This window comes from Tropicimonas omnivorans (assembly GCF_031846565.1).
Classification (GTDB): Bacteria; Pseudomonadota; Alphaproteobacteria; order Rhodobacterales; family Rhodobacteraceae; genus Tropicimonas_B; species Tropicimonas_B omnivorans.
The window spans coordinates 57,672-106,969 of record NZ_JAVRHL010000005.1 but is presented as its reverse complement, the minus strand read 5'-3'; the positions used below and the strand labels follow the sequence as shown (position 1 = coordinate 106,969).

Annotated in this window: 40 protein-coding genes and 3 pseudogenes (1 of these 43 only partly in view); 22 read left to right on the top strand and 21 right to left on the bottom strand. The window is 65.8% G+C overall.

Annotated elements, in window-relative coordinates; all coding sequences use genetic code 11:
• Window positions 1-364: 364 nt before the first annotated feature.
• Window positions 365-1,819, top strand: coding sequence for a hypothetical protein (locus RM543_RS17660; RefSeq protein WP_311694088.1), 1,455 nt, complete (start codon window positions 365-367; stop codon window positions 1,817-1,819).
• Window positions 1,820-1,826: 7 nt separating this feature from the next.
• Here RM543_RS17660 and RM543_RS17655 read toward each other — a convergent pair whose 3' ends face one another.
• The 7 genes and pseudogenes from RM543_RS17655 to RM543_RS17625 form a co-directional block, all read right to left on the bottom strand.
• The gene (locus RM543_RS17655; protein ID WP_311694086.1) at window positions 1,827-2,171 is read right to left on the bottom strand and encodes a DUF2190 family protein; all 345 of its coding nucleotides are present in this window, start codon (window positions 2,169-2,171) and stop codon (window positions 1,827-1,829) included.
• A gap of 1 nt (window position 2,172) precedes the next feature.
• On the bottom strand, window positions 2,173-2,382 hold the full coding sequence (locus RM543_RS17650; RefSeq protein WP_311694092.1) for a phage head-tail joining protein: 210 nt from the start codon (window positions 2,380-2,382) through the stop codon (window positions 2,173-2,175).
• Window positions 2,383-2,384: 2 nt separating this feature from the next.
• On the bottom strand, window positions 2,385-3,341 hold the full coding sequence (locus tag RM543_RS17645; protein WP_311694084.1) for a phage major capsid protein: 957 nt from the start codon (window positions 3,339-3,341) through the stop codon (window positions 2,385-2,387).
• A gap of 83 nt (window positions 3,342-3,424) precedes the next feature.
• Window positions 3,425-4,423: pseudogene (locus RM543_RS17640) on the bottom strand (phage portal protein).
• A 63-nt stretch (window positions 4,424-4,486) separates the two neighbouring features.
• Window positions 4,487-7,264 carry a P-loop NTPase gene (locus RM543_RS17635; protein WP_311694082.1) on the bottom strand — a complete coding sequence of 926 codons (2,778 nt, stop codon included), beginning with the start codon at window positions 7,262-7,264 and terminating at the stop codon, window positions 4,487-4,489.
• A gap of 48 nt (window positions 7,265-7,312) precedes the next feature.
• Entirely contained in the window at window positions 7,313-7,462 is a 150-nt protein-coding gene (locus RM543_RS17630) for a hypothetical protein (protein WP_311694080.1), read from the bottom strand.
• A 643-nt stretch (window positions 7,463-8,105) separates the two neighbouring features.
• Window positions 8,106-8,624: a hypothetical protein gene (locus tag RM543_RS17625; RefSeq protein ID WP_311694078.1), complete on the bottom strand. Its 519-nt coding sequence runs from the start codon at window positions 8,622-8,624 to the stop codon at window positions 8,106-8,108.
• Window positions 8,625-8,767: 143 nt separating this feature from the next.
• On the opposite strand from RM543_RS17625, the gene RM543_RS17620 reads away from it, so the two are divergent.
• Window positions 8,768-9,097 (top strand): M48 family metalloprotease, encoded by a 330-nt coding sequence (locus RM543_RS17620; RefSeq protein ID WP_311694076.1) that lies wholly within the window; start codon window positions 8,768-8,770, stop codon window positions 9,095-9,097.
• 274 nt (window positions 9,098-9,371) lie between these two features.
• Window positions 9,372-11,309, top strand: a complete 1,938-nt coding sequence (locus tag RM543_RS17615) for a hypothetical protein (RefSeq protein ID WP_311694075.1) — start codon at window positions 9,372-9,374, stop codon at window positions 11,307-11,309.
• Between the two features lie 614 nt (window positions 11,310-11,923).
• On the opposite strand, the gene RM543_RS17610 is transcribed toward RM543_RS17615, so the two are convergent.
• The 4 genes and pseudogenes from RM543_RS17610 to RM543_RS17595 form a co-directional block, all read right to left on the bottom strand.
• Window positions 11,924-12,853 (bottom strand): hypothetical protein, encoded by a 930-nt coding sequence (locus RM543_RS17610; RefSeq protein ID WP_311694073.1) that lies wholly within the window; start codon window positions 12,851-12,853, stop codon window positions 11,924-11,926.
• Window positions 12,850-13,425 (bottom strand): hypothetical protein, encoded by a 576-nt coding sequence (locus tag RM543_RS17605; RefSeq protein WP_311694071.1) that lies wholly within the window; start codon window positions 13,423-13,425, stop codon window positions 12,850-12,852. Before RM543_RS17605 ends, RM543_RS17610 begins: the two co-directional genes overlap by 4 nt.
• Before the next feature lie 735 nt (window positions 13,426-14,160).
• A complete protein-coding gene (locus RM543_RS17600; RefSeq protein ID WP_311694069.1) occupies window positions 14,161-14,472 on the bottom strand; it encodes a hypothetical protein in 312 nt (103 codons plus the stop codon).
• A 193-nt stretch (window positions 14,473-14,665) separates the two neighbouring features.
• A pseudogene (locus RM543_RS17595) lies at window positions 14,666-14,929 on the bottom strand (IS5/IS1182 family transposase); the annotation flags it as partial.
• 192 nt (window positions 14,930-15,121) lie between these two features.
• Here RM543_RS17595 and RM543_RS17590 point away from each other — a divergent pair.
• On the top strand, window positions 15,122-15,412 hold the full coding sequence (locus RM543_RS17590; protein ID WP_311694067.1) for a hypothetical protein: 291 nt from the start codon (window positions 15,122-15,124) through the stop codon (window positions 15,410-15,412).
• A gap of 60 nt (window positions 15,413-15,472) precedes the next feature.
• On the opposite strand, the pseudogene RM543_RS17585 reads toward RM543_RS17590, so the two are convergent.
• The 3 genes and pseudogenes from RM543_RS17585 to RM543_RS17575 form a co-directional block, all read right to left on the bottom strand.
• Window positions 15,473-15,649, bottom strand: a pseudogene (locus RM543_RS17585) (IS5/IS1182 family transposase); the annotation flags it as partial.
• A gap of 582 nt (window positions 15,650-16,231) precedes the next feature.
• Complete coding sequence (locus tag RM543_RS17580) at window positions 16,232-18,250, bottom strand: S9 family peptidase (protein WP_311694065.1); 2,019 nt, start codon at window positions 18,248-18,250, stop codon at window positions 16,232-16,234.
• A gap of 94 nt (window positions 18,251-18,344) precedes the next feature.
• A complete protein-coding gene (locus RM543_RS17575) occupies window positions 18,345-19,589 on the bottom strand; it encodes a metal-dependent hydrolase family protein (RefSeq protein WP_311694063.1) in 1,245 nt (414 codons plus the stop codon).
• A 429-nt stretch (window positions 19,590-20,018) separates the two neighbouring features.
• Between RM543_RS17575 and RM543_RS17570 the strand changes: the two genes are divergently transcribed.
• The 4 genes from RM543_RS17570 to RM543_RS17555 all read left to right on the top strand — a co-directional run bounded on the left by RM543_RS17570 (window position 20,019) and on the right by RM543_RS17555 (window position 25,583).
• The gene (locus RM543_RS17570) at window positions 20,019-21,758 is read left to right on the top strand and encodes an ABC transporter substrate-binding protein (protein WP_311694061.1); all 1,740 of its coding nucleotides are present in this window, start codon (window positions 20,019-20,021) and stop codon (window positions 21,756-21,758) included.
• A 77-nt stretch (window positions 21,759-21,835) separates the two neighbouring features.
• A complete protein-coding gene (locus RM543_RS17565; protein WP_311694059.1) occupies window positions 21,836-23,671 on the top strand; it encodes an ABC transporter ATP-binding protein in 1,836 nt (611 codons plus the stop codon).
• Window positions 23,668-24,621, top strand: coding sequence for an ABC transporter permease (locus RM543_RS17560; RefSeq protein ID WP_311694057.1), 954 nt, complete (start codon window positions 23,668-23,670; stop codon window positions 24,619-24,621). The genes RM543_RS17565 and RM543_RS17560 overlap by 4 nt, the downstream gene beginning before the upstream one ends.
• On the top strand, window positions 24,618-25,583 hold the full coding sequence (locus RM543_RS17555) for an ABC transporter permease (protein WP_311694055.1): 966 nt from the start codon (window positions 24,618-24,620) through the stop codon (window positions 25,581-25,583). The genes RM543_RS17560 and RM543_RS17555 overlap by 4 nt, the downstream gene beginning before the upstream one ends.
• 15 nt (window positions 25,584-25,598) lie before the next feature.
• On the opposite strand, the gene RM543_RS17550 is transcribed toward RM543_RS17555, so the two are convergent.
• Window positions 25,599-26,495, bottom strand: a complete 897-nt coding sequence (locus RM543_RS17550) for a LysR family transcriptional regulator (RefSeq protein ID WP_311694053.1) — start codon at window positions 26,493-26,495, stop codon at window positions 25,599-25,601.
• Between the two features lie 200 nt (window positions 26,496-26,695).
• On the opposite strand from RM543_RS17550, the gene RM543_RS17545 reads away from it, so the two are divergent.
• The 6 genes from RM543_RS17545 to RM543_RS17520 all read left to right on the top strand — a co-directional run bounded on the left by RM543_RS17545 (window position 26,696) and on the right by RM543_RS17520 (window position 33,414).
• Window positions 26,696-27,775, top strand: coding sequence for a TRAP transporter substrate-binding protein (locus tag RM543_RS17545; RefSeq protein ID WP_311694051.1), 1,080 nt, complete (start codon window positions 26,696-26,698; stop codon window positions 27,773-27,775).
• Between the two features lie 65 nt (window positions 27,776-27,840).
• Complete coding sequence (locus tag RM543_RS17540) at window positions 27,841-28,389, top strand: TRAP transporter small permease subunit (RefSeq protein WP_311694049.1); 549 nt, start codon at window positions 27,841-27,843, stop codon at window positions 28,387-28,389.
• Window positions 28,386-30,011 (top strand): TRAP transporter large permease, encoded by a 1,626-nt coding sequence (locus tag RM543_RS17535; RefSeq protein WP_311694047.1) that lies wholly within the window; start codon window positions 28,386-28,388, stop codon window positions 30,009-30,011. The genes RM543_RS17540 and RM543_RS17535 overlap by 4 nt, the downstream gene beginning before the upstream one ends.
• Window positions 30,012-30,044: 33 nt before the next feature.
• Window positions 30,045-31,757, top strand: coding sequence for a dihydroxy-acid dehydratase (locus RM543_RS17530; RefSeq protein ID WP_311694045.1), 1,713 nt, complete (start codon window positions 30,045-30,047; stop codon window positions 31,755-31,757).
• Entirely contained in the window at window positions 31,754-32,656 is a 903-nt protein-coding gene (locus tag RM543_RS17525) for an NAD(P)-dependent oxidoreductase (protein ID WP_311694043.1), read from the top strand. The genes RM543_RS17530 and RM543_RS17525 overlap by 4 nt, the downstream gene beginning before the upstream one ends.
• The gene (locus RM543_RS17520; protein WP_311694041.1) at window positions 32,653-33,414 is read left to right on the top strand and encodes an SDR family NAD(P)-dependent oxidoreductase; all 762 of its coding nucleotides are present in this window, start codon (window positions 32,653-32,655) and stop codon (window positions 33,412-33,414) included. Before RM543_RS17525 ends, RM543_RS17520 begins: the two co-directional genes overlap by 4 nt.
• Window positions 33,415-33,532: 118 nt before the next feature.
• On the opposite strand, the gene RM543_RS17515 is transcribed toward RM543_RS17520, so the two are convergent.
• Entirely contained in the window at window positions 33,533-35,020 is a 1,488-nt protein-coding gene (locus RM543_RS17515; RefSeq protein WP_311694039.1) for an amidohydrolase family protein, read from the bottom strand.
• A gap of 83 nt (window positions 35,021-35,103) precedes the next feature.
• Between RM543_RS17515 and RM543_RS17510 the strand changes: the two genes are divergently transcribed.
• The 8 genes from RM543_RS17510 to RM543_RS17475 all read left to right on the top strand — a co-directional run bounded on the left by RM543_RS17510 (window position 35,104) and on the right by RM543_RS17475 (window position 43,268).
• Window positions 35,104-35,496, top strand: a complete 393-nt coding sequence (locus RM543_RS17510; RefSeq protein ID WP_311694038.1) for a winged helix-turn-helix transcriptional regulator — start codon at window positions 35,104-35,106, stop codon at window positions 35,494-35,496.
• Window positions 35,497-35,852: 356 nt separating this feature from the next.
• Window positions 35,853-37,415: an ABC transporter substrate-binding protein gene (locus tag RM543_RS17505; RefSeq protein ID WP_311694036.1), complete on the top strand. Its 1,563-nt coding sequence runs from the start codon at window positions 35,853-35,855 to the stop codon at window positions 37,413-37,415.
• A gap of 2 nt (window positions 37,416-37,417) precedes the next feature.
• Window positions 37,418-38,452, top strand: a complete 1,035-nt coding sequence (locus RM543_RS17500; protein WP_311694034.1) for an ABC transporter ATP-binding protein — start codon at window positions 37,418-37,420, stop codon at window positions 38,450-38,452.
• Window positions 38,449-39,285 (top strand): ATP-binding cassette domain-containing protein, encoded by an 837-nt coding sequence (locus RM543_RS17495; protein WP_311694033.1) that lies wholly within the window; start codon window positions 38,449-38,451, stop codon window positions 39,283-39,285. Before RM543_RS17500 ends, RM543_RS17495 begins: the two co-directional genes overlap by 4 nt.
• The gene (locus RM543_RS17490; RefSeq protein WP_311694031.1) at window positions 39,282-39,989 is read left to right on the top strand and encodes a glycerophosphodiester phosphodiesterase; all 708 of its coding nucleotides are present in this window, start codon (window positions 39,282-39,284) and stop codon (window positions 39,987-39,989) included. The genes RM543_RS17495 and RM543_RS17490 overlap by 4 nt, the downstream gene beginning before the upstream one ends.
• Complete coding sequence (locus RM543_RS17485) at window positions 39,986-41,428, top strand: alkaline phosphatase family protein (RefSeq protein ID WP_311694029.1); 1,443 nt, start codon at window positions 39,986-39,988, stop codon at window positions 41,426-41,428. Before RM543_RS17490 ends, RM543_RS17485 begins: the two co-directional genes overlap by 4 nt.
• A complete protein-coding gene (locus RM543_RS17480) occupies window positions 41,425-42,363 on the top strand; it encodes an ABC transporter permease (RefSeq protein WP_311694027.1) in 939 nt (312 codons plus the stop codon). The genes RM543_RS17485 and RM543_RS17480 overlap by 4 nt, the downstream gene beginning before the upstream one ends.
• Window positions 42,360-43,268: an ABC transporter permease gene (locus tag RM543_RS17475; RefSeq protein ID WP_311694025.1), complete on the top strand. Its 909-nt coding sequence runs from the start codon at window positions 42,360-42,362 to the stop codon at window positions 43,266-43,268. The genes RM543_RS17480 and RM543_RS17475 overlap by 4 nt, the downstream gene beginning before the upstream one ends.
• A gap of 823 nt (window positions 43,269-44,091) precedes the next feature.
• On the opposite strand, the gene RM543_RS17470 is transcribed toward RM543_RS17475, so the two are convergent.
• The 5 genes in view from RM543_RS17470 to RM543_RS17450 are tightly spaced (at most 53 nt apart) and all read right to left on the bottom strand, a layout consistent with a single transcriptional unit that may run on beyond the window.
• The gene (locus RM543_RS17470; RefSeq protein WP_311694023.1) at window positions 44,092-45,558 is read right to left on the bottom strand and encodes an MDR family MFS transporter; all 1,467 of its coding nucleotides are present in this window, start codon (window positions 45,556-45,558) and stop codon (window positions 44,092-44,094) included.
• A gap of 53 nt (window positions 45,559-45,611) precedes the next feature.
• Complete coding sequence (locus RM543_RS17465; protein WP_311694021.1) at window positions 45,612-46,694, bottom strand: siderophore-interacting protein; 1,083 nt, start codon at window positions 46,692-46,694, stop codon at window positions 45,612-45,614.
• Window positions 46,691-47,518, bottom strand: a complete 828-nt coding sequence (locus RM543_RS17460; RefSeq protein WP_311694019.1) for an ABC transporter ATP-binding protein — start codon at window positions 47,516-47,518, stop codon at window positions 46,691-46,693. The genes RM543_RS17465 and RM543_RS17460 overlap by 4 nt, the downstream gene beginning before the upstream one ends.
• Complete coding sequence (locus RM543_RS17455; protein WP_311694017.1) at window positions 47,500-48,549, bottom strand: FecCD family ABC transporter permease; 1,050 nt, start codon at window positions 48,547-48,549, stop codon at window positions 47,500-47,502. Before RM543_RS17455 ends, RM543_RS17460 begins: the two co-directional genes overlap by 19 nt.
• On the bottom strand, window positions 48,550-49,298 hold the 3' portion of the coding sequence (locus RM543_RS17450; protein WP_311694016.1) for a FecCD family ABC transporter permease. The gene runs 292 nt beyond the window's last position; the window shows 749 of its 1,041 coding nt (coding positions 293-1,041); the start codon falls outside the window, past its right edge; the stop codon is at window positions 48,550-48,552.

The following is a 49,298-nucleotide window of genomic DNA, read 5'->3' as shown; positions in this document are numbered from 1 at the left end:
GGTGAAGAACGTCGGACGTAGCCCTGGTTCTTGTCAGAGCGGACTGAACTTCATCCCGTCGGTTCTGGCCGGGATAAAACAATGTCCAATTCGAGCCCCCGCAACCAAACGTTCCTTCGAAATATCAAACACTTAGGCCGCCCTCAGGGCGGCTTCTGCGTGTCGCGTCGTGCTGCAAGCCTGTCCCGAACACTCCCCAAAGATTCCAAACGCTTACGATCAGCCCCAATTCTTCCGTGCAACACGGATGCGACACGGGGCCGGGCGATGTTCGCGGGGCGTTCGCGCTGCCAGCTCGTACCATCTTCGCCAGTAGTCGCCTTTGTGGATTGACCGCTGGCCGTAGATTCTCGATCCTTCCGATATGCTTCCATTCTCGACCGAGTTCCCTGTTATCCCCAGCGACAACCGGGCTGCCTTCGTGGCGGAAGTGGTCGCTTGGATCCGTGGCATGCGGCACCAGACGGTTCTTTCGAAAGACTCTGAGGCAGAACTCGACGGTGCCAATGTGCACGTTCGCTCGAATACCGGCGAGGAACTTCGCATGCGGGAGTTGCGGACCGGTGATGGCTGCACTGCGATCGGAATTCGACATGATCTTCCGGATGATCTTGGGCGTTCTTGGCGAACGGAATGTGTACTGAAACGCAGTGCAGCGGATGGTGGACAGGATCTCGTCCGCCTTAGGACCCAGTGCATTGCTACGACGCCTGGAGCTCGGCTCGATACTCCTCGAAAACCATATCTCATCAAGGCGCTACTGAAGAGCGGATGGGGCGGCACGGACCAAGGGATCGGTGTCAGCGATCAGCCGGTCTGGCTTGAGGGCACCGACGCAGGAATCGCGACTGCCAAGTCGGTGACTTTGGGCGAGGCGGCGAAATGGCTACCGACTGTCTACGTTTCGGCTACCGGGAACGGTTCTTGGCTGCTCGGCCGGCAGGACATTGAGAAGCTGGCCTACGACCTCGGCGGAATCGCCCATGTCGTTGTCGAGCCGGATCGAGCTTTCTCGTTTGACCTTCGCGATGCGACTGAGGCCCGGAACGCCTACGGTGGCACGGTTGGCTTATCAGTCCCCGGACAAGGAATCGCCAGGCGATATTACGTCGGCTGGCAGATCCAAAACGGGGACGAACTGGCTACGGCGGTCAGATCGGCGGCATCAGCCCTGCGAAGTCAGATGCCGGCATTCGGTTGGGACTGGACCGAGCTGCAGGAGCAAGCTCTCCGCGCCCAGCGTGAGCGCGACAGGAACAGGCTGACGGCGGCCGAGAACGAAAAGCTGTACCTCGACGAGATCGAGAACCTCCAGGACCGAATTCGCCAACTTGAGCAGCAACTAAGCGCTGGCCCGGCTGCGAGCCTTGGAACGGATGAGGCCGAGTTCTCATCCGACAATCTCGTTCAGCGGATTGGGCCGGAGGTTTACTCGGGAGAGATTTCCGACAGACTACGGTTTGCAGCGAAAACGACCTTGTTTGCTGCTGAACAGATTGGGCTGGATGTAAGGACCAAGGTTATTCTGCAACGCGTTGTCGACCGTCTGCCCGGGTCCCCCGCGCTTGCTGAACTTTCCCAAGATCTCGCCAGGGCAACCACAGACCCGAAGCGCGTCGCCAGTGAACTGACGGCCCTTCTTGCCCGGCATGGGTATTCGGAGAAGTCGGACAACAAGCACATCCGACTTGAGGCCAACAAGGGCTACGACGGCCTCGATTCAATCACGCTTCCGAAGACTCCGAGCGAGAACAGGGGCCTCAAGAATCTTCGGAAGCAGATCGAACGCACTCTCGGCATCACCAAGCTTGGTGATTGAGCGGCCCTTACGCCGCCTCCGTCGCGATGCCATCCAGCCGCACAGCGACGCTGGTGACGCCGTTCCCGGCGGCTTCGACCGCCACGCCGATGGGGAAGCGCCCGGCCGCTGGGGTGTTCACTTCCTTCGCCGTGTTGTCCCACGCCACGCGGGCACCGACCGTCAGCACCGCCGCGCTGGCTTTCGGCAGCTGGAACACGCCGGTGGTGGAGAGTTCGACCGGGTCGCCCTCGGCCGAGGAATAGGCAGCGATGCCGAAGATGCTGCCGACGATCAGCGGGTCGCCGGAGGCGATGCCGCCAGCGGGCGTGGTGACGCGGACTATGTGGCCGTTCTGGAGGTAGTTCTTCATATCAGAGCCCTTTCGAGGATTGGATGCGGACGACCGAGATGCGGTCGGTCGCCCCTGCGATCTGCCGGTTGAGGTCCGCGAGCGCGGCGGCCATCTCGCCATCGCTCGCATAGGTGATGCGCTTACCGTCGTATTCGACGGTGCGGACGCCCTGGTAGCGCGCGGCCATCAGAGCGTCCCGCCAGGCGGTGAGCTGGACGAGGTCGGCCATGCTCACGCCCCGGCGTTCATGAACCAGCCCCGATGGTCGATGAAGCCCGCCCCGAAATCGAGGATCACCCGGATCTCGACCCCATCCACGTCCCAGCCCGAGCGGCTTACGACCTGCGGGCCCTCGGCGCCCGAGAGGTAGGCGAACTCGAGCCCGTCGATCTCGCCGGGATCGGCGGTGACATACCAGCGCGTGGCCGAGGACAGGCGCGGTTCCACTACCAGCGAGAGCGACCCCAAGAACGGGTTCACGTCGACCGCCGTGGCGGGCGCGATGCTCGCCGGCCACTTTTCGGCCGTAGTCTCCCGCGCGCGCGGGACCAGCAGGTTGCGCGGCGTCGCGCGGATCGTCCGATCCTCGATGCCCTTCTGGGTGCGCAGCGCCAGCGCCAGCCGGGCCGCCGAGAGCGTCGCGTCGGAGATCACAGCACCCGGGCCCGCCTTTTTGCCGTGATCGGCGTGAAACAGCGTCTTGCCGTCCGACAGCGTTTGGCCGTTGTCGCTGCCCGCCTCGAGAAGGGTCACGAGGATCCGCGCTTCGGTCTCGGCCGCGGCCTGACCCATGCGCCGGGCGAGGTCGGAGAAGGCGCCGAGGTCGTCGTTCACCAGCACCTGCCCGGTGATGCCGATCTTTCGCGCCCAGGTCTCGACCTTGTAGGCCTCGCGCGCCTCGGCCATCGTCCCGGCCTTGATCTCGCCGTGCTCGTTGAGCTTCTCCAGCAGCGGCGCCTCGCCCAGCATGATCTTGTTCATCGCGCGGAAGTCCCGCGCCGTGGTCTGGCGGCCGAGGCGGCGGATGCCCGAGGGCGCGGCCTGGTAGGCGTCGCGTAGCACCCGGCCCACCGTGTCCCCGAGGATGATCGGAAAGTCGGAGGTGGTGTGCAGCGCGCGGGTCACTAGGCTCGCGGGCGACAGCGCCATTGTGGAGTCGCCGCCTAGCGTCAGCAGCTCCTTCGCCATGTCTACGGGCGGCGCCGGAACTCGATGAGCCCCGCGCGGATCAAGGAATAGGTGACGCCCTCCAGGTCGCCCGAGACCAGCTACTAGGGCAGGCCCAGCCCCGCGGCGACGGCACGCAGGTGGTTCTTCACGAAGGGCGCGTAGGCGTCGTGCTCGGTCGGGTTCGAGAAGCGGATGTCGGTGCCGGGCGGCAGCGGGATCAGGCTGCCGGGCTCCATGCCGACGGTCAGCGCGCCGCCGGTATTGGTGCCCGAGAGCCCGCCCGCCGTGCCGTCGGGATCGGTGATGAAGCCGGTGAACAGCGCCGCGACCTTGGCCTTAGCGAGCGCGGCGTCCTCGAACTGGTCGAGCTCGTGCAGCCGCAGCAGCACCGGCGCGAGTCAGGTGATGCCGCGCAGCTGGCCCGCGGCGAGCGGCTTGAACAGGTGCAGACAATCGGCGACGGGGACGCGGAGCGGGTCCATGCGGAAAGACCCCAGCGGATCGCCCGGGCGGGAGGACAAGACCCGGAAGGCGACCCGGCGACCGGCGGCATTGAACTCGATGCCCGCGCGGATCCGCGCCCCGCCGCCGATCTCGCGGTGCAGGTCCATGGGAACCTGCTCGCGATCCAGAAGCTCGATGTGGAGGGGAATGCCGGCGGCGTCGCTGGCGACGCGCAGCCGGGCGAAGCTCTCGCCACTCTCGACCATCGCGCGCACGGCCATGGCCTGCAGCCCGTAGAAATCCGCCAGCCCGTCCGGGGCGGCGTGATCCGTCCAGCGCAGCCAGAGCGCCTGCTGCCGTTCGCGCACCGCCCGGTCGGGATGGGCGGACTGCGGCTTGATCCCGGCGCCGACGACATTGCCGACCAGGCTGTCCACCGCCGTCGCGACCCAGGGGTTGTTCCGCGCATACCACCCGGCCCGCCGCGCCGCCGTGGTCGCGCCCGCAAGGATCGCCGCGTTCAGCCCATCGACCGTCCGCGCCCCCTCCCAACGCCACCCGCCACCCGCAGCGTCGAAGCCGCGAGCGCGCGTGGCCGAAAAGGCGATGGAGAAAGGTCCGCATGGACGACAGAATCGCCCGAAACGAACCCTCAAGCTATTGGGAATGTTTGGGAATAGCCATCGTGACGATTGTCGGCGCTGATGGCGGAGAAACCATCACCCCCGGTCGAGGAGTTTCCGTAGCTTGGTGAAAGTAAACTGCCCATCGCTCTTCAGCTTGTTCTTGAGGAAGGGATCCTCAAGCTCTTGCCAAGCGGCGTGGGCGGCGGTGGCGAGCCACACGAGCGCTTCGTCGTTGTCCGCGGGCTTTGGCGTCCCGATAGCATCAAGCTCGCTCTCGTGCCGCTCGAAATACCCTGCGGTGCGAGGGTCCGGTTTGGTCTGCCAGCCAAGTTCGGTCGCTGCCCGTCGGCTTTTCGCAAAGTTTCCGTCCGCCACGCCACCGACAAGAAACTCGAATGCGACTCCGAGACCCGCGCACGAGACCTTAGCATTCTCGACTGTCACTTCGGGCGGCAAGCTCTCGGAGAGGGAGTATGCTGCCAGCCAAGCGTTCGCAATGTAACCTTGGCGCGTTCCCAGATTGCCGGCGCAGGTGCCCCCTTCGTAGAAATACCCGCGGATGTTCTGGCGCAAATCGACCGTGCCTTTCAGAGTCGGCAGTCGCTTCTTGAGCAAGTCACATGCTTCATCCGGATATCGAGCGAAGCGCAGTGCGCGGGCAAAATCGACGACCGTGCTCGACCATTCGGGCATCGCCTCCACGGCGGCTTCCGCTGCAGCGATCCCGATTTCGCCGCGCAGGTCCTCAACCAACGCTTCCGGAAGCTGCCGCTTGAGGCGTGCGCCGGCATGGACCATAGACCCGAAGCTCTCACCGACCCTTTCCTTTCGTGAGAGCTCTACTGTGGCGGTTACAAGGTTGCGCCAGGTCTTTGAGAGATCAGTACCGAATTTCGACGCTCCCGCCTCTACGACAGACTGTGCTACGCGCTTGTGTCGGGTAAGTACGTGGCCGCGGCTTTCGGCAGCGCCGAGTTCACGACCCAAGCGCGAGATGACTGCCGACGAAACACTGTGTGCGTTCAGGTCGCAGAGCAACGCAAGCAACCTTCGGTCAAGTCCCGGCATCCCGACCGCGTGGCAGTTCGCGGTGTAGAGCAGCGCGTCGTAGAGCGTGCCGCTGCCGCCCTCGACCGGCTGGTGCCGCAGAGGATCCATCAGCAGGACGAGATGATCGACGAGTGCCTTCGACGAGAAGCGCGTGTCCAGCAAGCCGCCGAAAAACGATCCGTCGCCTCCACGGACATCCTGGGCCTTCGTGGCCGCGACGAGGCGCGCGATGCGTTCTTCCCGTGACTTGGAGGACATCAGGCCCCGCAGGCCAGCATCGCCCTGTTCTGCCCATGCATCGACAACCAGAGCGGCATCCGGTTCCTCGACCCCGCCCAAGACGATGTCGTCCAGTCGATGAAGCCGGGTCGACCAGGCATGGCGGTCACAATTGACCGAAGCCCAGTCCGTATCTCTCGCTGCGAGCAGGAGGAAGACATTCTGCCGCCCGGTCTCGTGCAGCTTGACCGCGGCGCCCCAGAGATCGTCGACGAGTCCCTCTGCGTCGTCTGCAACGAGAAGCCAGTTCCGGTCCGGGTCCAGTGACGCCACGACGTCCGGGTTCAGGCCGGCGTCGACGGACGACCGATGCAGCACCGTGCAGTCGCCGCCGTCCAACGCATCCACTGCCGCCTGTAGGAGTGCCGTTGACTTGCCCTCGCCGCCCGCCGCCCGGATCAACTGCATTCGGCTGGCTCCCACCGAGGGCGAGGCTATGCGGTCGAGCAGCTTCTGGGCATGGCTTAAACGCGGGATGAGCGGGCTCGTAGCGTGTCGCCAAGTCGGAACGGCGCCGTCGAAATAGCGCACCGCCTCATCGCCCGAGAGCGGGGTTTGCGCGGCGAGAAACTCTGTGGTGACGAGGTTCCACCCGGCATGCGGTGACTGATCGATCGCGGCGCGTTCATTCGGGGTCAGCCCGAGATAGCCGATCAGGTCGTCGAAGAAGGTATGGCAGTTGATCCCGCAGAAGAAGGAAATTCGGCCCTGCTGGATGCCCGATTTGAACTTCTCGAAAAGCGCCTCGTTCTCGTCGCGGATGACGGCCGGCGTGTCGCCGTAGAAGCACCACGTGACCGTGCCCTTGAAGGTGTCCGAGGCGAGGCAGTTCGCGATCGCCGTGGTGAAGATGTCATCCCATCCGCTGTAGGCCATGACGACGAGGTGAGTGTTGTTGAGTCGGTGCTCCAAGGAGTTCCGGAGGTGCGGACGGGTTGCGATCAGCTGCTGAGGGCGATGGAGGGTGGGCGAGCCGCGCCAGTAGCCATGCAGATGAAATACGTTGATCTCGTCCTGTGTCGTCTGAACCGGCGCATTGATCGAGCCATCGAGCGGAATCCCGGTAGGCCGTGGGCGGAAGCCGCGCTCTCTGAGGGCCAAAGCGATCAGCGGGTCGAAGTTCGTGGTGAAGATCGGGCCCGCAAATCGCTCGGGGCTCAGCTTCATGAGTTGTGCAAGACCGCGCTGCGCCCGCGAGATGTGCCAGTCATCCGGCAGACCATCGAAGTCTGTGGCCGGATCAAGGGCGGGTGCCGTTGGTGTCCGGGCGCGTAGGACGGCTGTCCGCACAACGTCGGCTGCAGCGTCCGCGTCCAGCTGGTCATAAACGAACGCCATGGCGGTCTGGTAGCGTTCCGGTCCACCGGCGCTCGCCAACGCCTTGTCCAGCGCATCGAGGAACTGAGGCCCACTTCTAGACACGCGGTCTCTGATGACGTCGATGAAGCCATCGACGTTCGGCACGCCTTGTCCCTGATCCCAGGAAAACGGTGCACCGACGAGAAAGCTGGCCGGCTTTCCGTCCGTCCGGCTCAGCTTCAACTTCAGCGCTTCAAGGCTTCCATGCCGCGCCGCCAGGCGAGGTCGATGTCAGGCACCGTCGCCAAAGCTCCCGAGCGGCAGGTCGGCCAGGTGCTCCAGATGCTCGCGCATCATCCGGTCGAGGGCGGCGAAGGTGGCGTGCGGATCGGTGCCGAGTTCGGCCGCCAGCAGGGGCGCCGTGCGCTGGACCCATGCCATGTGCGCGGCACGTTCGGCACGCGCGCGCGAACACGGTCCTGGTGGCGGCGGCGGTTTCGACCAGCTGGCCCTGTTCGCGCTCCAACGCCAGCCGGGCGCGCTGGACCTTGACGATCTCATGCAGCCGCTTGGCTTCGGCCAGGGTCGTCGCCGCGCGGGTCGAGTTGACGGCGCCGCCCTTGTTGCGCCGGGCGGGGTCGAGGTTGTCCTCGATCCAGGCCAGCCCCTCGGCCACGTCGATCCGCCTGTCGCGCGCACCGGCAGCCCCTCGGCCACCAGCTGCGAGATGCGCCCCTTGGTCAGGCCGACGCGGGCGGCGAAGGCGGTCTTGGTCTCGTGGTTGTCAAGTTTAGGCATGACCGGCCCTCACGCTGGCGACGCAATGCGCTGCGCGTCCCCACATACGGATCGGCCCGGGAGGAACCGCCGCTTTCCAGATCCTTCCGCCTTGACGCCGCCTCGGGCGGGCGGGCTCGGCCCCTCGAGTGACGCACGGGTGACGCAGGAATGACGGGGTTTCGTACGCAAGCCCTTGAAAGTGTTGATTTGACGCACCTCCCCCGGCATCCTTTTGGACGTTTGAGCCCAGTGCGTCGTCTCAACACTCTCAATGGGTTAGGGGCCAAATCGTCCGTTTGGTGCGTCACCATTGCGTCACCGTCAGCCCGACGAAGAACCGCCCGGAGCTGGTGCGCTTGTGTTGTATCCCGGCCACGCGGGCCTGCACGCGCTGGACGAAGCCGTTGATGGCGGGCAACTTCTCGGGCTTGTAGCCTTCGGCCAGCGCCCAGTTCTGGAAGCGCAGGTGGGCGTCGCGCGTAGCGATGATCGGACCGCCGTTCACGATCGGCACGACCTTCACGCAGGCATCCACCCACGCGGCGACGGGATCCTCGCTCAGCACCCATTCGAGGAGTTCCTCGTGGCAACTCTGCGGGATCGCGTAGTTGCGCTGGCGGATCAGCCGCGACGCGCCCTCCACCGCCCATGCCAGCAGTAGGTCCGGTTCCTCGGCGGCGATGCGCTTGCCGATGTCCTCGACGCGCTCCTCCAGCGGGATCGTCCGCGTGAAGGTGATCAGCAGCAGGCGCCGCTGCACGCCCCGGTCCACGCCGCCCTTGAAGCTCGGCAGCTGGTTCGCGGCGAAGAGGTTCTGCGCCACGGATCGGAACTCGACCGGCTCTTGTAGACGTCGCGCCCCTCGATGGGATCGCCGGTGACGACCGCCTTGAAGGTGTCGGACGCGGTGGCCTCGGCCGAGAGCTCGTCCGAGGCGTTGAGCAGCTTGCCGACGAGGTCAATGACATGCCCAACGCCCGCGCCCAGAACGCACTGCAACGAGTGGTCGCCGTCTTTCTGCGGCAATCCGACATTGAGTTCGACGAGGAGATCATGGCGCCGCTCGGGCGGGGCCTGCGCTACGGCATTGTCTTCCCCTACGGTTGCGAGCACGAGTTCGAGGCCGACCGTCTGGACCTATCCCTGATGAGCGAAGCCGTCTTCCAGCCTATTTACGACATTGCTGCTCGGCGCGGAACGGGCCGCCTGCCTGGGCACGAAGGGCGGGGAGCGGACATTCGCTGCGGGCGCGACGTGCGGCCAGAAAGGGCGGAGAGCATGCGGAGCGGTGGATGAAGTGCGTCTTTCCCGGAACGCACAGCGGACGCATCATTGCGCTCCGCATAGGTTATGACACCGGCCGACGGACCGTTCTGAAAGGCGGCAGGGATGCTAGCGCACCGCTTAAGTGCTTCACTCGGTTGTTTCGGATATGCGCTTGGGATTGCACCGGTGCCGACTAGCGGATGACGTCCGGCGCGGTGATGAGCGAAGAATGTGGACGTGGCCTTTCTTCCTCGCGCTAGCGTCTTAGAGAGTAGTGTGCGCCAACACCATCGGAGGGGTGGGAATGAAGAACGAAGCGACGGTCTCAGCATTGGACGTCTTTCTCAATGAAAACCATCGCGTGCCTCACGCGTTGCTTCTCAGCGGCCCATGGGGGGTGGGAAAGACGACGTTCCTTCGAAACCACTACTTTGGCGATCACCGGTCCACCCACTCTGCAGCGACGCGGCCAGGCGAAATTGGCCCGCGGCCTCCAATCTGGGTCAGCTTCTTCGGCCTAACCGATGTCGCCGCTCTCCAACGTCGCATTCGTGAAGAGATTAGCCCCGTCGGCTCCCGGCTCGCCTCGATCGCTGGGGTCGGCTTAGAGGCGACCGCTGGACTTCTTCAACTCGGGCGCACAGTAGACAAGGCAAAAGAACTCGTCGACGACCTGATGACTCCGGCCCTTCTGCAAGATCGTATCTTCGTTTTCGACGATCTCGAACGCGCGGAGGGCGCGCTTGCACCGCTTTTGGGGCTGGTGAACCAGATCGTGGAGATCCATGGCGGTCGCGTGATCCTCGTGGCCAACGAGAAGGAGCTGCTCGCCCGGAAAGATGCTGACTGGGCGCGCCGCAGTGAGAAACTGGTCGGTCGACGCATCACCGTTGCTCCCGATGTCGAAGGTGTCATGAAGGGCTTTCTAGCGGTGGGTCGTTCAGATCTGTTGCGTGAGCGTCTGGTCTGTGTCGCGGATCACGTGCGACTGGTGTTCGACCGATCCGACACGGGCAACCTTCGAAGCCTGAACTGGGCGCTTGATGGCGTCGAGGCTGTCATGAGCGTGACGCCGGACGCAGAAATAGCACCCGAAACCCTAAAGCATATTGCTGCCGGGATAGCCGCGCCCGCGATTGAAATGCGAACTGGCCGCCTAAGCGGTTTGGACCTGGAGAACTATCTCCATCTCAGCTTGAGCGCTACCATCAACCAGATGCAATCAGCTAAATCTGCGCCGGAGGATCGGCCTGCTGATCCGGATCTAGCTGCCGATCGGTGGACGCAATTCGATGAACGCTACAATGGGTTCTTGCTTGATCCGCCGGCCATTGACTACGGGATAGTCGCCGCGTTGGAACGTAGCGGTTACGCGGATTCGCAAGTGATCGCCGACGCCCTAAAAAGCCGGTTTGATGTTGGGCGAAAGGAGCCGGCTCCCGCGTGGCGTCGTCTATGGTTTGGGTTGGACCTTTCTGAGGCGGCATTCGAGCAAGCCGTTGTCGAGTTCACGAAAGATCTCGATGCGAGACGATATCTCATCGCAGGCGAGATCTTGCATTCCGCTGGAATTGCGACGCGCTTGGCGAGGTTCGGAGAAACCCGTCCCACGGCAGGAGAGCCCATCGAAGCGTTCTTCCGCGACTATCTCGATGCCCGTGGCCGAATGGGGGGGGCTGGACATGGTCCATATGCAGGATGGGGGCGGTATGGCCATCCACTCGATGATGCATACGCCGGCCTAACCTATCAGGAATACGACAGACCAGAGTTCCGGGCGGTTGCCGATCATATCGTAAGCCGCTTCCACGCCGACTGCCTTCGTCGTGCGAATGTCGAAGCCGAGAGCGTAATTGCTGCCGCCGAGCAGGGTGATTTCGCCCCGTGGATCCGCGCCGGAACGCGTGGAGCGAACGATCAACTAGACCGCCACCCGGGTTTTTCTTCCATCAATTCGGACCGGGTGGCTGATCTTATTGCAAACGGCGATGGAGGTCCACGTGCGCCAATAGGATGTCTACTTGCACGGTGGAAGATGGTCGGTAAGCGCCCCTCACTCGAAGGCGAGATTGAGTGGACCAGGGCGGTTGTCTCGGGAGTTCTGGAGAGGTTGCAAAAGTCAGGGACGGCTGGGGGGCGCCTACGTGCGGATGCTGTGAAACGGATGATTGCTTCCAATGATGAGTCCGAAACGCCTGAACGGCGGCTTTTGGGGGCGGGTAAGGCTGGTGAAGGGGCATAGGGTTTTCGAACTCATACCCTGCGGAACCGAACCTTCGGGCAAGACGCAGCAAACAATGGTTTGTCCCGCAGAGCCGACCTTGACGTGCAAGACCGTGCTGCACGAAGCCACCGATGGCCGCTTTGGAAAAGCTGCGCTGCAGCGGGGCCAGCTTGGCGAATATCCGGAATGGGCCGTTCGCGTCGGTGGGGACCCTCGACACGAAGGGCGGGGAGCGGACCTTCGCCGCGCCCTGAGCGAACGGCAGCAACTGCAGAAAGCAAACATAGTTGTCACATCCCGCATGATTGTAGTCCCGTTTCCTGTCTAGCTCGTATGCCGAAAGCTGCCGCTAAGACAGAATGTGGCGATCTGCTCTTCCGAGCCCATCCTATAAAGTCTCCGCGAAATGTCGAGCGTTCGACCTTTGGGAGGCAACCCAAAAGTCTCAAGATCAAAAGGAGCTTTTCCAGTGATTTCTGGCGCGAGAATTTTTAGTCGCTTCGGCGATAGAGAAAGGTGTGACAAAACAATTATCTAAGGCGTATGCGACCGAGCGCGGAGCAATTATCCATGCGCCTGCATCGCAACTTCGGTGGTCGTACGCATATCTCGTAAAGCGCTCATACCCGGTATCAAAGCCCTGATGAAGTTGGCGTGATCTTTAGAGTTTGTCGTGTGACCAACAGGACGATCTGTGTTCCGGACCAGGCCATTTCAACCAAATCCCAAACGTATTCGCCCGCGTCCGCCGTTACCGAAAAACGTACTGGATTGACCCAAGGTTCTGCCAGCGACATGTCAACAGTCTTCCCCGGGAAATGCGGAATACCGGGGTTTCTGAACCGAATTTGAGCTGTACCTTGGACTGGGCTTGGCAATTTGGTAAGCATGGCGCTATAATCTATGCCGATGGTATGAAATTGACCGACTTGTCCTGCCGGAATGGTTCCGTTGGTGGTTTGATCTACCTGGTACTTCAGAGATACGACCTTTATGCCAACAACCAGTGGCTGATCGCTCTCCGTACCCTGGGCGATCTTGAACGTGTCTCCTGAACTGCCTGAAAGCGTTGCTTTCAGGCCCAGATCTTTGAGGTCCTCGACAGAAAGATCAGCTGACACCCCAGTGGCAAGTGTCACGTCTATCTCTTTTGCTAGGATCACCTCGTACAGAATCAACCCTGCCGCAGCGGTGGAGTAAAGATCCTCAATCTGGGCATAAGAGATACCGCCAAACTCGATCGATGTTATCTGGTTGGCCGAGACGCCGAAGATACCGGATGCCCAGTTCTTGATCTGGCCGCTGAGACCGGCCTTGAAATTTCTGGTTTGGGCGTCTGAAAGATCTTGCGGACCAGCACCTTCGATCACTTTACCCAAAGGGCTGCCTTCGGGACCGATGCCGCTGACCCAACTGCGCCCAGGGGTATAGAGTGCGAGAGACCTTGGGGCTTCGAGAATCTCATACCCGAACGCCTTAATCGTGTCGCCATTTGCCGACAGGGGCATCCCGAAAAGGCCGTATGCCAACACCAGAGAGATGCGTACTATTTTTTCGATCATCTCAGGACTGCACTCTCAAGCCAGTGGACAAGTTCAGGCCGGTCTTCGGCACGCTGGATGTTCCAAAACGCCTCGAGCGCCTCTTCGCCGCGACCACCGCTGCGAAAATCTCCGTTCTTAATCAACTCGCTAAACATCTCCCCACTCATCTGCTTGTCGAAAAAACGACGTTCCCCATCCGGATAGGCGACCACGATGATCGGCACCTGTTTGAGGCCCCAGCCCCTGATCAGATTCACGTCATCGGCTGACAAACTGTTGGGTGCATCACGGATTCTAAGATACTCCCAGTAATCGGTAGATCGGCGAAAGTTCGGCATGCGTTTGAGACGGTCATATTTCGATTGCGCCAACAATTCATCATAGCCAGCTGAAGTCTGAATTTTGCGATACAAAAAATGTCGCGCAATGATGTCTGCGAATTCCGGGTATTTGGTCAGATCGTCGCTACCGGGCGATGCAACATAATATAGATTTGGTCGCTCAGACACGGAAGGTTCAAGGTCTGGCCTCTCATTTAGGCACCCAGTAAGAAAAATCACGACACCTAGACTCAGAACAATACGTAACATGTCGCCTCCATACGTCTGTTGCCGAATACCTTATGGCCTGCTCCCCCTAGGTCAACAAAGTTTTTCCCTTGGCTTCCAGGTATGGCGAATATAACTGCAGAACCGCAGCATTTGCGCCCTCGATAAGAACGACCGTTTTCGACAAGGCCTTCGTAAAGCGGACCTTGGCTCTTGCGTATCGAATTGGTGCTTTGTCCGCGTTGCTGATCTCGGCCTACCGGGCTATGCCGCAGAATGCCATGGATGGCCGGTTCCGGAAAGCTGCATCGCAGCGATAGCCCACCCAGCGAATGTCCGGAGAGGGCCGATACCGGTCGGGACCGGGCAGGGTGTCGAACGGCGGCTCTGGGCCGGTCGCGCTAGGGGCCAGCGGGGTTCGCTCCGACTTTGCAAAGTCCGTTTCCTGTGCATCGCGGACGTTCCTGCAGAGTTCAGCGCTGGTGTGCTTCCTTCCATCTCGCGTTCAACAGTCCGTAATCAGGGACTCAGTACAGGGGAAGGCTGAAGAACCTTGGACGTAGCCTTGGTTCGTCTCAGAGCGGACTGACAGTCTTCCCACCAAAATTGGCTGGGATAAAACAGTGTCCAATTCGAGCCTCCGCAGCCAACTTAGAATTACTAAGCAATATCAGTGACTTGCCTCGCTTCTCCGCGAGTGGTCGTCGCTGCCCCCGCCTGCCAAAGAACTTCGCCTCCTGTCGCGAGATGCAGCAGGGCCGCAAGCGCGCCGTGCAGCTATATGCTCAAGCCGCCATCCGCCTCGGGTGTCAGAACGATCCGCTCGACCAGGCCGCGCAGGGCGTCCATCGCCTCCTCCATGCCGTCCGTGTCACCAAGCCCCCGGATCAGCGCCCCGACCCGCTCCCGGTAGGTCACGGCCATTGCAGGATGGTACCGGAGAGGGGAGGGGCGGTTGTGCTCGCCGGTTCCGCCTCGCGATCCTTGCGTCGGTCGTCGGTCGTCGAGCGCGATCATCCGATCCATCACCTGCTCTTCGGGCACGCCCGCCACGATCGCCTCCACCAGTTTGCCGTGATCGGACTTCACGCGCGCGAGCTCCTGTTCTAGGGCGTTTCGCCCCGCCCGGGAGGCGGCCTAAAGCCGGTTGCGTTCCGCGGCGTATTCCCGGCAGAACTCCTCGACGAGGCTCGGATCCGTCAGATGATTCTCCAGGGCAGTCAGCACGGGTGTCGTTGGACAAAACAGCTGGTGACCGCAGTCCCCCTTTCCCCAGACACACCTATCCTGCGGCCACGGTCATCGGAATGTCGAGAGCCGCGAAGCGGCTCATGACCGCCGCGCGAATCTGGACCTCTGCCACTTGGCGGTCGAAGTCCAGTGACATTGGCCGCTGGCCGAGCTGCTTCACGCAGTTCATTTTCGTTTCGACCCGGCTGCGACGGTGGTACCCGCTCCAGTTCCGCCCAAGCGCCTTGCTCAGGTGCTTTGACGCCCTCAGGATTTCGTTGCGCGCCCGGGCTCTGGCAGTGTCCGGCTTACATAACCTGGTGGTCCGCCTAGGTGACAAAAGCACCGTTCGCGCGAATTGATATGTCGACTTTCTTGTTTGAATACGAGCTTAGCTGTGCGCTTGCGTGATTGTATTTTTCTACTGCCATGGGTCGGGGTTGGTACTCTATACGTAACCTCTAACCCGAAAAGCTGTGAGCGACTACTATCTACATCTGATCAGGCGGTGTTGGAGGAGATTGCATTCAATACTATGAAGGAGCGGCCTACGGAATTAGATTTTTTAGGACTTGATTCGGATGCATCTGATTTATTCTTCTTGAACATTCGAAGCACTAGCAGAGAGCTGACCGAAAATCAAACCATCGACCATCCAGTCGATCTTGCAGCACTATTTCTATATGCTGATATAAACGGGTACAGGTATATGTTTGCTTTCGATGATTGTGGGCAGCTACTCAGCAAGGCTAACAGAAGCGGCTTTGACATAGATATTACTCCGGAGGAAGATTCATGAGGGCGGTGTTGCGCAAAGAGCGTAAAGCCTGGAGCTCCCCTTTCCTCAGAAGCATTTACCTCATGGGTCGGTGACAGGTATGCCGAGCGCGGTGTAGCCGTTGAGGACGTCAGCGCGGGTCTGGAGTTCGGCAACCTGGCGATCGAAGTCATGTGCCATGAGGCTCCGCCCCAGTAAATTCACGCAATGCATCTTTGTCTCGGCGCGGCTAGGACGGTGGTATCCGCTCCACTTTCGAAGCCGTGAATCATGATGTTCGCGCGAAATCAATGGATCCTGACCCTAGTTCTTGTTCGAGCGAACTGAAATTCATCCCGTCGGTTCTGGCCGGGATAAAACAGTGTTCAATTCGAGCCTCCGCAACCAACTTCCGAATTCGTAGTACGACGCACGACGCCGATAGCGCTCGGGCGCCGCTTTGCGTTTCCAGATCCCGTGAAAACGTCGTGGACGTAAGAGGGTCCGAAGGATTGGCAGGACCGGAGACACGTGGGCGAGGATGCATCCACCGAGCAGCCGATCACGCGGCTACGGAGTAGAGGCGCGCTTATCGGCGGGATCAACCGCTCGATGAAGGGTGCGACGATGCTGGCGACCGGTCGGCGAGGGCCCTCTCCCCTGCTCGTTTTCCGGGTCCACTTCTAAGTGCCTGGTGGCCACCGCCTACTCGGGATCGCCAGCGCCTCTACGCTGGTCGCAACGATGCACGTGTTGCCTGAGCTGACCGTCTAATGCTCTGCCAATCCGGAGAACCCGGCGGCACCGTGCCGAACGCCGGTCTCCGGGAAAGTCGCAGCCCGCTCCGTCGGTCCCGGCCGGCTACTTCAGGTGCCGCTCGAGGAAGGCGATCATCTTGGTGTAGGCGAAGCGCGTCTGGGGCAGGCCCTCGTTGTCCCAGCCATGTGCAGCGCCGGGCAGGGTGACGAGCTCGACATCCTTGTTTCCGTCGATGAGCTTTTCCATGACTGCGATCGTGTCCGAGTAGAGAACGACCTCGTCTTTCGTTCCGTGGACGATCATCAGTGGATCTTCGAGCGTATCCACCTGCCAGTAGGCCGATTGGGCCTCGAAGCGGGCGGGAAAATCCGTTCCGTGATGCGGCCCCATGATCCATTCCTGTTCAGGATAGGCATGGAAGACGTTGGTGGCCGGAGCGCCGGCGATGCCGCAGGCATAGGTGCCCGGCTTCTTCGCCAGCGACATCATGGCCATCAGCCCGCCGTAGCTGGAGCCCCAGATGCCGACGCGTGTCTCGTCCACGAGGCCGCGCTCCACCAGCGAGGCGACGCAATCGGCGATGTCGTCGATGTCCTGCGCGCCGTAGCTGTGGAGCATCGGGGCATTCCAGTCCCGGCCGCGACCGAAGCTGCCCCGGATCTCGGGCTGAACCACGATGAAGCCCCGTGCCGACAGGACCTGGTCGAGGCCCCATGAGGGATGCGCGGCGCGGCCGCCCCACTGGTTCAGCAGCGCGTCGGAGTAGTTGGAGCCGACGACGAGGGGATAGCGGCGGGCGGGATCGTGATCCGCGGGCAGGGTGATGCGCGCCATCAGCTCCGCCCCGTCGATCCGGCTGGTATACGGCAGATACGTGACGGAGGCCCATGGCAGGCCGTCGAAACCGTCCTGCGGGGAATGCGTGAGCCGGACGGCCTCGCCCTCCGGCAGCGGCTGCATGAAGAGCTCGTGCGGGGCCGCGTCGTTGGAATAGAGGTCGGCCGCCTTGCTGAAATCGGGGGCGTAGGTCGGCACGTGCAGGCCGGGGGCGCTGGTCACAGGGGTGAGCGCGCCGTTCTCGAGCCGCATGATCTGCCGCTCCGCCGGATGCGCGGCGTTGCTCGTCAGGTAGATCGCGCCATCCGGGGCAACGGCGAAGTCCTCGACTTCCCATTCCCCGGAGGTCAGCGGCTCCAGCTCCGCGCCGGGGGCGGCCAGGCGGTGCAGGTGGTTGAAGCCGCGCGGGGCGTCGGTGGTCAAAAGAAGCGTGCCGCCCGGGGCATAGGCGCAGCGCCAGTCGGGCCGGATCTTGACCGGGTCGTGCGCGGTGTAGGCTTCGGTCCGCGTGCCGCCCGCGATATCGAAGGTGTAGATCGTGTGGTGCTTGATCGACAGGTCGCTGGAGGACACCATGAGCGTCGCCCCGTCCGGCGAGATGCCGTAGTCCCAGATCGCATCTTCGTTGTCGGCCCTGTCGAACCAGGCTGGGGCGCCTCCCGCCACGGGGATCACGGCAAGGCGGCGCTCGGTCAGCGCGTCCCCGGGGAAGGCGCGGGTGTGATGATCCACGCGGGCCTCGCCGCCGGCATCGTAGGCGATCTCGATCCGGCGCACCTTGCGGTCATCGGCCTGCACCGCGGCGATCGTCCGGCCGTCTGGCGCGAAGGCGAAGCTCTCGATGTAGAGAAGCGGTTCGGCCCCCAGAAGGAGGGTCGGCGCTGCATCGGCTGCACCGAGAGCGTAAAGGGCCCCATCCGACACGAAGGCCACGGTCCTGCCGTCCGGGCTGCGCGCGAGATTCGAGATGTTTGCAAGGTCCGCGGCGACAGGGCGGAGGGTGCCGCCCTCGACCCTGTAGAGCTTGCCGGCCAGGATCACGAGCGGGGTGCCGTCCGCCGCAAGCAGGGCCTCGGAGAGGCCGGCCGGCGTATCTTCATCTGTGATATCGGTCAGTCGCGTCAGCTCGCCATCGGACCAGGACCAGAGATCCCGGGCGCGCGCCCCCTTGTCGCTCCACAGGAAGGTCAGCGTCCGGCTGTCCTCTGACCAGCTCGCTCCGATGGGCTTGGTGCCGATCACGCTCGGCTCGGAATAGAAGGCGTCGATGGTCATGGAAGTCATGGGTCGTCCTGCTTGTTCGAGCGCACGCGTTCCGCGCGATTAACCTTGCGATGCGGGCCTTGGGCCCGCCGCTCCCCCGACAGGGGGACGCGTCTCACGCGGCGGCGAGGTCCGTTTTGTAGATCGCGCCGTCCTTCATGATCAGTCGCAGGTTCTTCTCGGGCTCGGCGATGATCGCCATGTCCTCCAGCGGGTTGCCGTCGACCACCAGGATGTCGGCAATGGCTCCGGGCGCGATGACGCCAAGTTCGCCCTCTTTCTGCACGATCTCGGCGTTCACCGAAGTCGCGGATCTGAGCACGTCCACCGGGCGCTGGACGCGGGCGCGGATGGTGAACTCCTGAAGTTGCGCGAACTCCATCTCTCCCATCAGGTCCGTCCCGAAGCCGAGCCGGACGCCGGCATCGCTCGCCAGCCCCAGCATCTTCAGCCCGGACTCGTTCACGTAGTTCAGCTTCTCCATCACGTAGGGCGAGAGGCCAAGCTCCTGCCCATGCTCGGCCGTGACTTCGTAGGCGACGAGCGTCGGAACGATGAAGGCGTTCGCGTCCGCCACCATCTTCGCCGTCTCTGCGTCGATCAGGTTGGCGTGTTCGATGGTCCGCACGCCGGCGCGGATCGAGTGTGCGATCGCCTTGCTCTCGTAGGCATGGGCGCAGACGTACTTGCCGCGCACCTCCGCCTCCTCGACGACCGCGCGGATTTCCCCTTCGCTGTACTGGATCTGGTCGATGGCATCGGTGGGGGAGCCGACACCGCCGGACGCCAGGACCTTGATGTGGTCGGCGCCCTTGCGCAACTCGTTGCGGACATGGCTGCGCAGCGCCTGCTCGCCTTCCACGATATGGCAATCGAAGTTGAAGGCGGAGGCGTTCACGTCGATGTCGAGGCTGTCGTCGGTGAGGCTGCGGTGATCCCCGTGGCCCCCGATCTGGGACAGGCCGGGGCCGCCGACGAAGAGGCGCGGCCCCGGAATGAAGCCCTTCGCGACGCCGTTCCGGATGCCCACATCGCCTCCCGCCACGTCCCGCACGGAGGTGAAACCGCGATCCAGCATCTTGCGGATCCGGGGCACGGCGCGGGCGGTCATCTCGGTCACCGCGATGTCGCGATTGCGCTCGGCGACGAGGTTGATCGCGAAGACATGGGCGTGGCAATCGATCAGGCCCGGCATCAGCGTGCGGCCCTTGAGATCATAGGTGACGCCCTCGCTCGAGGTCAGACGCTCGGTCGTCACCTCCTTGATGCGCCCATCCTCGACGACGACGGAGACCCCTTCACGAAGCTCGTCCGATACACCGTCGAAAAGGGTAGCGTTGATAAAGAGCGTGGTGGTCATGTCCGGCCTTTCGGATTGGCGTCTGAGGCGCAGGCGGGGCCTACGTGACCGAGGCTTAGTCGATAGGCGGATGCCGTGTAAAGTTGCTTGATCAAACTATCACAATCAGCGTCCGGAGTTTCGCGGTGCACGCCTATGGTAATCAAGAATACCATAAACACCTGATGTAAATAGCCTTGTGCGGGGTGTCCGAACGGGTGGGGTGCAGCCAATTATCTACGCGGATCGTCCCCTCACGCGCCATGGCCTTCCCGGACCCCACGGGAAGGGCGGATGATGTCGCTTGACAAAAATTCAGGGACAAACCTAGGTTCGAGGTGTCTTGATCAAATGCGCACATCTTCTGCGGTGAGGGATCATTTCCTGCCGCCGAAGCTCAGAATAACGCGTTCAACAGGAAGCGCCGGTAGCGGCGGAAAGGACACCACCTTGAAGAGAAACCTTCTCGCCACCACGATGTTCGGAGCCCTGGCTCTGCAACTCGCGCTTCCCGCGTCCGAGGCCGCGGCCGATCCCGAGACCGGCGGCACCCTTCGCATCCTCGGCACCGCCGAGGTCGACCGGTTCGATACAGTGCCGCCCGCGACCGCCGTGACCGGCAACTTCTTCCGGGCGGTCCAGCGCCAGCTCGTCAGCTTCAAGGCGTCCGACGATCCGGACGAACAGATCCAGCCCTTCGGTGACCTCGCGACCGAGATCCCGACGCCGACGGATGACGGCCTGACCTACACCTTCACGCTGCGTGACGGCGCCAACTGGGACGCGCCGGACGGCGCCCGCCAGATCACCTCCGCCGATGTGGCGCGCGGGTTCAAGCGGATGTGCAACCCCTCTCTTCCCTCTCCCTCCATCAGCTTCTTCGACGGACTGATCGAGGGCGTGACCGAGTTCTGCGAGGGCTTTGCGGACATCGAGCCGACGCCCGAGGCGATGAAGGACTACATCGAGGGAAATGACATCGCCGGGATCGAGACCCCGTCCGATGATACCGTGATCTTCCGCCTCACCGAGGCCGCGAACGACTTCATCTACCTGCTGACGCTGGTCCCCGCGTCCCCGGCGCCGATCGAGGTCCTGGACTACCTGCCCGACAGCCCGGATTACCGCGAGAACTACATCGCTTCCGGTCCCTACACGGTCGAAAGTTACGTGCCCGACAGCGTCGTGCATCTCGTGCGCAACCCCGCATGGGAGGCCGAGAGCGATCCGCTTCGCAACGCCTATGTCGACGAGATCGACGTGATCGCGGGTGTGCAGGCCGATGCGGCCATGCAGCAACTCCAGTCCGGCGATGGCGACATGCTGTACGACATTCCCGTCCCGCCCGTGACCGTGCAGATGCTGAACATGCAAGGCGACGACAAGATCTCCGCCGTGGCGCAGGGCTCGTCCAAGATGGTCTGGATCAACACCGTTTCGGACAACAACGACGGGGCGCTGCGCAACCTCAAGGTCCGCGAGGCACTGGCCTACGCGATCGACCGGGCCGCCGTGGTCCAGCAGTTCGGGGGCGAGGAATTCGCCTCGCCGCTTCACGGCATCATGCCGTCCGGCGTCGTCGGACATCACGAGTTCAACCTCTTCCCGACCCCGGACGACAAGGGCGATCCCGAGAAATCCAAGGCGCTTCTCGCCGAGGCGGGCTACCCGGACGGGCTGACGCTCAAGATGCCGTTCCGCAACCTCGGCTCGGATCCCGCGGTGGCCCAGGTCATCCAGGCGTCGCTCCAGGAGGCCGGTTTCACGATCGAACTGATCCCGACGCCGGCGTCGGACTTCTACGCCCGCCTGATCACGAATTTCGAGAACGCCCAGAACGGCGTCTGGGACCTCGTTCCCTCTGGCTGGTCCCCCGATTGGCCGGGTGGCGCGGCGCGCTCGATCTACACGCCGCAATACACCTATGACGGCACCCACGGCACCTTCAACTTCTCGGATTACAACAATCCCGAGGCCACCGAACTGGCCGAGCAGGCGCTCGTGACCACCGATCTCGAGGAAAGCCGCGAGCTCTGGGAAGAGGTGGACGAGATGGTCACGGCGGACGTGCCGACCATCCCGCTCGTCTCGCTCCAGACGGTCATGTACCACGGCGAGGACGTCGAGAATTTCCTGCCCTACGCCGCCGGCGGGCAGGGGGACTGGACCAACGTCTGGCTCGATCGCTGATCCGCACAGGACCAACCTGAATACTGGCCAGCCTCCCTCGCGGGGGGTTGGCCGCACCATTTCTGCGAAGGCCTCACATGCCCGTTCTCGAGGTTCGTAACCTTTCGATCGACATTCCCACCGGGGACGGTGAGCTCCATGCCGTTCGCGATGTCTCCTTCTCCGTCGAGGCCGAGGAGATGTTCGGCATCGTCGGCGAAAGCGGGTCCGGCAAGAGCGTCCTGTCGCAGTCGATCATGGGGCTCCTGCCGAACACCGCCCGGCGCGGCAGCATCCTGTTCGAGGGCCGCGATCTCGTGACCCTGCCGGAGCGGCAGATGAGGCGGCTCCGCGGCGACCGGATCGCGATGATCTCGCAGGACCCTCTCTCGGCGCTGCACCCCTACTTCTCCGTCGGCCAGCAGATATGCGAGGCGATCCTCGCGCACCGCTCCCTGACCCGGGCGGAGGCGCTGAAGGAGGCTGTGGACGTGCTCGGTCTCGTCGGCATCCGGGAGCCCGAAGCGCGGGTCCACGACTACCCGCACCAGTTCTCGGGCGGCATGCGGCAGCGCGTGATGATCGCCATGGCCGTCGCCCTGAAACCTGCCCTCCTGATCGCGGACGAGCCGACCACGGCGCTCGACGTGACCATCCAGGCGCAGATCATCGAGATGATCGACGAGATGCGGAGGGAGCTCGGCACCGCCGTGATCATGGTCACGCACGATCTCGCCCTTCTCTCCAGCATCGCCGACAACGCCATGGTGATGTACGCGGGCAACCGGATGGAGACGGGGACGGGCGCCGCCGTCCTCGGCCACCCCGATCATCCCTATACCCAAGGCCTGCTCGCCTCGTCCCCGGCGCATGACACGGCGACCGGGCGGCTCAGCTCGATCCCCGGCCAGCCGCCCAGCCTTCTGGAATCCCCGGCCGGCTGCGTCTTCGCCCCGCGCTGCGCCGCCGTGATGGACAGGTGCCGGGCCGAACGCCCGCCGCTGCGGCACGGGCGCGGCTCGGACTACCTCTGCTGGGTCGAGGGCGGCCTGTCCGGGACGCAAGAAACGCCCGCAGCGAAATCGGTCCGTCCGGCAGGGCTTGCCGCCGCGCCCGAGCCCGAGCCGGTGATCGACGTCGCGGACCTGCGGCTCACCTACCACTCGGGCTCCTTCTTCGGCAAAGCCAAGACGACCGAAGTCCTGAAGGGCGTAAACCTGACGCTGAGGCGCGGCGAAACGCTCGGCATCGTGGGCGAAAGCGGCTGCGGGAAATCCTCCCTCGCGCGGATCATCGCGGGGCTCCACGCCCCGAGCGGGGGCCGCGTCTCGATCCTCGGTCGCGACATGGCTGAGTTCGGACCGGACGATTGGCGCAGTCTCCGGCAGAACGTCCAGATGGTGTTCCAGGACCCCTTCGGCTCGCTCAATCCACGCCGCCGCGTCGGCGCGATCATCGGCGATCCGTTCCGCATCCACGGCGTCTGCGCCGGGGAGGAGCGCAAGGCCCGCGTGCGGGATCTGATGGACCTCGTCGGCCTCAATCCCGAGCACTACAACCGCTTTCCGTCGGAGTTCTCGGGCGGCCAGCGTCAGCGCATCGGCATCGCGCGGGCGCTCGCGCTGCAACCCAAGATCGTGATTTTCGACGAGCCGGTCTCCGCCCTCGACGTGTCGATCCAGGCCCAGATCCTGAACCTGATCCAGGACCTCCAGATCGAGCGGGATCTGTCCTACCTCTTCATTTCCCACGACCTCTCGGTCGTACGCCACGTCAGCGACCGGCTCATGGTGATGAATGCCGGCGAAGTGGTCGAGGAAGGCACGACCGCCGAGATCTACGAACGCCCCCGCCACCCCTACACAAGGCAGCTCCTCGAGGCCGCCATGGTCGGGGCGCGCGCTCCGGCGTCGATGCAGGAGGCAAGCGCATGAGCGATATCGTCCAACGCGGCTCCTTCGAGCTGACCCTGCGCCGGGTCCTGTCCGACAGGGCGGGCATGCTGTCCCTCGCCTTCATCGTGGTGCTCGCGCTCTTTGCCATCGGGGCGGACGCCATCGCGTATGTCGTCGGCCATTCCCCGGTCGAGCAGTTCAGGGATACGGGGCTGACGCCGCAGGGCCTTCCGGTGCCGCCGAGCCCGGAATTCCTGATGGGCACCGACCAGCTCGGGCGCGACGTCCTCGTCCGCCTCGCATACGGCGCGCGCGTCTCGCTCCTGATCGGCGTCATCGCCTCCCTGCTGGCGGCCTGCATCGGCGTGACGGTCGGCGTCCTCGCCGGCTATTTCGGCGGCTGGGTGGATGTCGTCCTTGGGCGCATGATGGACTTCGTTATGTCCATACCGGTCCTCCTGTGCATGCTCTCCCTCGTATCGGTCTTCGGAACCAGCATTCCCCTCTCGGTCTCCGTCATCGTGTTCTTCAGCTGGACGATCATGGGGCGGGTCATCCGCGGTCAGGTCATGTCCCTGAGAGAACGGGAATTCGTCATGGCGAGCCGGACGCTGGGCGCGGGGCACCTGTCGATCATGGTGATCGACATCCTGCCCAACCTCAGCGTTCCGATCATCATCTACACCACGATGATGATCCCGACCTCGATCATCTTCGAATCCACGCTGTCTTTCCTCGGTCTCGGGATCGTGCCGCCCGCGCCGAGCTGGGGCGGGATGCTGTCCGAGGCCGCGAACAACTCGATCTACATGTTCGCGTGGTGGCTGATCCTGTTCCCGAGCGTGATCCTCCTTCTGACGACACTGTCCTTCAACATCCTCGGGGACACGCTGCGCGACGCGCTCGATCCGAAGGCCAATTTCCGGCCGGTGAAGATGCGCTGGCGGATCTGGCCCAAGCGGTCCCGGCCGAAGGGAGACGCGAAATGATCGGTTTTCTCGCCAAGCGCGTCGGGTTCGCTGCCCTCGTCCTGTTCCTCCTGTCGGCCTTCATCTTCCTTTTGTTCTTCGTCGCGCCGGGCGACCCCGCGCGGCTCGTCGCCGGGGAGCGGGCCTCGGACGCGCAGGTGCAGCAGGTGCGGGAGAATCTCGGCCTCGGGAAGCCGGTTCTCGCGCAGTATGGCGACTTCGTCATGCGCTCGCTTTCGGGGGATCTGGGCTTCTCCTATCGCAACCAGCAGCCTGTCCTGACCCTGATCCAGCAGCGCATGCCGGCCACGATCTCCCTGTGCGCGGGGGCCGTCGTGATGTGGCTTCTGCTCGGCATCCCGATCGGGATCATGTCGGCGCGCAAGCCCGGCAGCCTGCGGGATCGACTGGGCCAGGTGTTCATCCTCGTCGGCGTCAGCTTCCCGTCCTTCGTGCTCGGCATGGCCGCGCTCTACTGCCTCTATTTCCTGCCCCGCCAGGCGGGGTTCACGCTGTTTCCGGCCGGCAGCTACAAGCCGATCAGCGACGGCGTGCTGGACTGGGCGTGGCACCTGGTCCTGCCATGGCTCTCCCTCGCGCTGACCTCTGCCGCGATCTATGCCCGGCTCACCCGTGGGCAGATGCTCGAGGTCCTGGGGGAAGACTACATCCGGACGGCGCGCGCGAAGGGCCTGAAGGAGCGGGTCGTCGTCTTCAAGCATGGCCTGCGCGCCGTGCTGACGCCGCTTACGACGCAGCTCGGCGCCGATGTCGCGGTCCTGCTCGGCGGCGCCATCGTCACCGAACAGGTCTTCGGGCTTCAGGGGATCGGCTCGCTCGCGGTGCAGGCGGTAAACAGCCAGGATCGGCCGGTCATCATCGGCATCGTGCTCCTGGCCGGCTTCTTCATCGTCGTGGCGAACATCGTCGTCGATCTGCTCTACGTCGCCCTCGATCCGCGGGTCAGGACCGGCGCTGCCTGAGGTCGCGCCCCGCGATCAGCCTTCCACGGCGAAGAACTGCTCGAAGCCGCACGCGTCCCGCACCATGTCGATCAGGTTCAGCACCACGGGGCTGCGCGTCGTCCGGGGGTGGACCACGACGTAATCGAGCGGCTCGGGCGTGGCGCCCGTGTTGATCCGCGCCAGCACCGCGTCGAAGGGGGCCGTGTCGAGGATGAAGTCCGGCAGGACGGAAATGCCGTAGCCGGAGGCGACGAAGGCGAGGAGGGGCAGCAGGCCCTCGGTCACCGTCACCTTGTCCGCCTCCGCCCCGACGAAGGCACGGGAGACGACCTGATCGAAGAGCATGTTTTCCTGCACGATGAGGGGCATGCGCGCGAGGTCGGTGCGCGTCAGCGGGCCCCCCTCGTCGAACGCGCCCCGCGCCGCGCAGAAGGACGTGGCCAGCGTCGCCACCTTGCTGACCGCGAATTCCTGCGGGAAGAGCGCCGAGGGCACGACGGCCATGTCGAGTTCGTTCTGCGACAGAAGCTGCCGCAACTGGGGCGCCGAACCCACACGCAGATCCAGCTCGAGCTTCGGGAAATGGGCGCGGGCGGTGCGCAGGAAGCCGGGCACCCAGCTGAAGGACGACAGCTCCGTCACGCCGATGGACACCCGCCGGGCGATCATCTCGGGCGACGTCAGCCGGGCGAGAAAGTCCTCAGCGCCCTCCAGGATCCCGGCGGCCTGCGCGCAGGCATCCTGCCCTTGCCGCGACAGGGTCGGAATGCGGGTCGTCCGGTCGAAGAGAGCGGCGCCGGTCACGGCTTCCAGTTCCTGTATGCGACGGGTTATGGTAGACTGGGACGTCTCGAGCTGCCGGGCCGCGGCCTCGAAACTGCCGAGCCGGCCGATCCAGTAGAGCGCCTCCAGTTGCTTCAGCGTGACCACGGGGATGACCTCGTTTCAGGATTCGGCGGGCGTCGGGATCGCGCTGCCGATTTCGAAAACGCTTGCATAAAGCGGGATAAAAGCACACGGAAAATTGCGTGTTGCGGGATAGACGGTGTTTGAATTACCCTCTGGGGCATGCGCGGCGGCCGAGCTGGAGGAGCCATGCCGCTGTCGTCTTCAGGGAGGAATAATAACCAATGAAACGCAGAACACTTCTCGCCGGTGCGGCGCTCGGAGCGGGCGCCATGACCCTCGGTGCCCCGGCAATCGCCCAGGGCAAGCGCGTTCTGAAGCTGGTCGGAACGTTCCCGCGCGGCTTTCCGGGCCTTGGCCAGGCGCCCGAGAAGATCGCAAAGCTCATGACCGATGCGACCGACGGCACCCTGACGGTCGAGTATTTCGGCGGCGGCGAGCTCGTCCCGCCCTATGCCGTGAACGACGCCGTTTCCAGCGGCGCGGCCGAGATGGGCCACAGCGCTCCCTACTTTGCCGCGGGCAAGATCCCGGCAACCATGTACTACACCAACATGCCGTACGGGCTGTCGGCCAGCGAGCTGGGCGGGTGGATCCGCTACGGTGGCGGTCAGGAACTGTGGGACGAGACCTACGCCCCGTTCAACCTCAAGCCCTTCTGGGCGGGCAGCTCCATGGCGCAGGCTGGCGGCTGGTTCAAGCGACCCATCGAATCCCTCGACGACATGCAGGGCCTCAAGATGCGCATCGCCGGCCTCGGCGGCGAGATCATGCAGAAGGTCGGTGTCTCCTCGGTCAACCTGCCGCCGAGCGAGATCTTTCCGGCGCTGCAATCCGGCGTGGTCGACGCGGCGGAGTTCGTCGGTCCCTGGAACGACGTCGCGCTCGGCCTCGCGAAGGTCGCGCCCTACTACTACATGCCGGCCCCCCACGAGACGGGCGCCGGCCTCGAGACGATTTTCCGGATGGATGTCTGGGAGGAGTTCACTCCCGCCCAGAAGGTCATCGCGGAATCCATCGTCTCTGCGGTGGCCGATGAGACGACAACGGCCTTCGCCTACAACAACGCCGTTGCGCTCGAGCAGCTCATGGCGGACGGCGTGACGCCCACGGTCTTCCCCGACGACGTGGTCGATGCTCTCGGCAAGGCATCCGTCGAAGTGCTGGAAGCCTATCCCGGCGACGACGAGATGTCCCAGAAGATCCACGGGCCCTACGTCGAGTTCATCAAGCAGGCCACGCAATGCGGCAAGCTGCTCGAAGGGCAGATGTACTCCGACCGCGCCCGCGCCTGGGGCATCTGAGCCTACGCGATCCGGCCGGCGGGACGCTCCGCGCGTCTCGCCGATCCTCCCAGAAGGGCACCGCCATGAAACTTGCCGCCATCATCGATGCGGTGACCGACCGGATCGGGCGCGTCGTGTGCTGGTCCATCCTCCTTATGGTCCTGCTGCAATTCGCCGTGGTCGTCGCACGCTACGTCTTCTCGACGTCGATGCTCTTCGGCATTCCGGCCGTGTGGCTGCAGGAGGGCATCGTCTACCTGCATGGCATCGCGATCCTTCTGGGCACGTCCTATTCCATGCTGTGGAACCGCAACGTGCGGGTCGACATCCTCTATGACCGCGCGAGCCCTCGCGTGCAGGATCTGACGGAGCTCTTCGGCAACCTTCTGTTCGTGCTGCCCCTGTGCATCGTGATCGCCTGGGCCTCCCTGCCGAACATCACGATGGCCTGGGCCGTGAAGGAAGGTTCGATCGAGCCGAACGGCATCCCGCTGCGTTACCTGCTCAAGGCGCTTATCTTCGGCTTCTGCGCCCTCGTTTCCCTCCAGGCGATCTCGAGCATCATCCGCGCGGGCGCCCGCCTCGCCGGGCGCTCCACGGCGCCGATCTACCGCACGGATACTTCGCTGTGAGCGCCATCATTCCCTATCTCGACCTGCTGATGTTCCCGGTGGCCATCGTGATGCTGCTTCGGGGCTTCCCCGTCGCCTTCACGCTCGCCGGCGTCGGGCTTCTGTTCTCCGTGCTCGGGGTCGTCTTCGAGGTCGGCTATTTCGCGACCGGCGACCTCTCCTTCCTCCGCGCGCTCTTCGGGCGGATCTACGGCCTGATGGACGAGACGAACGAGGTGCTGGTTGCCGTGCCGCTCTTCGTCTTCATGGGGGTCACGCTGGAGCGCAGCGGCGTCGCCGCGGATCTTCTGAGTTCCATGGCGAAGATCTTCGGCAGGATGCCCGGCGGGCTCGGCATCTCGGTCGCCATCGTCGGAATGCTGCTGGCGGCCTCCACCGGCATCGTCGGGGCGACGGTCGTGACCATGGGCCTGATCTCCCTGCCGACGATGATGAAGGCGAAGTACGACACGCGCCTGTCCACCGGGATCATCGCCGCCTCGGGCACGCTGGGGCAGATCATCCCGCCGTCGCTCGTCCTGATCATCCTCGGCGACGTGCTCTCCAACTCCTATATCACCGCGCGCCGCAGCGTCGGCGACTGGGCGCCCGATCCCGTCTCCGTCGGCGACATCTTCGCCGGCGCGCTGGTGCCGGGACTGATCCTTGTCGGCGTCTACGTGCTCTACATCCTCACCGTCGCGCTCATCTTCCCCAAGCGCGCGCCGAGCGTGATGGACGAAGGCGAGAAGGTGGAGCTGGGCCCGGTCCTTCTGCTCCTCGTTCCGCCGCTTCTTCTCATCATCGCCGTGCTCGGCTCCATCCTGTTCGGCGTCGCGACCCCCACCGAGGCCGCATCCATCGGGTCCATCGGGGCAATCCTCCTCGCCGGGCAGCGGCTGTCGGACAAGTCCTCCCTGCCGCAGATCGTCGCGCTCGCCGGCGCCGTGGTCGTCGTTCTCTTCGTTCTGTACACCGACCTGCGCCTGACGCGGACCACGATCACCACGCGCGATACCGTCAACGTTGCCCTCGTCTCGCTGGCGCTCCTCGCCTTCGTCTGGGGCAGTGCCGTCAGTCTCTGGCGGATCTGGGTGGCGAAGGCGGATGACGGGCCGTCCACCTTGGGCTCCATCCTGCGCGCCTCGCTGCACATGTCGGTCATGGTCTTCGCGATCTATATCGGCGCACAGGTCTTCAACCTCGCGTTCCGGGGCCTCGGCGGAGAGCAGACGGTCAACGAGTTCTTCAGCGGCCTGCCGGGCGGTCCGTGGATCGCACTCGCCAGCATGCTGGCGATCATGTTCCTCCTCGGGTTCTTCCTCGACTTCCTGGAGATCGTCTTCGTGGTCACGCCGATCATGGCCCCGGTGCTCTTCTCCTTCAGCGCCGCCGACGGATCGGTCCTCTTCCACCCCGTCTGGGTCGCCGTGGTCATGGGGCTGAACCTGCAGACCAGCTTCCTCACGCCGCCCTTCGGGTTCGCGCTGTTCTATCTCCGGGCGGTCGCGCCGAGGGAGGTCACGACGGGCGCGATCTATCGCGGCATCGTCCCCTTCGTCGCGATCCAGATCGTGATCCTCGGCGTCGTTCTCTTCTGGCCGGGAATCGCGACGTGGTTGCCGGCGTTTCTGGCGGGCTGACGGCCCGCACACCCTTCTCAGGAGCCGTTTGGCATGAAAACGCCCCGCTTCCGTTCGGAGATCGTCAGGGACGGGACGATCCGAAGCACCTCGCGCAGCTTCCTCTACGCACTCGGTCTCGATGACGACGATATCGCGGCGCCGCATGTCGCCGTGATCCACACCGGCGGGGACATGAGCCCCTGCAACACCACGCTCCGCGACCAGGCCCAGCATGCCAAGACCGGCGTCTTCGCGGCGGGCGGGACGCCCCACGAATGCCCTGTCGTCTCCGTGTCGGACGGCCTCAGCGTGGCGCATTCGGGGATGCGGTTCTCCCTGATCTCCCGCGAGCTGATCGCGGACAGCGTCGAGGCGACGGTGCGCGGGCATCAGTGGGACGGGATCCTCGGGATCGGCGGCTGCGACAAGAACATGCCCGGCCTGATGATGGGGATGGTTCGCTGCAACGTGCCCTCGCTCTTCCTCTACGGCGGCTCGTCCCTGCCCGGTCAGATCGACGGCAAGGACGTCAATATCGTCGACACCTACGAGACCATCGGACAGGTGCTCGCCGGCGAGGCGACCGAGGAGGAGCTGGACCGGATGACCCGCAGCTGCCTGCCGACCGCCGGCGCCTGTGCGGGGCAGTTCACCGCGAACACGATGGGAATGGTCTCCGAGATCCTCGGGCTCGCTCTTCTGGGGTCTTCCATGGTGCCGGCCGTCTATGCCGCACGCGCGCCGCTCGCGCGGAGGGCGGGAAAGGTCCTGATGGCGGCCGTGCAGGGGGATGCGCCGCTGCCGCGGGACCTCGTGACACGCCAGTCGCTCGAAAATGCCTGCGCCGTGGTCGCGGCCACCGGCGGCTCCACCAACGCCGCGCTCCACATTCCCGCCATCGCCCACGAGGCGGGGATCGCGTTCCACCTCGATGACGTGGCCGAGGTCTTTTCCCGCACGCCGCTCATCGCCGATCTCAAGCCCGGCGGCCGCTTCCTCGCGCGGGACGTCTTCTACGCCGGCGGCGCCCCGGTGATCTTCAAGGCGCTGCTCGACGGCGGTTACCTCCACGGGGACTGCCTCTCGATCACCGGGCGGACCATGGCCGAGGAGCTGGCGGAGACCCCATCCCCCGATGGCGAAGTCGTCCGCCCGACCTCCGCCGCCATCGCCCCCACCGGCGGGGTCGTCGTGCTGAAAGGCAACCTCGCGCCGGACGGCGCGCTCCTGAAGGTCGCCGGTCTGAAGAAGCTGACCCATCAAGGCCCGGCCCGCGTCTTCGAATGCGAGGAGGACTGTCTCGCGGCGATCCGGACGATGGACTACGACGAAGGCGACGTCATCGTGATCCGCAACGAGGGTCCGCGCGGCGGACCGGGCATGCGGGAGATGCTCGGCATCACGGCGCTGATCTACGGGCAGGGCAGGGGGGAGAAGGTCGCGCTGATCACGGATGGCCGCTTCTCCGGCGCGACTCGCGGCATGTGCATCGGCTACATCTGCCCGGAAGCCGCGGCGGACGGGCCGATCGGTCTTCTGCAGGAGGGGGACATCGTCCGCATCGACGCGACGGCCGGGATCTGCACGATGGAGATGGACGTGGACGAGGGCACCCTGACCCGGCGCCGAGAGACCCGTACGCCGCGCGAGGGCATGGCGCGGGGCGGCCTTCTGGAGAAGTACGCGGCGACTGTCGGCTCGGCGGACAAGGGGGCCGTGACCCATAGCGGCGGCGTCATCTGGGAGAAGGATCCCACCTCGTGATCGGCTTCGTCGGACTGGGCGACATGGGGCTGCCGATGGCCTCGCGCCTTCTTGCGGAGGGCCACGAGGTCATCGCCTGGAACCGCTCGCCGGGCCCGCTGTCGGCTCTGGAGGAGAAGGGGGCCGTCGCCGCCGCGGATCCGGCCGAGGTGATGTCCCGGGCGGAGCTCGTCGGTCTCTGCCTCTCATCCCACGACACGGTCGAAACGGTTGCCTTCGGCCCCAGCGGTCTCTTTTCCGCAACGGACATCACCGCCCGCGCCGTCGCCGATTTCTCGACCGGCTCCGCCGAGGCTGCCCGGAGGTTCGCGGACCGTGCGGAGGACAAGGGCGTTGCATGGGTCGACGCCCCCGTCAGCGGCGGTGTCCCGGCGGCGGAGAGCGGCGAGCTGATCGTCTTCGCCGGCGGGACGGCCGAGGGTGTAGGGATGCTTGCGCCTCTCTTCGAGGCCGTCGCCGCGCGCGTCACGCATGTTGGCCCCTCCGGCGCGGGCCAGGTGATGAAGATCTGCAACCAGATGATCGCCGCCACGAACGTGGTGGCCATCGCCGAGGCCACCGCATTCGCCCGCAAGGCGGGGGTGGATGTGGACACCCTGGCATCGGCGCTCGCCGGCGGCTTCGCCGATTCCGCTCCGCTGCGCATCTTCGGCCCGCGCATGGCGGCGCAGTCCTTCAGCCCGCGTCTCGGGGCGATTTCCCTCATGCGCAAGGATACCGGGCTGGTGCAGGCGCTCGCCGCCGAGATCGGCGCCGAGGTCCCACTCACCGATGCCGCGCGCCGGGTGTACGACCGCGCCGGAGATCATCCCGATATCGATTTCAACAGCGACCTCTCCGCCCTCGTGCGGCTCTACGAGGACGCTCTGACACAGACGGACGAGGACGCAGGCGCATGACCCGAACAGCAGTGATCACAGGCGGCGCGTCCGGCATCGGGCTGGCCTGCACGCGCCACTTCCTGCGCGAGGGCTGGAATGTCGCGCTGAGCTATTATCTCGAGGACGAGAAGGCGGGCGCCGACGCGTTGGTGGAGGAGGCGCCGGACGGCAGGGCCGTCGCGCTTCGCTCCGATGTGACCAAGGATGACGAGTGCCGTGCGCTTGCCGCCCTCGCCGCGGAGACCTTCGGCGGGATCGACGCCCTGGTGTCCTCGGCCGGCGCGACGCGAATGGTGCCTCATCACGACCTCGACGGTCTGTCCATGGACGACTTCATGATGACGACGGCGGTCAATACCGCCGGGCCCTTCCAGATCGTGCGCGCCTGCGCCGAGGCGCTGAAGGCTGGAGAGGGCGGCAGTGTCGTGATCGTCTCGTCCTACGGTGCGATCTGGGGCACCGGGTCCTCCATCGCCTATGCCGCGTCCAAGGGCGCGACGAACACGCTCACCATGTCCCTCGCGCGGGTGCTGGCGCCGAAGGTTCGCGTCAATGCGGTCTGCCCGGCCCTGATCTCCGGCGGTTTCGTCGAGCGTATGGACAAGGGGATCTTCGATGCCCGCGTCGAGCTTCAGGAGCGCCGCGCGCCGCTGCAGCTCGTCGGCCGGCCGGAGGACGTGGCGGCGGATGTCTACTGGCTGAGCACAGGCGCCCGCCTGATCACGGGAACGGTCCTCTCGCTGGACAGCGGCCTGCATCTCAACGGCGACAGCTGACGGGCGATCCACTCGGAGTCCGGGGCCGCAAGGGCGACGAGGGGTACCGGTCCCGATCACCGCCGAGGCGGCGGCTCGGAACATCCCGTGCCGCCGCCCCGCTCTCCGTCCGATCCCTTCAGTCGAAGAGGGACCGCTCGATCCCGGCCGTCTCGAAGAGGTAGTCGCGCGAGCGGGTGATCTGGTCGGTCAGGGCGGGCAGGTCGAAGCCGACCATCTCGCCCTTCCATTTCCGGATCTCGCCCGCGGAAAGCACCGTTTCGACGTTCGAGCGCTCCATGAGATTGACCACCGCGCCCGGCGCATTGTTCAGCGGCGCGACATTCAGCGCCTCGGCGTCGAGCAGGATGATGTCCGCGTCCTTGCCGGGGCTGAGGCTGCCCACCTTGTGATCGAGCCAGAGGTCCTTCGCGCCGTTCACGGTCGCGAATTCGAGCACGTCGCGGGAGGTCAGCAGCGTCGGCGCATTCTCTGCACCCTCGAGCGCCGCCTGGTTCGCGAACGCGCGCTGGAGCGTCATGGCGCCGCGCATCTGGGTGAAGAAGTCCGCCGTCATGGTGCATTCCACATCCACCGACAGGGACGGCGCGATGCCCATGTCGAGCGCCTTCTGGATCGGCGGCATGCCGTGGCGCATCTGCATCTCGATCGGCACGGAGAGCGAAACATGCGCGCCCACATCGCGCGCCCGCCGCCACGTCGCATCGCTCATCCCGGTCATGTGGATGAAGAGGTGCTTGTCGGTGAAGTGCGGGATCAGCCTGTCCATCGTCTCGGCCATGCCGAGGCTGCCGACCACGTGCAGCGCGATCGGAAGGTCCAGGTCCTGCCCGAGGCGCCACAGGTCGAGCGGGTCCACGTCCGGCAGGTAGGCCTCGCCGCCCATGATCATGGACAGCATCTGGTCGTCCGAGCTGAAATGCTCGTCGCGGATCCTGCGGGCGTCCTGCGGGTACTGCGCATCGGCGCCATAGCCCTCGAAATAGCCGAACACGCCCCGGCGCCCGGCATCGCGGAGGCCCCGGATCGCCGCGTCCGAATGTGCGGGCGAGTGGTGGATCTGGGAGACGTCGTGCACGGTCGTCACGCCCGCATCGAGCTGGCTGATCCCGCCGAAGAGTTCGGAGATGTAGACGTCGTCCGGGCGGTACACCACCGAGAGCTTGCCGAGGATGTCGTCGAGATAGTTGCGCGCGCCCTCGCGCTCGGGCGTCGCGTACATGATCCCGTTGGGCAGGAAGGAGCGCAGTGCGGTCTCGAACTGGTGGTGATGGGTGTCGATGAAGCCCGGCATGACGATCCGGCCACCGGCCTCGATGACGGCGGCGCCCGGCGCGTCGATGGAGGGCGCGATCTCGACGATGCGGCTGCCTTCGAGCAGCACGTCGCCGCGTTCGAAGTCACCGATCGCCGGATCCATGCTCATCACGTGACCGCCGCGGATCAACGTCCGGCGCCCTTGCTGGCCCACGCCCTGCGGCAGGGATTGCGCGGCGGCGGGGCCGGACAGGAATGTCGGGAGCGCGGCGGTCGCGGCAGCGCCCGCGGCGGCGAACTTGAGAAAGGAGCGGCGGTTCGGGCCGGCTGAGCGGCAGAGTTCGCACATGAATGATCCTCCGGGTGCATGGTTACCGATAGTATGTTAGGAGGGATAAGGGTGTGAAAACGGCGGCTCAAGGAGGCACGTTCATGAAGCTAGGGCACATGTCTGTTCCCGGGGATTGCAACCGGATCTCGCCGATCCTGTCCCATGTCGGCAACAAGTGGGCGGCCCTGACGATCCTCGTGCTGTCCGAGCGGCCGAAGCGCTACAACCAGCTTCGGCGGGAGATCGAGACCATCTCCCAGCGGATGCTGACCGTCACCCTGCGTGGCCTGGAACGGGACGGCCTCGTCGCCCGCGAGGTCTTCGCCCACAAGACGCCGCCGCAGGTCGAGTACAGCCTGACGCCTCTCGGAGAGACCCTCGTCCAGCCGCTCTTCGCGCTCTGTGAGTGGTCCGCGCTCAACTGCACCGAGATCGAGCGCAACCAGGCGGCCCATGACGGGGAAGCGGGCGACCCCCACGCCTCCGTCGCGTGAACCGCGCCCCCTGTCGCAGCGTGGCGGCGGGGGTTGTCCGGCGGTACGGGGGGGGACGACCGCCCCCGGAACTTCAGCCGCACGCCGGGGACGGCGTTACCGGGCGCTGCCCGACCGCTTTTTTGACTGGCACAGCATGAGATCGCGGACGGCGCGGAAGGGCGCGTGAGGTGCACGGGGTAAGCCTCGGGATCTTCCGTCATCCGCGCCGGCACGAGATCTTCGCGAATGCCCATATAAAAACGTTTAACCGGCGTTCGGGCAGTTCATCACACAAGGTTCACAGATGGTTTGCGGGATCGTCACACGACGCCTCTAGCACCGGGGCAAACGCACCAAACCCTGGGGACAGCATGATGCTCATTGAAAAACCCGCCCGTACGCTCGTGGTCGCTGCGGCGCTCCTGACGGCGTTCGGCGGCGCCGCGACGGCACAGGACGACAGCCGTCCGGACCTGACAATCGCCGTGGCCGGCCTGCCGCCCACCCTTGAGCCTGCGAAGGAGCTCTCCAACGTCGGAACGCGGATCACCTATTCCGTCTACGACACCCTGATCCGCCGCGACTTCAACTCCGAAGAGGGCGGCAGCGGCGCCGAGCTGACCCCCGGCCTCGCTGAGAGCTGGGAGCGCGTGGACGACCGTACCCTCGAGGTGCACCTGCGCCCCGGTGTCACGTTCCAGAACGGCGCCGAGCTGACGGCCGAGGACGTGGCCTTCACCTTCTCGCCCGAGCGCCTCACCGGTGATGACACGCTCCTGCCCGAAGGTGCCGGCTACTTCGCGACGCTCGAAAGCGTCGAGGCGACAGGTCCCCTGACCGTGCGCTTCACGACGACCGAGCCCGATCCGCTTCTCGAGCAGCGCCTCGCCTCCTGGGCGTCCTGGATCGTGAACGCCGACGACTGGCGCGAGAAGGCCGATGAAACCGGCGGCCTGCCGCGCTTCCCGGTCGGTACCGGCCCTTACATGCTGGACGAGTTCCAGGCCGACCAGGAAATCCGTCTCGAAGCGTTCGATGACTATTACGGCGGCCGCCCCACAGCGGCCAGCGTCACCTTCCGTGCAGTGCCCGAGGATGCCGCGCGCATCTCCGGCCTCGTCAGCGGCGAGTTCGACATCGTCACCAACATCGCGCCCGACCAGATCGCGCAGATCAATTCCTACGACGACATCGAGACCAGGAGCGTCACGCTCGCGAACTCGCACGTCCTCGTCTACAACACCAACCACCCGGTGCTGGAAGACAAGCGGGTCCGCCAGGCGATGAACCTCGCCATCGACCGCGATCTTCTGAACGAAGCGCTCTGGGGCGGCCAGGCGACCGTGCCGAACAGCCACCAGTATCCCGAATACGGCGACATGTACGATGCCGGCCGGGACGACCTTCGTTACGATCCCGAGGCCGCGCGCGCTCTTCTGGAAGAGTCCGGGTACGACGGCGAGGAGATCGTCTATTCCACTCATCCGAGCTATTACCTCAACGCCCTACCCGCGGCTCAGGCGATGGTCGAGATGTGGAAGGATGTGGGGCTGAACGTCAGCCTGAACGTTACCGAGGACCTGAACAGCCTCCGCGGCAACGACCTGATGATGCGCAACTGGTCCAACTCCACGCGCTATCCCGATCCGCTGGGCGCGCTCTGGCTGGCCTGGGGTCCTCCGGGCGGTCCGCAGCAGACCTGGAAGACCTGGTCCAACGAGGAGTTCAACGCCGCCGGCCGCGAACTCGAGGTGACCACGGAGCTCGAGGAGCGTCAGGCTCTCGCGACCGAGATGCTGGACATCTGGGCCGACGACGCGCCGGGCACGATCCTCTACCAGCCGCTCGAGACCTACGGCGTGCGCAAGGACCTGACGTGGCAGCCCTACACGTTCTACTACATGGACCTGCGTCCCGATAACCTCGAGGTGGAGTGACCTTGACCGGGACCCTCACACTGGACGGGAGCGCCACCGGCGCTCCCGTTCCCGCCGTATCCGGGACCCCTCCGGCGGAGGCCGGGGCGCCCGCCCTCGTCGTCGAGGATCTTTCGGTGCGGCGAGGCTCCGTCCATCTCGTGGAGAGCACGTCGCTGTCCGTCGCGAAGGGGGAGACGCTCTGCCTCGTCGGCGAAAGCGGCTGCGGAAAGAGCCTGACCTGCACCGCCATGATGGGCCTGACCAATGCGCCGCTTGCGGCGGAGGGCTCGATCCGGGTTCTCGGCCGTGAGATCTCGGGACTGCCCGAACGCCGCCTGAACGGCGTGCGCGGACGGGATGTCGCGATGATTTTCCAGGACCCGATGGCCGCTCTGAACCCGATCCAGCGCGTCGGCGCACAGGTCGCGGAGATCCTGTCCGTTCACGGCGAGGCCTCCCGGACGGAGCGCCGCCGCGAGGTGCTGGCTCTCTTCGAGCGGGTCGGCCTTCCGGACCCCGAGCGACAGGCCCGCGCCTATCCTCACCAGCTCTCTGGCGGCATGTGCCAGCGCGTGATGATCGCCATGGCGATCGCCTGCCGCCCCCGGATCCTGATCGCTGACGAACCGACCACCGCGCTCGACGTCACCATCCAGGCCCAGATCCTGCGCCTTTTGCGCGAGCTTCAGGACGAGACCGGCATGGCGATGATCTTCGTCACCCACGACCTCGGTGTCGTGGCCGAGATCGCCGACCGCGTCGCCGTGATGTATTCCGGCCGCGTCGTCGAGGAGGCCGGGGTGGACGAGATCTTCGACGCGCCGCGCCATCCCTATACCCGCGCGCTCATGGCCTGCCGCGTCGGCACCGGCCAGCCGGGAGAGGTGCTTCCCGCCATCACCGGCAGCGTGCCAGCGCCCTCCGCCCGCCCGGCGGGCTGCGTCTTCGCGCCGCGCTGCGATCACGCCGGGCCGCCCTGCCTCGTCCGCCCCCGGCTCAAGGCCCGCATGTCCGGCGCCCGCGTGGCCTGTCACCTCGGGGAGGGCGCGGCATGACCGATCCCATCCTTGCGCTCAAAGGCGTCACACGCCGCTACCGGACCGGCGGCGGGTTCTTCTCGAAGGAGACGATCACCACCGCCGTCGACGATGTCAGTCTGACCGTCGCGCCGGGCGAGGTCTGCGCGATCGTCGGCGAAAGCGGCAGCGGCAAGTCCACTCTCGCGCGCATCGCCGCGGGGTTCGACCTCCCGGACGGCGGCGCGGCCCTCTTTCGCGGCGCGCCCTATGCCAGGCCCGGCAGCGCGGCGTGGCGACGGGAGCGGGCCGTGGTCCAGTTCGTCTTCCAGAACCCCTCTGGCGCCCTCGATCCCCGCGCGTCGATCGCCAGCCAGATCGGCGAGATGCTGACCACCCATGAGCGCTGCGACCCGGCCACGCGCGCTGCGCGCATCGACGATATCCTGGACCGCGTGGGGCTCGCCGGGATGGGCCGCCGGGTTCCTCAGCAGATGTCCGGCGGGCAACTCCAGCGCGCCGTCCTCGCCCGCGCGCTCGTCGTGCGGCCGGAACTCCTGATCTGCGACGAGGCGGTGAGCGCGCTCGACGTGTCTGTGCAGGCGCAGATCCTCAACCTCCTGATGTCGCTGAAGGACGAGTTCGGGCTGACGATGATCTTCATCACCCACGATCTCGGCGTGGCCCGCCATGTCGGCGACCGGATCGCCGTGATGCAGAAGGGCCGGATCGTGGAGAACCGGCGGACACATTATCTCTTCGACAGTCCGCGCGCCGCCTATACCCGCACGCTCCTCGCCGCGATCCCGGCCGCGACCCCTGCCGCCCGCCGCGCGCGTGAGGCCGCCGCCGCAAGGGAGACCGCGGCATGATGAAGATCGTCGCCCATCGCGGCCATTCGGCGGGCAACCCCGAGAACACCGTCCGGGCCTGGCAGGGGGCCGTCGCCGCGCGGTCGGACCTCGTGGAGATCGACGTGCGGATCAGTGCGGACGGGCGTGCCGTCTGCTGCCACGACCCGGACCTTTTGCGCCTCGCGGGGGATCCCCGGTGCATCGCGGATTTGACGCCCGACGACCTGACTGCGCTGCGGACCGAACATCCGGGGATCGTGCCCGATCTCGCGGAGGCCTTCGCCGAGGTGCCGGGCGATACGGGCCTGCTCCTCGACGTGAAGGACGAGAGCCCGCGTTCGCTCGATCGTCTCGCCGCGATCCTGGAAGACGCGGATCTCCCCGGATGCGTCCTCGGCCTCCATTCCGTCGCCGCACTTCATCGCATGGCCGGCCTTGCCCCCATCCTCGCCCTCTCCCCGCGGGGGGCGGAGCCGGGCGCCTTCCTCGCGGCCGGGGCGGACATCCTCCGGCTCTGGGAAGTCGACGTGGTCGCCTCTCATGGCTCGCCCGGCGTGCCGGTCTGGGTCACCGCGGGGGGAGCCGGAACCGGGCGCCCCGTCGGCGATATCGACGCCACCGACCTCCGTCGCCTCGCGGGGCGCGGCGTGGCCGGCGTTCTCGTCAATGACCCGGCCGCCGCGCGTGCGTCTCTCACTCCCTTGCCTTCGGACCTGACATGACCCCCAGAAGCTGCCTTATCGCGACCTTCGACGGGCTGCGCCGCGACCGCGCGACGGCGGACCTCATGCCGAACGTCGCCCGTTTCCTGGCCGGCGGCACGGACTGCGTGAATGCCCGGTCCGTCTTCCCGAGCGAAACCCGCGTGGCCGTGACCAGCACCATCACGGGCTGCGCCCCCGCCGCGCACGGCCTCGTCGCGAACCAGTTCCTGCACCCCGTCGCGCCGGATCGGATCTTCCAGACGGCCAGCAACGCGGACCTCTCCGCCGCCGCAGCCGCTGGCCAGCTCATCGACCGCCGCTCCCTCGGGGAGCGCCTGGCGGAGGCCGGGCGCAGCATGGCCATCGTGAGCACGGCAAGCCCCGGAGCGACCCGGATGATGAGCCCGCGGGCTCATGCGCTGGGCCACCCGGTCTTCTCCGTCCACGGCGCACCCGTGGGCACCGAGGAGCTTCAGCGCAAGGCGGAGGACCGTCTCGGCACGATACCGCCCGCGGGCACGCCCAACAGCGCGCGCGTGGATCATGCCGTCGATGTCCTGACCCGGATCGTCTACCCGGATCACGATCCGGACCTCGCGATCCTCTGGCTCTCCGATCCCGACATCACCTCGCACGGCTTCGGTGTAACGTCTTCCGAGACGGAGGCGGCGCAAGCCGCCTGCGATGCGGCGTTCGGACGGCTCCTCGAGTGGTGGGAGGCCGGGAACGGGCCGGAGAACATCGTGGTGATGTCCGATCATGGCCAGATCACCGGCAGTGCGCGGGTCGATCCCGTGGCGGACTTTCCGGACTGGGAGGGTCGCCTCGTTCCCGGCGCGCTATGCGGCCTCTGGCTGGAGGAGACCGGACCGGATGCGATCCAGGACGCGGTGGACCGGCTGAGGGACACGCGCTGGGCCGGTCTGATCTTCGCAAGCGGCGCGGAGGGGCAGCGGGTGAACGGGGCCATGCCGTGGTCCGCCGTGAACCAGGGGCATCCCCGCACCCCCACCATCGGCGTCACCCTGCGCGCGGCGCCCGCCGGGCCGGACGGGGTGGAGCAGACCTTCTTCGCCGCCGGGATCGAGCCGGGCGGCGGCATCCATGGCGGTCTGACGCGGGGCGAGTTGTCCACCGTTCTGGGGGCCCGCGGACCGGCCTTCCGGCAGGGCCACCGCTCCGAGGTCCCGTGCTGGCTGCCGGATATCGCGCCGACGATCCTGTCCGTGATGGGCCTTCCCGTCACCGGCACTACCGGGCGGGCGATGATCGAGACGCTTGCCGCCGGCGGGCGGGCCCCCGATGTCGAGCGCCATGTCGAGACGGTGGAGCATCGCGGCCACGCCCAGCACCTCGCCTGGTGGCAGGTCGGTGACGGCCGGATCGTCGATTGCGGCTGGATGGAAGAGGCGGGAGCGTCATCGGGCCGAAGCAAGCGCGCGGAGGAGATCGCATGAACGGGCCGTTCCTTTTGCGCAAGGGCGCACGCTGTCTGATGACCCTGCTTCTTGCCGTGACCTTCGTCTTCGTCGTCCTGCGCCTTTCGGGCGATCCGGTCCAGCGCATGCTGGCGGACGACGTGCCGGCGAAGGTCATCGAGAGCTACCGTGTCATGTGGGGCCTCGACCGGCCGCTGCCGGAGCAGTACCTGCGCTATATCGCGAACGTTGTCCGGGGCGATTTCGGCCTGTCCTTCCGCGATGACAGGGCCGTCGCGACGATCCTCGCGGAGCGCATTCCGGCGACGCTCAAGCTCGGTCTCCTGGCCCTCGGGATCACGTTGCTGATCGGCATTCCGGGCGGCATCGTCGCGGCGCTCAATCGCGGCAAGCTGGTGGACCGGGTGGTGATGGGGATCACCATCCTCGGTCACAGCCTGCCGAACTTCTTCCTCGGGATCCTGCTGATCCTCTACTTCTCGATGACGCTTCGGCTCCTGCCCAGCTCCGGCATCGGGACGTGGCAGCACATGGTCATGCCCGCGATCACGCTCGGCACGTCGTTTGCCGGAACCGTGGCGCGCTTCACCCGCTCGGCCATGCTGGAGGTGCTGAACCAGCCCTACATGCGGACCGCGCGGGCCAAGGGGGTGCAGCGGCCCGCCCGGATCTGGCACCACGCGCTGCCGAATGCGGCGATCCCGGTCGTGACCGTGGTGGGCCTGCGCCTCGGCGGGCTCGTCGGCGGGGCGACGGTGGTGGAGACGGTGTTCGGCTATCCCGGCATCGGCTCCCTCCTCGTCAACTCCGTGGCGCAGCGCGATCTCGCCGTGGTGCAGGGCGTAGTCCTGCTGATCGCATTCACCATGGTGGTGACCAACCTGCTCATCGACCTTGCCTATGGATGGCTCGATCCGCGCATCGCGGCGACTCAATCGGGAGCCGGGGCATGAGCGCGCTCGATGCGGGCGGGACGCCGTCCCGCGGCAGGGGGTTCCTTCCCCGCCGCCGGACCGCCGCGAGGCATCAGCGACCGTCGCTCCTCGTGAAGATCTGCTTCGCGTGGCTCGCGCTCGTGCTCTTCGTCGCGATCTTCGCCGGATGGCTCGCGCCCTTCGGCTATACCGAGCAGAGCCTTCTGACCCGCCTGAAGCCACCGGCCTTCCTCGGCGGACCGGCGGAGCACATCCTCGGAACGGACGGGCTCGGGCGGGATGTCCTCAGCCGCCTGTTCTTCGCCGTTCGGACCAGCATCCTCATCGCCTTCCTCGGCACTGCGATCGGCGCCGTCACCGGGACCGTCCTCGGGATCATCGCGGCGCATTTCCGGGGCTGGGTGGACGACATCGTCATGGTGCTGGTGGACTTCCAGGCCAGCGTCCCGTTCCTCATCGTCGCCCTCGCGATCCTCGCCTTCTTCGGCAACAGCTTCGTGCTCTTCGTCTGCATCGTCGGGCTGTTCGGCTGGGAGACCTATGCCCGGCTCGTGCGCGGTCTCGTCCTGTCGGTGTCGGGGGAGGGCTACGCCTTCGCGATCCGGACGCTGGGCGTGCACCCGGCACGGATCTACCTGCGCCATGTCCTGCCCAACATCGCCGGCGTCCTCACCGTGCAGCTGACGTTGAACTTCCCCGAGATCATCCTTCTGGAGACATCGCTCTCCTTCCTCGGCCTCGGCGTGCAGCCGCCCGGTACCAGCCTTGGCCTCGCCCTGGGCGAAGGCCGCAACTACATCGCGACGGCGTGGTGGATTGGCCTGCCCGCCGGGGCGGTGATCTTCCTGACGACGCTGTCGATCAGCCTCGTCGGCGACTGGGTCCGCGATGCGCTCGACCCGTCGCTCTCGCGCGCGGAGTAGGAGAATGCCGGCTGGAAAAAGTCCCGATTTGCCGGATGTGGCGGGCGTGATCTCGGGCCTGGACGGCGTGGTCTATCGCGGGACGGAGGAAACAGGGGAGGGCATCACGGCCTAGAGCCGAGATCGCCTTTTTCGTCAGACAGGTCTGCCTCTCGCCGGCGCGCGTCGCTCGCCAGGGGCAGAAGCTGACGCTCATTCAGCGCGCGGCGAGGGACTGGTAGGAGCCCAAAGATACCGACCACCGATTGGTTGCGTAAGACCGAGTATCCAGCCTAGAAGTTGGGATGATAAGTCCACTTTCATTTAACGTTATGAGCGGCGAAGGTTCGCTGCTCTGCCCAGTATGCGGCTTTCCAGACTTTTCCCCATCGCCAGCATATTCTGAAACTGGAGGTGAGATCGGAAAAGCGATTTGTCCTTGCTGCCTCTGGGAGCCGGGCTTTGACGACTGTCCATCTGCATCTGCGAAAGCAAAATCGACAATCCTAGCTTCCATTCTGGCATATCGAAATAGTTGGGCTGTAACTAAACAATGGCGAGGCCAACGTCATAGAAAGCCAGAAGACTTCGGTGCCTCGCGACAGCTTATGGAATTGCTAAGGCTAGCACCCCATATCAAGTAATGCCGAGTGGCAGCAAAGTCCCGCATTACTGACCTTCCGACACGGTGCAGCCAATGGCCGGTTTAGGGTAGGCCCGCCGGATCAGAGGCCGAGCTTCTGCCGAAGAGGGCAGACCTGTGTCGTGCTGTTCATGAGCGTGCCTTTTCAGGCTTCGATTGCCGTCGCGGCCTTATGGGATCCCTGCGGTGCCCGCCGGGGCGTCAGACGTCGGTCGGTGGCACCGCGGGCGGGCGGCGCACGAAGAAGGCCGCCGCGATCATCGCGAGCGATATCGCCGCGCCGCACAGGAAGCCCGCCCGCACGCCGGCGGCGGTCGCTGCTGCCATGTCGGCCCCCTCGGCGAGACGCGCCCCGATCCGGAGCGACATGACCGAAACGAACAGCGCGATGCCGGCCGCGCCCGCGATCTGCTGCGTCGTGCCCAGAAGCGCGCTGCCGTAGGAGTAGAGCGGCTTCGGCAGCGAGCCGAGACTGGAGGCGAAGAGCGGCGTGAAGAGCAGGGCCAGTCCGACACTGAGGACGATGTGGGACAGAAGGACCTTCGGCATCCCGCTGTCCTGTCCGAGCGAGGCCATCAGCCAGAGCGCCGCGCTGACCGCGACGGCGCCGGGGATCACCAGCTTCCGGGCGCCGAGCCGGTCGAACATCCTGCCGACGAAGGGCGCGAGGAGGCCCATCGTCAGCCCGCCGGGCAGCAGCATCAGACCCGATTGGAGCGCGGACAATCCCAGCACGTTCTGCATGTAGATCGGCAGAAGGATGATCATCCCGAAGAGGGACATCATCGCGAAGCCCATCATGATGACGGAGACGGTGAAGACCCGGACGCGGAACGTCCGCAGATCGAGAAGCGCGCGATCCCGCGGCGCGAGCCTGATCTGCCGCCAGACGAAGAGGGCCAGCACGCCGCCCCCCACCGCCAGCGGCGCCCAGAGCGGAACCGGGCCGCCCTCGCCGTGTCCTTCCCCGATACTCGACAGCCCGTAGACGAGGCCGCCGAAGCCGATCGCGGACATCACGACGGAGGGGATGTCGAGCGGCACCTTCCTCGGCGTCGTGACGTTCACCAGCTTCGAATACCCGAGCGCCAGCGCCCCGAGCCCGATGGGCAGGACGAGCCAGAACATCCAGCGCCAGTCGAGGAAGCTGAGGATGATCCCCGAGATCGTCGGCCCGATGGCGGGGGCGACGGAAATCACGATGGAGATGTTGCCCATGGTCTTGCCACGCACCGCCGGCGGAACCAGCGTCATCACGGTGGTCATCAGCAGCGGCATCATGATCGCGGTACCGATCGCCTGCACCACGCGCCCGACGATCAGGGGACCGAGACTGGGCGAGATCGCGCAGAGGAAGGTCCCGAGGCTGAAGAAACTCATCGCCGCGAAGAAGACCGAGCGCGTGTGAAACCGTTGCAGCAGGAAGCCGGTCACCGGGATGACGGTCGCCATGGTCAGAAGGAAGGCCGTGGTGAGCCACTGCGCCGCGTTCGCGGTCACGTTCAGGTCGACCATCAGGCGCGGCAGCGCCACGCTCATGATCGTCTCGTTCAGGATGACCGTGAAGGCGGAGACGAGAAGCAGCGCGATGACGAGCCGGTCCCGCGCCGCGGTATCGGTCGCGCTGTCCTCGGCCGGGGCATCGGCGGAGAGGGCCTCGGTATGCATGATGTGTCCTCGAAAGAAGCGGCCTGTCCGAAAGACGGCGGTCGTGGGGCGGACTAGGACGCGCGGGCCTCCGCGTCCAGTTCGTTCGGCGTCTCCAAGGGGGCGGCGGTCCAGTAATAGGCGAAGTAACCTTCGTTCGAACCGAGGCCGAACTCACCCTTGAACCGCGCCTTGGCCTTGCGCACGAGGTCCTTTTCCGCCGCGATCCAGACGTAGCGGTCCGGCCCGGCGGGCGGGCTCATGCCGCGAAGGTGATCCCACAGCGTCTCTCCACGGTCCCGCCTGACCCATCGCAGGCGCATCCCTTCGGGGGCGGGAACGGCGCAGATGTCACTTGCCCCGCCGACCTCGATCAGCACATCGCCCTGCCGCGCCGGGTCCGACCGTTCGAGGATGCGCCGGATCGCCGGGAAGGCCGTTTCGTCGCCTGCGATCAGGATGTTCGCGCCGGGAGGGAAGTCCCCGCTGCCGGGGCCTGTGATCCCGACCGTCTCACCGGGGCGGACGGCCTTCGCCCAGGCCGTTGCCCGTCCGCCCTCGTGCTCGAACAGATCGAAGGTGAAGCAGCCCGCCTCGGGCCAAAGATCGACGAAGGTATAGGCGGCGCGGTGAAGCGCATCCTCTCCGCGGGGCCAGACCGTCCGCCCGCCCCCGTCGAGACGAGGCCAGACCGGCGCGCGACCTTCGGGAGGGAGCAGCAGGGAGAAGTGCATCCCGCCCCCCGTGGCCAGGCGCGCGGTGTCCGGGCAGTCGAGCTCGATGCGCAGGAAGTTCGGAGCCGCGCGCCACGTCCGCCGGACGGCGCCCAAAGAGAAGTTCAGCGGCGCCCGGTTCCGGGCGATATCGCCCTGCCAACTCGCCCGGTCCGTGAGGCCCGGCGCGGCATGGTCGAGCATGTGAAGGAGGAACTCCCGGATCGCCGACAGGGTCGCGGCGTCGCGTGCGCGGATTTCGACGAAGAGGCCTCCGCCATCCTGCGAAATGGCGACCTCAGCCGAATGCAGCGTCACCCGCAGGGTGCCGTCCGCACCCGACACGTCCAGCTCCGACTGCCGCGCCAATGTGGCGAGCCGCGAAAGAAGATCGTTCGGGCAGTCCCCCGCGATCCGGGCCGTGGCCGTTGCGTCGCCATTCATGTCACGGCCTCCTTGAGCGCGTCCCCTCGGGCGATGCCGTGCCGTCCGACGGGGAGCATCATCGGCTTGCCCGAGGTCGGGTCGGTGATCACGACGCTTCGCAGCCCGAAGACCCGCTCGACCATCGTTTCGGTCAGCACCTCCTCCGGGGCGCCGGCCGCCTCGATGCGTCCGTCCAGCATGGCGACGAGGTGCCCGGCGTAGCGCGCGGCGAGGTTGAGGTCGTGCAGGACCATGACGATCATCGTCCCGCGGCTGCGGTTGAGATCGACGAGGAGGTCCAGCACCTCCACCTGGTGGGCGATGTCGAGAAACGTCGTCGGCTCGTCGAGGAGCAGGATCCCCGTCTCCTGGGCCAGGGCCATGGCGATCCAGACCCGCTGCCGCTGCCCCCCGGACAGCTCGTCCACGGATCGGTCCGCGAGATCGGCGGTGCGGGTGGCCTCGAGCGCATCGGCGACGGCGACGTCGTCGGCATGGCTCCAGCGGGAGAGCAGGCCCTGGTGCGGATGTCGCCCGTGACTGACGAGGTCCGCCACCGTGATCCCGTCCGGGGCGAGCGGCGATTGCGGCAGGAGGCCGAGCTTGCGCGCGAGGTGTTTCGTCGGGATGTCCCGCACCGACCGTCCGTCCAGCAGCACCTCTCCGGCGTCGGGCCTCAGGAGCCGGGAGAGGCACCGCAGGAGGGTGGACTTGCCGCAGGCATTGGCGCCGACGATTGCGGAAATTCCGCCGGCCGGCAGATCCAGCGACAGATCGTTCAGGATGGGGCGTGTGCCGTAGCCGGCCCGCAGGCCGCCGGCAGTCAGGGACGGGACGTCCATGCGGAGCCTCCGGTTCCGTTCGCACGGATGATCAGGGTGACAAGGTAAGGCGCACCGATCGCACCGGTGATCACGCCCACGGGGTAGCGGGCGGTCAGGAGATGCTGGCCGGCGAAGTCGCCGAGGAGCACCAGCAGCGCGCCGATGAGGGCCGCGGGGAGGAGCGGTGCCCGCCCCGGCCCGACCACCCGAGCGGCGATCGGTCCGGAGAGGAAGGCGACGAAGGCGATCGGACCGGAGACGGCGGTGGCGACGGCGATGAGCCCCACGGCGGCGAGCACCACCATCGCCTTGTCCCGTGCCAGTGGAACGCCGAGCGCCGCGGCGGTATCGTCTCCGAGCCGCATCGCCTCGATGTTGCGCCGCAGGCCGAACAGCGTGCCGCCGAACAGCGCGACGGAGGCGAGGACCGGCAGGGCGTCGTCCAGCGTGGCGCCGTTGACGCTCCCCGTGAGCCAGCGCAGCGCTTCCTGGAGTGTCCAGGCCGGCGCGCGCGACAGCACATAGGCGATCACGCTGTCGAGCATCGCGGAGATGCCGATCCCGATCAGGATAAGCCGCGCGCCGGAGACCCTGTCGCGCCAGGCCAGAAGATAGATTGCGAGCGCCACGCCGAGGCCCGCCAGCACCGCGACGGCGGACACCGCCACCCCGCTCCAGCCCAGGACCACGATGGCGACGACGGCCGCGGCGCTGGCGCCCGAACTGATGCCGATGATGTCCGGGCTCGCGAGCGGGTTGCGCAGCATGGTCTGGAAGACGACGCCGCCAAGCCCGAAACTCATGCCTGTCAGCACCGACAGGACCGCGCGCGGCAGCCGCAGGTCCCGGACGACGAAGCCCGCGCCCGGAACGTCCTGTCCGCCAAGCACCCGGAGGACATCGAGGGGTGGCGTGAGCGATTGCCCGATGCAGAGGGTCAGCACGATGCCCGCGAGAAGGAGGATCCCGAGGCACGTCATCACGCGCCGCCGGCCGTTCAGGTGCGCGCGGCGCCGGGCCGCGATCCGGGGGGCGAGGGTGGCGTCCATCTAGAGATCCCTCACGCGGCGGCGACGGACGATCCAGATGAAGACCGGTGCGCCGATGAAGGCGGTGACGATGCCGACATCCATCTCGGAGGGGCGCGCGACGATGCGTCCGAACACGTCCGCCAGGGTCAGCAGGCCCCCGCCGGTCAGCGCGGAGAAGGGCAGGAGCCAGCGGTGATCGATCCCGACCAGCACGCGGCACAGATGCGGCACCACCAGCCCGACGAAGCCGATGGGGCCGCATATCGCCGTGGTTGCACCGCAGAGGAGCACCGCCCCGAGCGCCGCGGAGGCGCGTGCAGAGGCCACCCGAGCGCCGAGACCGGCAGCCGCCTCGTCCCCCAGCGCGAGCAGGTTCAGGCTGCGCGCGGAAAGAAGGCAGAGGAGGGCGCCGGCGGCGAGAAACGGGAGGCAGGGCCAGATCGCCTCGAAGGTCGCTCCGCCGACCCCGCCGACCTGCCAGGACCGAACGCCGCCCGCGATGTCGTTCCGGGGCAGGATGATCGCCGTGGTGAAGGAAGCCGTCGCGATGCTCGTCGCCGTCCCGGCGAGCGCGAGCTTCAGCGGCGTCGCGCCGCCCCGGCCGAGGGAGCCGACGGCGTAGACGAAAGAGGCCGCGAGGCCCGCGCCCAGGATCGCGGTCCAGATGAACGCCTCCGGCGCCGCGATTCCGAACCACGCGATGCCGATGACCACGGCCATCGCCGCGCCGGAATTCACGCCGAGGATCCCGGGATCGGCGAGCGGGT

Bases quoted from the DNA above. Each gene is read 5' to 3' on its own strand.
- RM543_RS17620 (WP_311694076.1), top strand. From the start codon at position 8,768: ATGCCCAACGCCCGCGCCCAGAACGCACTGCAACGAGTGGTCGCCGTC.
- RM543_RS17610 (WP_311694073.1), bottom strand. From the start codon at position 12,853: ATGATCGAAAAAATAGTACGCATCTCTCTGGTGTTGGCATACGGCCTT.
- RM543_RS17655 (WP_311694086.1), bottom strand. From the start codon at position 2,171: ATGAAGAACTACCTCCAGAACGGCCACATAGTCCGCGTCACCACGCCC.
- RM543_RS17470 (WP_311694023.1), bottom strand. From the start codon at position 45,558: ATGCATACCGAGGCCCTCTCCGCCGATGCCCCGGCCGAGGACAGCGCG.
- RM543_RS17485 (WP_311694029.1), top strand. From the start codon at position 39,986: ATGACCCCCAGAAGCTGCCTTATCGCGACCTTCGACGGGCTGCGCCGC.
- RM543_RS17555 (WP_311694055.1), top strand. From the start codon at position 24,618: ATGATCGGTTTTCTCGCCAAGCGCGTCGGGTTCGCTGCCCTCGTCCTG.
- RM543_RS17460 (WP_311694019.1), bottom strand. From the start codon at position 47,518: ATGGACGTCCCGTCCCTGACTGCCGGCGGCCTGCGGGCCGGCTACGGC.
- RM543_RS17480 (WP_311694027.1), top strand. From the start codon at position 41,425: ATGAACGGGCCGTTCCTTTTGCGCAAGGGCGCACGCTGTCTGATGACC.
- RM543_RS17650 (WP_311694092.1), bottom strand. From the start codon at position 2,382: ATGGCCGACCTCGTCCAGCTCACCGCCTGGCGGGACGCTCTGATGGCC.
- RM543_RS17465 (WP_311694021.1), bottom strand. From the start codon at position 46,694: ATGAATGGCGACGCAACGGCCACGGCCCGGATCGCGGGGGACTGCCCG.
- RM543_RS17560 (WP_311694057.1), top strand. From the start codon at position 23,668: ATGAGCGATATCGTCCAACGCGGCTCCTTCGAGCTGACCCTGCGCCGG.
- RM543_RS17565 (WP_311694059.1), top strand. From the start codon at position 21,836: ATGCCCGTTCTCGAGGTTCGTAACCTTTCGATCGACATTCCCACCGGG.
- RM543_RS17630 (WP_311694080.1), bottom strand. From the start codon at position 7,462: ATGGCATGGGTCCAGCGCACGGCGCCCCTGCTGGCGGCCGAACTCGGC.
- RM543_RS17505 (WP_311694036.1), top strand. From the start codon at position 35,853: ATGCTCATTGAAAAACCCGCCCGTACGCTCGTGGTCGCTGCGGCGCTC.
- RM543_RS17615 (WP_311694075.1), top strand. From the start codon at position 9,372: ATGAAGAACGAAGCGACGGTCTCAGCATTGGACGTCTTTCTCAATGAA.
- RM543_RS17490 (WP_311694031.1), top strand. From the start codon at position 39,282: ATGATGAAGATCGTCGCCCATCGCGGCCATTCGGCGGGCAACCCCGAG.
- RM543_RS17455 (WP_311694017.1), bottom strand. From the start codon at position 48,549: ATGGACGCCACCCTCGCCCCCCGGATCGCGGCCCGGCGCCGCGCGCAC.
- RM543_RS17510 (WP_311694038.1), top strand. From the start codon at position 35,104: ATGAAGCTAGGGCACATGTCTGTTCCCGGGGATTGCAACCGGATCTCG.
- RM543_RS17495 (WP_311694033.1), top strand. From the start codon at position 38,449: ATGACCGATCCCATCCTTGCGCTCAAAGGCGTCACACGCCGCTACCGG.
- RM543_RS17580 (WP_311694065.1), bottom strand. From the start codon at position 18,250: ATGACTTCCATGACCATCGACGCCTTCTATTCCGAGCCGAGCGTGATC.
- RM543_RS17540 (WP_311694049.1), top strand. From the start codon at position 27,841: ATGAAACTTGCCGCCATCATCGATGCGGTGACCGACCGGATCGGGCGC.
- RM543_RS17645 (WP_311694084.1), bottom strand. From the start codon at position 3,341: ATGGCGAAGGAGCTGCTGACGCTAGGCGGCGACTCCACAATGGCGCTG.
- RM543_RS17545 (WP_311694051.1), top strand. From the start codon at position 26,696: ATGAAACGCAGAACACTTCTCGCCGGTGCGGCGCTCGGAGCGGGCGCC.
- RM543_RS17575 (WP_311694063.1), bottom strand. From the start codon at position 19,589: ATGACCACCACGCTCTTTATCAACGCTACCCTTTTCGACGGTGTATCG.
- RM543_RS17475 (WP_311694025.1), top strand. From the start codon at position 42,360: ATGAGCGCGCTCGATGCGGGCGGGACGCCGTCCCGCGGCAGGGGGTTC.
- RM543_RS17660 (WP_311694088.1), top strand. From the start codon at position 365: ATGCTTCCATTCTCGACCGAGTTCCCTGTTATCCCCAGCGACAACCGG.
- RM543_RS17520 (WP_311694041.1), top strand. From the start codon at position 32,653: ATGACCCGAACAGCAGTGATCACAGGCGGCGCGTCCGGCATCGGGCTG.
- RM543_RS17530 (WP_311694045.1), top strand. From the start codon at position 30,045: ATGAAAACGCCCCGCTTCCGTTCGGAGATCGTCAGGGACGGGACGATC.
- RM543_RS17515 (WP_311694039.1), bottom strand. From the start codon at position 35,020: ATGTGCGAACTCTGCCGCTCAGCCGGCCCGAACCGCCGCTCCTTTCTC.
- RM543_RS17605 (WP_311694071.1), bottom strand. From the start codon at position 13,425: ATGTTACGTATTGTTCTGAGTCTAGGTGTCGTGATTTTTCTTACTGGG.